The organism is Craterilacuibacter sinensis, from assembly GCF_009831765.1.
Taxonomy (GTDB): domain Bacteria; phylum Pseudomonadota; class Gammaproteobacteria; order Burkholderiales; family Chromobacteriaceae; genus Craterilacuibacter; species Craterilacuibacter sinensis.
Genome location: NZ_WSSB01000001.1, coordinates 223,870 through 280,028 on the forward strand (window position 1 = coordinate 223,870; position 56,159 = coordinate 280,028).

The following is a 56,159-nucleotide window of genomic DNA, read 5'->3' on the forward strand; positions in this document are numbered from 1 at the left end:
TTCCACGAGCTGGCACTGGGTGACCCGTATGCGCTGTCGGCCTCGCATGGCGATGGCGTGCGCGAACTGATCGAAACCGTGCTTGAGCGTTTCCCTGATGCGACGGAAGAAGAGGCGAGCAAGCATCCGAAATTTGCCGTCATCGGACGCCCTAATGTCGGAAAATCGACGCTGGTGAATGCCATTTTGGGTGAAGAGCGCGTGATTGCGTTCGACCAGGCCGGTACCACGCGCGACAGCATCTATATCGATTTCGAGCGCGAAGACCGCAACTACACCATTATCGACACCGCTGGCGTGCGCCGTCGTGGCAAGGTCAATGAAACCATTGAGAAATTCTCGGTGATCAAGACCATGCAGGCGATCGAGGATGCCAATGTGGCTGTGCTGGTGCTGGATGCGCAGCAGGATGTGTCCGAGCAGGATGCAACCATTGCCGGCTTCGCGCTGGAGGCTGGGCGCGCACTGGTGGTGGCGGTGAATAAATGGGATCACCTCGATAACGAGCAAAGAGAGAAGATCCACCGCGATGTCGCGCGCAAGCTGGCCTTCCTTGATTTTGCCAAGTTCCACTATATCTCTGCGCTGGAAGGCAAGGGAGTAGGGGAGTTGTTCAAGTCGATTGATGCCGCTTACAACGCCGCCATGAGCAAGCTGCCAACGCCTAAGCTGACCCGCTTGCTGCAACTGGCTATCGAACGCCAGCAGCCGCCACGGATAGGCTTGACCCGTCCCAAGTTGCGTTATGCGCACCAGGGCGGCATGAATCCGCCGATTATCGTGATTCACGGCAATTCGCTGGATAGTGTGCCGGATAGCTACACTCGTTACCTGGAAAACCTGTATCGTAAAGCTTTCCAGCTGCAAGGCACGCCGCTCAGGGTACAATACAAGTCCAGCGTCAACCCGTATGAGGTTGAAGCCAGCGGCGGCAAGCTCAGCATGCTGAAACAGCGTGCGGCGAACAAGGCGGAAGCCAAGGCGCGCGAGCAGGCCAAAGAGAAGGAAAAGCTGCCAGTCAAGGCGCGCGTACCGGCCAAAAGCAAGGCCGATGGCAAGGTGGCTGCCAAGCCGTTTGGCCGACCTGGCGCCAAGCCTGCAGCCAAAACCGGCGGCAAGGCGGTAGCTAAGAATCGAACCAAGAGATAGTACGTCGGTATTTTTTCTGCTAAAAAGAATTTTGGCACCGTTGTGTTTATCTTGAACGAAAACAATTTACGAAGTTTGGAGAATAAAAATGAGCGCTAAAGGGCAAATGCTACAAGACCCGTTTCTGAACATTCTGCGCAAGGAGCACGTGCCAGTTTCCATTTATCTGGTGAACGGCATCAAGCTGCAAGGTCAGATCGAGTCTTTCGATCAGTATGTGGTGCTGCTGAAGAATACTGTGACCCAGATGGTATACAAGCATGCCATCTCCACCGTTGTGCCCGCCCGTGCAGTCAGCATTCCGCATGATGGTCCGGGGGCCGCTGCCAAGGCAGAAGCCCAGTCCGAAGGCTGATTCAGTTTTTGGTGCCATTAAGGGCTGACGGATTCGCCGGCAGGCGTTTTCTTCAGCCCCTATCTTTTTTAAAGACGGGGAAGCCGTGTTCGATCGTCCCGATCAGGGCGACCAGGCCATTCTGGTTTGTCTGGATTTTGGTGAGGCCGACTATGAGGAGGGCGTGCAGGAATGCACCGACCTTGTCAGGAGTGCAGGCGTCAGTATCCACGGTGTGCTGCGCGGCAAGCGCAGCCGTCCGGATCCGGCCTTATTTGCCGGTAAAGGCAAGGTCGAGGAGTTGGCTGCTCTGGTGAGGGCCAGCGAGGCCGATGTGGTGATTTTCAATCACCAGTTGTCGCCAGGACAGGAGCGCAACCTGGAGCGTGCGCTGCAGTGCCGGGTGATAGACCGCAGTAGCCTGATTCTCGATATCTTTGCACAACGTGCACGCAGCCATGAGGGCAAGCTGCAGGTCGAACTGGCGCAGCTGTCGCATCTGGCGACGCGACTGGTACGCGGCTGGACCCACCTTGAGCGGCAAAAGGGCGGTATCGGCCTGCGCGGCCCAGGGGAAACCCAGCTGGAAACCGATCGCCGTTTGCTGGGTAACCGGGTCAAGATGCTGAAGGATAGGCTGGTTCAGGTACAAAAGCAGCGTCATACCCAGCGCCGTGGCCGTATCCGTGCCGGTTTTGCCTCGGTATCCATTGTCGGCTACACCAATGCCGGCAAGTCGACCTTGTTCAATAGCCTGACCAAGGCGCGCATTTATGCCGCCGACCAGTTGTTTGCCACCCTGGACACTACCAGCCGGCGTTTATATCTGAATCAGGATTGCTCTATTGTCTTGTCGGATACCGTCGGTTTTATTCGAGATTTGCCACATACGCTGGTGGCTGCTTTTCGCGCCACGCTGGAAGAAACCGTGCAGGCCGATCTCTTGCTGCATGTGGTGGATTCTGCCAGCAGCATGCGCGAGCAGCAGGTAGCGGCGGTGAATCAGGTGCTGGCTGAAATTGGTGCCGACACGATTCCACAGCTGATGGTGTGGAATAAGACGGATTTACGTGGTTTGCCGCCCGAAATCGAGTACGATGATAGCGGGCGACCGGTTTCTGTTCGTGTTTCTGCATTGACTGGTGAGGGGCTGGAACTCTTGCGCACAGCCATTGCCCTACTTGTTTCAAATGATTTACCCCAAGAACCTAACCAAAAAGACCCCGATTGCGATGTCACAATTTGACCCGAACCGAGGCCGTGGAGGTAACGACGGCCCGCCTGACCTGGACGAAATTTTTCGCCGCCTGAATCAGAAGCTTTCGCGCCTGCTGGGTGCCAAGCCGCCGGTCACGGGTGGTAGTCCTAGCCCTGAAGTTTCTCCAGGCGGCATATTCCGTGGTGGCGCACTGGCAGTCGTGGGTGTGGTGGCTGCCCTGTGGCTGGGTAGCGGATTTTATGTCGTGGATGCCAGCGAAGAAGGTGTGGTCTTGCGTCTGGGCAGCTACTCGCGTACTACCGGACCTGGTCTGGGTTGGCATTTGCCTTACCCGTTCGAGAAGGTCGAGATTGTCAACCTGACCGAGGTGCGCAGTCTGGAGATTGGCTACCGCGGCAGCGCCAAAAACCGTATTCCGGAAGAAGCGCTGATGCTGACCGACGACCAGAACATCATCGATGTCCAGTTCTCGGTGCAATACGATATCAAGGATGCCAAGGATTTCCTGTTCAATAATGCTGCACGGGAAAAAGACGCCAAGGACATCGTCAAGCAGGCAGCCGAGACGGCTATCCGCGAGGTGGTAGGGCGTAACAAGGTCGACTTTGTATTGAACGAGGGGCGAGCCCAGATTGCGGTCGAAGCCCAGACACTGATCCAGCAGATTGTGGATCGTTACAAGCTCGGCATTCGTATTGCCAAGGTCAACATCAACGACGTGCAGCCGCCACAGGCCGTTAGCGCGGCATTTGATGATGCGGTCAAAGCCGGTCAGGACAAGGAAAAGCTGCGCAACGAAGGGCAGGCTTACGCCAATGATGTGATTCCTAAAGCCCGGGGTCTGGCATCGCGTCTGATGGAAGAGGCCGAAGGCTATCGTCAGCGGGTGGTTGATAATGCCGAGGGTGATGCTTCGCGTTTCACCTCGGTACTGTCACAGTACGCCAAGGCACCCAAGGTCATGCGTGATCGCATGTACTACGACATGATGCAGCAGGTCATGAGCAATACCTCCAAGGTCGTGGTTGACCAGAAAGGCGGTGGTAATCTTCTGTATCTGCCATTGGACAAGTTGATGCAGCAAGCGGCACCGGGAGCTAATCCTGCCCAGGCGGCGTCTGCCGCTGCGCCTGCGCCTGCCGTGGCGGCCAAGCCGGCTGCCGCTGCCCCTGCCCGCAGCGGGCGTGACCTGACAGACCGCGCCGGGCGGACTGCTGAAACTACGGGCGAGGAGTAAACCATGGATAAACTGATACCGACCCTGGTCGCGCTGGTCGCGGGCCTGTTGCTGCTTTCCATGTCGATGTTTACCGTGGATCAGCGCCAGTATGCAATGGTGTTCCAGTTTGGTGAGGTGGTACGCATCATCTCCAAGCCTGGCATACAGTTCAAAGTGCCTTTCCTGCAGAATGTGCGTTACTTTGACAAGCGTACGCAGACTATCGACGCCGAAGCGCCCGAGCTCTTTAATACGCGCGAGAAAAAGAACGTATTGGTCGACAGCTATGTGAAGTGGCGCGTGGTCAATGTCGAGCAGTTCTATAAGAGCGTGGGTGGCAACGAGCTGGCGGCCGTGTCGCGCCTGAAGCAGATCATCAATGACGGCTTGCGCGCCGAGTTCGGTCAGAAGGATGTTTCTGATGTGATTTCCGGCAAGCGCGAACAGGTGATGGCGGTAGTAAAGCAGCGCGCTGATGCAGAAGCACGTAAAATGGGCGTCGAAATTCTCGATGTGCGCTTAAAGCGCGTCGATTTTCCGGATAAAATCAGCACGTCCGTGTACGAGCGCATGCGTTCCGAACGCTTGACCGTTGCCAGCCAGCTACGCAGTGAAGGTGCTGCCGAGGCCGAACGTATCCGTGCCGATGCCGATCGTCAGCGCGAGATCATTCTGTCGCAAGCCTACAAGGATGCGCAGCGGATCAAGGGTGAGGGCGATGCCAAGTCGGGTGCGATTTATGCGCAGGCTTATGGCAATAATCCCGAGTTCTATGCGTTCTGGCGTAGCATGCAGGCCTACAAGGAATCGTTCAAGAACAAGAGCGATGTAATGGTCTTGCAGCCTGACTCCGCGTTCTTCAAGTATTTCAAGAACCCAGCGGCAGCTGGAAAGTAGTAATATCATCCGTTATCAGCCGGATAACCGGCTGATTCGTTAAAGCCAAGGCGGGAGTGTCTCCCGCCTTTTATTGTGTAGCGATTTCAAACATGCGCAACTGGCTGTTACCCGAACATATTGCCGACATTTTGCCGGCAACCGCACGTCAGGTGGAGTCCGCCAAGGCGGCGATGCTGGAGCAGTTCCGCACCGCAGGCTACGAGCTGGTCTCTCCGCCTTTGATCGAATATATCGAGGCACTGGTGTCGGAAGACGATGGTGCGCTCGATATCAAGACTTTCAAGCTGGATGACCATCTGTCCGGCCGGCAACTGGGTCTGCGTGCCGACATCACACCGCAGGTGGCGCGTATCGATGCCCACCTGCTGTCGGAGCGTACCGGCGTCACGCGCCTGTGTTACGCCGGCAGTGTGGTGCATGCGCGCCCGAACGGGCTGATGAGTTCGCGCGAGCCTTTGCAGGTGGGCGCCGAGCTTTATGGTTACGCCGGCATCGAGGCGGATCTGGAAGTGATAGGTCTGATGCTGGACGCCTTGCGTCTGGGCGGGGTGGAGAATATCCGTCTGGACGTCGGCCATATCGCGATTTTCCGTGGTCTGGTTGCCGCCGCCGCACTGGATGCTACGAGTGCCCGCGAGCTGTTTGCCGCGCTGCAAAGCAAGGATGGCGCCACAATCCGCGAGCTGGTTGCCGGGGTAGCCGAGCCTTACCGTTCGGCTTTTATCGCTTTGCCCGAGCTGTATGGCCCGGCCAGCATGCTGGAAAGCGCGCGTTCACGCCTGCCGTCCCTGCCCGAGATAGAGCTGGGCTTGATGCAGTTGTCGGCTATTGCCCGCGCTTTGCAGGGCAAGGTCGAGCTAAGCTTTGATCTGGCCGAATTGCGCAGCGGTTTCTATCATACCGGTTTGCTATTCACCGCTTATGCGCCGGGCTGGTCCGATGCACTGGCGCGTGGCGGCCGTTACGATAATGTCGGCCGGCGCTTTGGCCGTGCGCGTCCGGCTACCGGTTTCAGTCTGGATCTGCGCGACTTGATTCGTATTTTGCCTGCGCGTCATCCTGCGCGCGGCATCCGGGTGGCTGCACGCCAGTTGCCTGATGCATCAAACGAAGTGGCGCGTTTACGCGCGACCGGCGAGATCGTGGTACTGGATTATCTGGGCGAATCTGCCGAAGCCTTGGGCTGCGACCGTGAACTGGTGGCAACGAGCGAAGGCTGGCAGATCGTTCCGTTTCATTGAACTCATTTTGACCGAGAAGAAGAGGTTGCTTCCGATGTCCAACAAGAACGTAGTGGTAATTGGTACCCAGTGGGGTGATGAAGGCAAGGGCAAGATCGTCGATTGGCTGACCGATCACGCTGAAGCCGTGGTGCGCTTTCAGGGCGGCCACAATGCCGGCCACACCCTGGTCGTTAACGGCAAGAAGACCATCCTGCGCCTGATCCCGTCCGGCATCCTGCGCGCCGGTGTTGAGTGCTTCATCGGTAACGGTGTGGTGCTGTCGCCTGAAGCCTTGCTCAAAGAAATCGACGAGCTGCTCGCTGCCGGTGTCGATGTTGACAAGCGCCTGAAGATCGCCGAAGGCTGCCCGCTGATCCTGCCTTACCACGTTGCACTGGATCAGGCGCGTGAATTGGCCAAGGGCGCCGGCAAGATCGGTACCACCGGTCGCGGCATCGGCCCGGCTTACGAAGACAAGGTCGCTCGCCGTGCTCTGCGCGTGATTGACTTGTTCGACCGCGAGGCTTTCGCGGCCAAGCTCAAGGAAAATGTCGATTACTACAATTTCCAGCTGACCCAATACCACAAGGCCGATCCGGTCAGCTTCGAGGCCATCCTCGAGCAGACCATGCTGCTGGCCGAGCGCATCAAGCCTATGGTTGCCGATGTGTCGCGTACGCTGTACGACAAGAACGCTGCTGGCGTGCCGCTGCTGTTTGAAGGTGCGCAAGGTACGTTGCTGGACATCGATCACGGTACCTACCCGTTTGTGACCTCGTCCAACTGCGTAGCCGGTGCTGCTGCACCGGGTGCCGGTGTTGCGCCGCAAATGCTCAGCTATGTGCTGGGTATCGTTAAGGGCTACACCACCCGCGTAGGTTCCGGTCCATTCCCGACCGAGCAGGAAAACGAAATCGGTGCTTTCCTGGCCGAGCGTGGCAATGAGTTCGGCTCGGTCACCGGCCGTCCGCGTCGTTGCGGCTGGTTCGATGCTGCCGCGCTCAAGCGCTCCATCCAGATCAATGGCGTAACCGGCCTGTGCGTGACCAAGCTGGACGTAATGGACGGTCTGGAAGAGATCAAGCTGTGCGTGGGCTATATGCTTGATGGCAAGAAGATCGATATCCTGCCGTTCGGTTCGGATGCGGTCAGCAAGTGCGAGCCTATCTATGAAGTGATGCCGGGTTGGAGCGAAACGACTTTCGGGACCAAAACCTGGGATAAGCTGCCGGCCAATGCTCAGGCTTACCTGACCCGCATCGCCGAAGTGTGCGGTGCACCGGTTGCCATCGTGTCTACCGGTCCGGATCGCGAAGAAACCATCGTGCTGCAACATCCTTACGGCCTGTAAGCGCTGTTCTGCCCCGATAAAAAGACCCGCCTGGCGGGTCTTTTTGCATTTCCAGCGACACCGTATGCTTGAGAGTGACGCGCTTCGTGCGTAAGCTTGCGTTTTTCGGCCTTATGGCCTTATCTACGCGACGTTTTCCATGCACATCCATATCCTAGGCATTTGTGGCACTTTTATGGGCGGTATTGCCGCCATCGCCAAGCAGGCGGGGCACCGCGTCACCGGTTGCGATACCCATGTTTACCCGCCGATGAGTACCCAACTCGAAGCGATGGGCATCGAGCTTATCGAAGGCTTTGGCGCCGAGCAGATTGTGCTGGAGCCGGATATGTATGTGGTGGGCAATGTGGTGACGCGCGGCAAACCCTTGATGGAAGAGATCCTCGATCGCGGCCTGCCGTATATTTCCGGCCCGCAGTGGCTGGCCGAGCATGTCTTGCAGGGGCGCTGGGTACTGGCGGTGGCCGGCACCCATGGCAAAACCACCACCAGTGCCATGCTGGCCTGGATACTGGAGGATGCCGGTCTGGCTCCGGGCTTTCTGATTGGCGGCATTCCTGAGAACTTCGGTATCTCGGCCCGCCTGCCAGGCTCGCCACAGCAGGATCCGGCCAGCGAAAGCCCGTTTTTCGTGATCGAGGCCGACGAATACGACACTGCTTTTTTCGACAAGCGTTCCAAGTTTGTACACTACCGCCCGCGCACCGCCGTGCTGAACAATCTCGAGTTCGATCACGCCGATATTTTTGCCGATCTGCCGGCGATCGAGACCCAGTTTCATCACTTGGTGCGTACCGTGCCGTCCAAAGGACTGATCGTGGCCAATGGCCGCGAGGCCGCGCTGGAGCGGGTGCTGGCGCGCGGTTGCTGGACGCCGGTCGAGCCTTTCGGTGTCGATGGCGGCTGGCAGGTGGGGGATGTCGCCGCTGACGGCAGCTTCGAGGTGTTGCTGGATGGCGTGCAGCAGGGCCGGGTAGGCTGGGGCCTGATGGGGGAGCACAACCGTCTGAATGCACTGGCCGCAATTGCCGCGGCACGCCATGCCGGCGTGACGGTCAAGCAGAGTATCGATGCCTTGTCCCGCTTTGTGAATGTGAAGCGGCGCATGGAGGTGAAAGGCGTAGCGAACGGGGTGACCGTGTATGACGACTTTGCCCATCACCCGACGGCGATTGCCACTACGGTCGCCGGTCTGCGCGCCAAGGTGGGCAATGCACGCATTCTGGCGGTGCTGGAGCCCCGCTCCAATACCATGAAACTCGGCGCGATGAAGGATGCGCTGGCAGGCTCGCTGGGTGATGCCGATTTGGTGTATTGCTATGGTGCCAATCTGGGCTGGGACCCGGTACAGGCACTCGCGCCGCTGGGGAATGCTGCGGCCAGCTTTGATGACCTGGATGCCTTGCTTTTTGCCGTAGTGGCCGAAGCGCGGCCGGGTGACCAGATTCTGGTGATGAGTAATGGCGGCTTTGGCGGGATACACGGCAAGCTTTTGGTGGCGCTCGCTTAAAGCGCGCTATGTGATGTAAAAAAGGAGGCCCGTTGAACGGGCCTCCTTTTTTCATGTCAGCGCTGTGCTGATCGTATGCAGCTTACTTGATGAAGTCGAACAAAATGGCGGTCATTGCCAGCAGACCCATTGCGACAACAAACACATTGCTGATCGCACCGCGATGCTCTTTCATCGCCGGGATCTTGCTGATGGCGTACATCGGCATCAGGTACAGGATGGCCGCGATAATCGGACCGCCCAGAGCTTCGATCATGCCCAGAATGCTAGGGTTGATCACGGCAACGGCCCAGATGGTCAGTACCATGAATACCTGGATGAAGCGGTTGATCTTCTTGGCGTCCGGAGTCTTGCCGCTGCTACGCATCTGCTTGACGATGATGCCGTTCATGCCTTCTGCCGCACCCAGATAGTGGCCGAAGAAGGAGGAGACGATGGCAACGAAAGCAACCAGCGGACCGAAGTAGGAAACAAAGCCACTGTTATGCACGTTGGCAAGGTAGGACAGGATAGGCAGGTTCTGTGCTTTGGCATCTGCCAGCTGGGCCGGGGTCAGCGACAGCACGCAAGAGAACACGAACAGCATCACGAAACCGACCAGCATGAAGGATGTGTTGCGCAGGATCTGGTCGGCCTTCTTGCGGGCATGTACGCCGTATTCGCGGCGCTGGGCGACGGCAAACTGGGAAATGGCTGGCGAGTGGTTAAAGGCAAATACCAGAACCGGGATAGTCAGCCACACGGTGCCCAGGGCATCGACAGCCGACGGCATCACCATCAGTGCATCCATTTTCCAGTCAGGAATCAGATACAGCGACATAAAGGCCAGAATGCCGACCAGCGGGTACACCAGGAACTGGGTCACCTTGAGCATCAGCTTTTCGCCGGCCAGCATCACCGACATCATGCCCATGATCAGCACGATGGACAGCAGCGCGCGCGGTGGCGACTCCATGCCCAGCTGGTTGACGATAAAGCTGTCCACGGTGTTGGTGATGCCGACGCCGTAGATCAAGACGATAGGGTAGATCGCGAAGAAATAGAGCAGCGTGATGGCTTTACCCGCACCTACGCCGAAGTGCTCTTCGACGACTTCGGTGATGTCGCTGCCTTCTTTGGCCGACGAGCAGACAAAGCGCGACAGACCGCGGTGGGCGAGGAAGGTCATCGGGCCGATCAACAGCGCCATCAGTACCAGCGGCCAGAAACCGCCCATACCTGCGTTGATAGGCAGAAACAGAATGCCGGCGCCGACAGCGGTGCCGAACAGGCTGAGCATCCAGGTAGTATCGCGGCTATTCCAGGCCGGGAAAGCAGGCAGAGTGGCTTTGACATGCGAGCTGGACGGTTTGTTGTCCGGTGTGGCGACGGCTTCGTGAGTCATGTTTATTATCCGTAATGCGTAAATGGTTGTTGCTATTGTCTGGCGATAAAGCCTGCGCTGGATGTCAGTGTTCACGTGGTACTGACATTAAACGCTGTTTGCCCGCCCGCTTATTTGGGTTTTTATGCCCGTAATCAGAATTGTTTCTATTTATTAAGATCATTTTATTATCATTTATTTATTAAGATCAATAAAAAATGAGCACTCGCAAACAGTGTGCGGGTGCTCATTTTATGTATTTTAATTTTTGTTTTGTTCGATTTGTGACTTTGTCGGTTCGTTTGCGGTTATTTGCATGGTTTACTGGTGTCTGCCTGGAAATTACAGGCGGGAGCAGGGTTATCTTGTTCGAAAATGAATACTTGTTAACGTCGGCAAATTTGTTCGCGGTGACGTCGAAAAATCCACTTTTCCCACAAAGGACGGGTGTTTTCGCTTAAGGCATCCTCGATTGAAGCCGTGATTGCATAGGCTTGCGGCCCTTGGCGCTGGCTGGCCAGTACCGTAGCCGGCAGAAACAGGGTCAGCGCCGAGTCTGCATGCGGGCTTAACTCAAGCAGGAGAGTCTCGCCGGGGCTTTGGTCTTGACTGCTATGCCAGGCCAGGCTGTTCAGGCCCAGACGGCAGGCGTGCAAGGGGGCGCTTTCCGGGTAGCGGGACAGTAGCGCGACTTCCAGTGCCAGATCGAGCTTGGCTTCCAGTCGCTGCAGCAGCGGGTCGGCGCCGTCCGGGGTGCCGGTTGGCGCGGCCAGCACCCGTAATGCCAGCCGCGTCTCGCGCGCAAGCTTGCTGCTGTAGTCCTGTGCCGGGCGCAGGCCCAGCGGCAGGTCGGCGTCGAAGGAGACTGTGTCGAGTTCGGGCAGCATACTGGTCTTTCTGCTCACAGAGCTTCAAACAGGCCGACGACCCCCTCCAGCCCGACATGGTTGATGGCGACGTCTGCCTGTGCCCGCACCACCGGTTTGGCGTCGAAGGCAATGCCCAGCCCGGCTTCGGCCAGCATCAACAGGTCGTTGGCCCCGTCGCCCATCGCGATCACCTGTTCCGGACGCAGGCCCAGTTCCTCGCGTTTGGCGATCAGCAATTGGCGTTTGGCGGCCGCATCCACAATCCCGCCCTTGATGCGCCCGGTCAGGCGGCCGTCGACAATTTCGAGTTCGTTGGCGTAAGCGTAGTCCAGCCCCAGCTCCGCCTTGAGGCGTTCGGTAAAAAAGGTAAAGCCGCCGGAGACCAGCATAAAGCGCACGCCGTGTGCCTTGCATGCAGCCAGCAGGGTTTCGGCGCCACGGGTGAGTTGCAGCCGTTCGCGATAGACGCGCTCCAGCGCGGCCTCTTCCAGTCCTTCAAGCAAGGCCACGCGCTGGGTCAGCGACTGGGCAAAGTCTAGCTCGCCCTGCATCGAGCGCTCGGTAATGGCGGCCACCTGCGGCTTGATGCCCAGCATGTCGGCGATTTCGTCTATGCACTCGATGGTGATCAGCGTCGAGTCCATGTCCGACACCAATAAGCCGAAATCGGAAAAGTGCAGTCCATCCTGCATGAGCGCGACATCGACCGCCAGTGTCTGTGCCGTAGCCATGAGCACTGCGCGTGCGGTGGGGGAGGCAGGAGACAGGCGGGCGCGGGAGGCGGACAGGCGCTGGATATGGCTGGCGCCGGCAAGGCCGGCTAGCTGTTGCAAGGCCTGATCGTTGAGTTGGGGGGCCTGGACTATAAGGTGATAGGACATGGTGCTCACACAAGTAAGTTTGTGTGCGGATTATGCCATGTGTAAATCGGGAGCAGGATAAGGGCGTGCCGGAAAACAGCAAGAAGCGGCATCGGGTGTTGCCGATGCCGCTTTATCCGGCTTAGGCGTTAAGCAGGCCCAGCAGTTTCATGGCGACAGCTTCAGAGGAAGCCGGATTTTGCCCCGTGATGAGCAGGCCGTCTTCTTGGGTAAAGACGCCCCAGTCCGCGCCCTTGGCGTAGAGGCCGCCTGCGTCGATCAGCGCATCTTCCAGCAGGAAGGGCACGATGTGGGTGAGACCGACCGCGGCTTCTTCGCCATTGGTAAAGCCGGTCACGTGACGTCCGGCGACCAAGGGTGTGCCATCGCTTTTCTTGGCATGTAGCAGGACGGCCGGCGCATGGCAGACGGCAGCAATCGGTTTGCCCTGACGGTCGAAAGATTGCAGCAGCAAGATGGAGGCTTCGTTATTGGTCAGGTCCCACAGCGGGCCGTGACCGCCGGGGTAGAGCACGGCATCGAAGTCTGCCGCTTCGATTTCCTTGAGGGTGAGGGTGTGCGCCAGTTTGTCCTGCAGCACAGTGTCGGCATTGAAGCGCACGGTGGCCGGGGTCTGGAACTCGGGCAGGGCACTTTTTGGATCGATCGGCGGCTGCAGCCCCAGGGGGGACGCCAGCGTCACCTCGACGCCCGCATCGTGCAGCAGGTAATAGGGTGCGGCAAACTCTTCAATCCAGAAGCCGGTACGGTGGCCGGTGTCCCCCAGCTTGTCGTGGCTGGTCAAAACAAACAGAACGCGTTTCATCGTGCTCTCCTTTAAAGGGGGTGGCAGTGCTCAGCTTGTGTGCGCAGTGTGACGCGTTGATGACGCGATCGCTTACAACGCAGGGTAATCGGTATAGCCTTCGGCGCCACCGCCGTAGAGCGTCGCCGGATTCAGTGCATTCAGTTCTGCCCCTGCTTGCAGGCGTGCCGGCAGGTCCGGGTTGGCGATAAAGCTGCGGCCAAAGGCGGCGGCATCGATATAGCCTTTCTCCAGCAAGGCTTCAGCCTTGTCTGCAGTGTAGCCGCCGGCACCGATGATGCAGCCCGGATAGTGGGCGCGCAGCGTCTGGCGGAACGCTTCGCTGTAGGCCGGACCACCGGCCCAGTCCGGCTCGGAGATATGCAGATAAGCCAGATTCCGTTTGGCCAGTTCGTCAGCCAGATACAGCGCCATGTCTTCCTGACCGACATCGGACAGGCCGTTGAACACGCCCAGCGGCGAAATACGGATGCCTACGCGATCGGCCGACCATTCAGCGACGACGGCATCGACGACTTCAAGCAAGAGGCGGGCGCGGTTTTCGATGCTGCCGCCGTAGGCATCGGTGCGGGTATTGGCTTCCGGTGACAGAAACTGGTTGAGCAGGTAGCCGTGGGCGCCATGGATCTCGACCAGGTCGAAGTCTGCGCGGCGCGCATTGTCGGTAGCGCGGCGGTAGTCTTCGATCAGGTCTTCGATTTCGGCGCTTTCCAGTGCGCGCGGCGTGGAGCAGGGCGCGCGCACCAGGTCTCCGTTTTCATCGCGGATATTGGTGTTGCTTTGGGCTGCAATCGCCGAAGGCGCCAGTGGTGCTTCACCATGCGGCTGCACGCTGGTGTGCGAAATGCGGCCGGTGTGCCACAGCTGGATGGCCATCAGGCCGCCGGCTTGGTGGACGGCCTGATTGATATCGCGCCAGGCGGAAACCTGCGCTTCGCTATAGATGCCGGGTGCGCCGGCATAGCCTTTGGCGGTAGGGGAAATATGGGTGCCTTCGTTGATGATCAGGCCGGCGCTGGCGCGCTGCACATAATAGTCGCGGGCCAGGTCGGTTGGCAGATCGCTCGGCTCGGTATTGCGCAGACGGGTCAGTGGTGCCATCAGTACGCGGTTTTTCAGGGTGACAGCACCCATGGTCAGCGGGGTGAACAGTTTGTCGAGTTGCATGTTTTCTTCCTTGATTAGACCGGTCGGCTAGTTGTTGTGTGTGCCAGTACATCAAAAGACGGCTGGCAGTTTGGTTTAAGGGGTGTGGATCTGTTAAGGCTCAGCTTGCAAGCGTTGTGCTGTTTCGACCAACAGGCGGCGTAGTGGCGTGCTGTCGCGTGCAACCTTGCTTAGCAAGGCCATGCCCAGCCAGTTGGCGTAGAGTGATTCGGCCAGTACTCCCGGCTGGGGGTGTGGTGCCAGCGATCCTTCCGCGATGCCGGCCTGGATGGCGCTAGCCAGACGGGCCATGACCTGATCCATGCCGCGCTTGAGCACTTCACGCATAGGCTCGGACAGATCGGAGACTTCGGCCGACAGCTTGACCGCCAGACAGGTATTGCTGTGATCGTGGCACTCGGCGCGCTCGACCCAGCGTGCAAAATAGGCCAGCAGGCGTTCGCGCTGGTTGCCGGGCGCGTTTTCACCCAGGCCAAGCTGCAAGGCGGTATCGTAATCGGCGAAGTAGCGGCTGAGCAGGGCAACACCGAAGTCTTCTTTCGACTTGAAATAGTGGTAGAACGAGCCCTTGGGGACGCCGGCCTCGCGCAGCAGTTCGGCCAAGCCCAGCGCGGTAAAGCCGCGGTGCTGGATCAGCATCTCGCCGGTATCAAGGATATGGGCCTGAGTGTCAGGGTAGAGCGGGTGTCTGGACATGGAACGCATCTTATTAGACCGGTCGTCTAATTGCAAGTGCCATAATCAGGCGTGACGTATATCGTATGGGCATTCTACAATAGCGGCCAATGACGAAACAGGCCGCGCCCTGCTGCTGAGGGGTAACGGCCTGAAGCCCAAACCATGGAGAAACCCGATGCGCCCTATCCGCCAGGATGATTTTATCCAGAGCATTGCCGACGCTTTCCAGTACATCTCGTATTACCACCCCAAGGACTTTATCGACGCGCTGTACGCAGCCTATCTGGCGGAAGAAAGCCCGGCTGCCAAGGATGCGATGGCACAGATTCTGGTCAATAGCCGCATGTGCGCCGAAGGCCATCGCCCTATCTGTCAGGATACCGGTATCGCCGTGGTCTTCCTCAAGGTCGGGATGAATGTGCGCTGGGATGCGACATTGTCGGTGCAGGAGATGGTGAACGAGGGTGTGCGCCGTGCCTACCTCAACCCTGACAACAAGCTGCGTGCTTCGGTGCTGCTAGACCCGGCTGGCAAACGAACTAACAGCAAGGACAATACCCCGGCGGTGGTGCACTACGAGATTGTCGAGGGCGATCACGTCGAGGTGATCTGCGCGGCCAAGGGTGGCGGCTCGGAGAACAAGTCCAAGTTTGTCGCACTCAACCCGTCGGACTCGCTGGTTGACTGGGTACTCAAGACCATTCCGACCATGGGCGCCGGCTGGTGTCCGCCGGGTATTCTGGGCATCGGCATCGGCGGCACGCCGGAAAAATCGATGTTGCTGGCCAAGGAAAGCCTGATGGGACCGGTGGATATCCATCTGGTCAAGGAAAAAGCCGCACGCGGCGAGACGCTGACCCGCGTCGAAGAGCTGCGTCTGGAGCTGCTGGAAAAAATCAATGCGCTGGGTATCGGCGCACAGGGTCTGGGCGGGCTGACTACGGTGCTGGACGTCAAGATCATGGATTACCCGACCCATGCAGCCTCGTTGCCAGTGGCGATGATCCCCAACTGCGCCGCCACGCGCCATGTGCATTTCCATCTGGACGGCACGGGCCCGGCACAACTGGAAGCCCCCAAGCTGGAAGACTGGCCGCAGATCGAGTACGGCACTGCCGGTGGCCGCCGAGTCAATCTGGACATCGTCACCCGCGAGGAGGTGGCGAGCTGGAAGCCGGGCGAGGTGCTGCTTCTGAACGGCAAGATGCTGACCGGCCGCGACGCCGCGCACAAGCGCATCGTCGATATGCTCAACAAGGGCGAGCAACTGCCGGTGGATCTGGCCGGGCGCTTTATTTACTACGTAGGCCCGGTCGATCCGGTCGGCGACGAAGTGGTCGGCCCGGCCGGCCCGACTACCGCTACGCGCATGGACAAGTTCACCGAACAGGTGCTGGCCGAGACCGGCCTGCTGGGCATGATAGGCAAGGCCGAGCGTGGTCCGGCAGCGATAGATGCGATCAAGAAGCACCAGTCGGTGTATCTGATGGCCGTTGGCGGTTCAGCTTATCTGGTATCCAAGGCGATCAAGGGCTCGCGTGTGGTCGGCTTTGCCGATCTGGGCATGGAGGCGATTTACGAGTTCGAGGTGAAAGACATGCCGGTGACGGTGGCGGTCGACAGCCAGGGCTCGTCGGTCCACCAGAGCGGCCCGGCCGAATGGCGGGTCAAGATCGGCAACAAGATTCCGGTCAAGACGGCCTGATCTTGGCGGAAAATACAAAAAAGCCGGAATTCGTTCCGGCTTTTTTTACGTGGTGTCGTACCCGGGGCTGACCCTTACTTCAACAGATTGCCTACCCGTGCGGTAATCAAATCGACTGCCGGGTCGTTGACGCCATGCGGCAGAATGACGTCGGCGAAGCGTTTGGTTGGCTCGACAAACTGGTTGTGCATTGGGCGAACCGTACCCAGATATTGTTCGATCACACTGGCCATGGTGCGGCCACGCTCGGCAATGTCGCGCTGCAGACGGCGGATAAAACGCACATCGCCATCGGTGTCGACAAAGATCTTCAGTGACATCAGATCGCGCAGTGCCGAGTCATACAGCGCGAAAATGCCTTCGATCACGATGACCGGTGCGCTGACCACGGTTTCGGTCTGCGGGGCGCGGGTGTGGTTGGCAAAGTCGTAAATCGGCATTTCGATCGGCACGCCGTTTTTCAGGGCATCAATGTGTTCGATCAGCAGCGGCCAGTCAAAGGCATGCGGATGATCGTAGTTGGTGTGCAGGCGCTGTTCCATCGTCAGATGGCTCTGGTCGCGGTAGTAGTTGTCCTGAATGATGACGGCTGCCTTGTCGCTGCCTATCGTTTCAACAACTTTGCGGGTGACGGTGGTCTTGCCGCTACCGCTGCCACCGGCCACGCCGATGATAAAGGGTGTACTCATAGTGCTGCTCCCGAATAAGCACGACAGTTTAGCAAACTCTAATAAAGAGCGCGCCATCACCTTGCGGAAAAATCAACTATCCTTGCCATCCTGTTCGGCTCTGGCTTCTGCTACCCATTGCTGCATGGCCGGTAGTGCCAGCATATGGTCGGCGTAAGCCTGAGCCAGTGGAGGCAGGCTTACGCCATAGCTGGCAAAGCGCAGTGCCACCGGTGCATACATGGCGTCGGCGATGGTAAAGCCGCCAAACAGGAAGGGGCCGCCGTCCTGATGGTCATGGCGCAGCGATTGCCAGATTTGGCTGATGCGCTGGATGTCGGCCTGTGTCGCCTCGTCAAAGCTAAGACCGCTATATTGCGCGACCACATTCAGCGGCAGGTTCTGGCGCAGCGCGCTAAAGCCCGAGTGCATTTCGGCGGTAATGGCGCGCGCAGTCGCGCGGTCGGTGGCTTCGCGCGGCCATAGGCCGGCAGCAGGAAAACATTCGGCCAGATATTCGCAAATAGCCAGCGAATCCCAGATGCACAACTGATGGTCGAGCAGGGCCGGCACCTTGCCGCTGGGACTGAACTTCAGGATACGTGCATGTGTATCCGGCTGGTACAGGCGTAGCGGAATTTCTTCGAACGGTTCTGCCAGCATTTTGAGCACCAGCCACGGACGCAGTGACCAGGAAGAAAAATTCTTGTCGGCGATAACCAGTCTGAACATGGTGGGGACTCCAGTGGACAAATAATGCATTCTAGATGAAAAAACACCCCGTGCAGGACGGGGTGTTAATCAAACTCGCTTGTGGCAGGCCTCACTCGGCCTCGTCTATCCAGGCTTGCTGAATCGCTTCCAGTACTTTTTCGCCGCCACGGCTGTGGTCGTCGTCAAAGCCGGGCAGGGCGATGACCCAGTTGTGCAAGTCGGTAAAGCGCAGGGTTTTCGGGTCGACATCGGGATGCGTGTCGTACAGTTCGGCGGCAATGTCGTGAATATCAGACCATTTCATGGCGCTCTCCAGTGTCGTGGGCTCAGTGGTGTTCGCGGGCGTGGTTGATGGTGTAACGCGGGATCTCGACCACCAGATCCTGTCCGTCGACCAGTGCCTGGCAGGACAGGCGCGACTGTGCTTCCAGTCCCCAGGCTTTGTCCAGCATATCTTCTTCCAGCTCGTCTGCTTCGTTCAGCGATTCGCCGCCTTCGCGCACGATGACATGGCAGGTGGTGCAGGCGCACGATTTTTCGCAGGCGTGCTCGATTTCGATATCGTGGGCCAATAGGGCATCGCAGATGCTGGTGCCGTTGGCAACATCGTCGAGTACGGCACCATCCGGGCACAGGTCGGCGTTGGGGAGCACGATAATACGGGGCATGACGGTCAGTCCTTAGAGTTCTGCAATATTGTGGCCTTTAAGCGCGCGACGGATATTGCGATCCATGCGGCGTGAGGCAAAGGTATCGGTGGCGTGGTTCAGCGCAGCGGTGGCTTCGTTGATGGCGCGGGTATGGCCAAGGGCAATCGCGCCCTCGACCGCATTCAGGCAAGTATCGACCTGTGCGCGTTCTGTGTTGTCCAGCAGATCGCCATCGCTCTCTAGTGCGGTGCGGGTGACATCCATCAGGCTTTGGGCATCGACGATGGCTTCGCGCAGTTTGCGCGCCTGGATATCATCCTGCACGTGATCCATTGATTCGGTCAGCATACGGCTGATGTCGTCATCCGACAGGCCGTAAGAGGGCTTGATGGTGATGCTGGCTTCAACGCCTGAGGTCAGTTCGCGGGCGAATACCGACAGCAGGCCATCGGCGTCGATCTGGAAGCTGATGCGGATGCGCGCCGCACCGGCCACCATGGGCGGAATGCCGGTCAGCACAAAGCGCCCCAGCGAGCGGCAATCTGCCACCAGTTCGCGCTCGCCCTGCAGCACATGAATGCTCATGGCTGTCTGGCCGTCCTTGAAGGTGGTGAACTCCTGCGCGCGCGCCACCGGCAAGGTGGTGTTGCGCGGGATGATCTTCTCGGTCAGCCCGCCCATGGTTTCGATGCCGAGCGACAGCGGGTTCACGTCCAGCAGCAGCCAGTCGTCGCCGGCTTTGTTGCCGGCGAGCACGTTGGCCTGAATGGCCGCACCAAGCGCGACTACCTTGTCCGGGTCGAGGTTGGTTAGCGGCGGCTGGCCGAAGAACTGGCCGACGGCTTGCTGGATGGCCGGCATGCGTGTGGCGCCGCCGACCATGACTACGCCGGCAATATCGGCCGCCGCGATGCGTGCGTCACGCAGCGCCTTGCGCATGGGCAGCAGTGTCTTGTCGATCAGGGTACGGGTGATGTTATGGAAGGTGTCCTGTGCCAGCACAAGATCCAGCGCCTGGCCATCGGACAGGATGGCGGTAATGCGGGCATCGTTGTGTTCGCTCAGATGTTCCTTGGCTTCGCGTGCGCGGGTCAGCAGCAAGCGGGTATCCTGGGGATTCAAGCCGGACAGGCCGGCTTCGGCCAGTATCCAGCAATAGATGCGGTGGTCGAAGTCGTCCCCGCCCAAGGCAGCGTCGCCGCTAGTGGACAGGACTTCGAATACGCCACGGGTCAGCTTGAGGATGGATACATCCAACGTGCCGCCGCCCAGATCATAGACGGCGTAAGTGCCTTCGGAGGCATTGTCCAGACCATAGGCGATAGCCGCAGCAGTGGGTTCGTTCAGCAGGCGCAAGACATGAAGTCCCGCCAGACGCGCAGCATCCTTGGTGGCCTGACGCTGCGCATCATCGAAATAAGCCGGCACGGTGATGACGGCTCCGGTCAGCTCGCCCCCCAGGCTGGCTTCTGCGCGCAGACGCAGGGTCTTGAGGATTTCGGCCGATACTTCGACCGGGCTTTTGGCGCCGCTATGGGTCTGGATCTGCAACATGCCCGGCGTATCGATAAAGCGGTAGGGCAGGGACGCCGCTTCGGCGATATCGGACAGGCTGCGCCCCATAAAGCGTTTGGTCGAGACAATGGTGTTATGCGGGTCGCGGCTTTGTTCGGCTTGTGCATCGATGCCGACCACGCTCTGGCCATCGCTCAGGTAGCGCACGACCGAGGGCAGCAGGCTGCGGCCGTGGGCATCGGGCAGGACGGTTGCCGTGCCGCTGCGCACGGTGGCGACCAGTGAGTTGGTGGTGCCAAGGTCGATGCCGACGGCGAGGCGATGCTGATGAGGTGCTGCTGACAGGCCGGGTTCGGCTATTTGCAATAGGGCCATGGCGTCTTCGGGTCTTTGTCGTGCGAGCGTAAACCCGCGTTTCTAGTACAGCAGCGCTTCGATGGCGTCGCCGGTGTCCTGCTCGATTTTTTCCAGGAAGCGCAATTTTCGCACTAAAACCGCTGCGCCTTCCAGATCGTGTTCGTGGTCTATGCCTTGTGTCAGTGCCGTTTCCAGTTCGCGCATATCGCTCTGGATCTCGCGCGACAGCTTTTCCAGTGCCTCGATATCGCTATCGGCCTTGGCGTCGGCCAGTGCCTCATGCCACTCCATCTGCAACATCAGAAAGTCGGCCGGCATGCTGGTGTTGGTTTCTTCCTGCGTGTCCACGCCGGCGAGTGACAACAGATAGCGTGCGCGCGAAATGGGTTTTTTCAGCGTCTGATAAGCTTCATTGACACGGGTCGCCACCATCAGTGCGCGGCGGCGTTCCGCGTCCGGTGCGCTGGCAAAGCGGTCCGGATGCACTTCTGCGGCGATGGCACGCCAGTTGCGCTCAAGCAAGGCCAGATCCAGCGCGAAGCGCTGCGGCAGAGCAAACAGCGCAAAGTAGTCCTGGGTAAAGTCGGAATTCATGGCAGTCCTGCAGGGGCGCAGGCCCCCTTTATGCGTGTCTCCGGCCGTAGCCGGAGACACTGTCAGACATTAAAGCTTTCGCCGCAGCCGCACTCGTTCTTGACGTTGGGGTTGTTGAACTTGAAGCCTTCGTTCAGCCCTTCCTTGGCAAAATCAAGCTCGGTGCCGTCCAGATAGGCCAGGCTTTTGGCGTCGGTAAACACGGTTACGCCATCGCTATCGAAGGTAATGTCGTCTTCACCTGGCACATCGACAAATTCGAGTTTGTAAGCCATGCCCGAGCAGCCGGAGGTCTTGACACCCAGACGGATGCCCAGACCCTTGCCGCGTTTGGCAATGAAGTTGCGGATATGATCGGCAGCAGCGTGAGTCAGGGTAATCGCCATGATGTCTCCTTATTGACCGTGTTTTTGCTTGTAGTCGCTGACGGCAGCCTTGATGGCGTCTTCGGCGAGTATCGAGCAGTGGATCTTGACCGGTGGCAGGGCCAGTTCTTCGGCGATTTCGGTATTCTTGATGGCCATTGCCTGATCCAGCGTTTTGCCCTTGACCCATTCGGTCACGAGGGAGGACGAGGCAATGGCCGAGCCGCAGCCATAGGTCTTGAATTTGGCGTCTTCGATCACGCCATCGGCGCCAACCTTGATCTGCAGCTTCATCACGTCGCCGCAGGCCGGAGCGCCGACCATGCCGGTGCCTACCGTGTCGTCGCCTTTTTCAAAGGCGCCGACATTGCGCGGGTTTTCATAGTGGTCGAGGACTTTTTCGCTATAAGCCATGGTGTTTCTCCTTGTTGCCGGTTCGGGCCGACGCTTGCCGGCCCGGGTCCGTCGATGTCAGTGTGCAGCCCACTGGACGGTATTCAGATCTACCCCGTCCTTGAACATTTCCCACAGCGGGGACAATTCGCGCAGTTTGCCGATTTTCTCTTTGAGCAGCTTGATTGCGTAGTCGATTTCTTCTTCGGTGGTAAAGCGGCCGATGGTGAAGCGGATGGAGCTGTGCGCCATCTCGTCATTGCGTCCCAGCGCGCGCAGCACATAGGATGGCTCGAGCGAAGCCGAGGTGCAGGCCGAACCGGAGGATACGGCCAGATCCTTGATCGCCATGATCAGGCTTTCGCCTTCGACAAAATTGAAGCTGACATTGAGGTTGTGCGGTACGCGCTGCTCGACGTCACCGTTGATATACACCTCTTCCATATCCTGAATGCCGTGCCACAGGCGGTCGCGCAGCATGCGGATGCGCTCGTTTTCGGCATGCATGTCCATGCGGGCAATGCGGAAAGCCTCGCCCATGCCGGCGATCTGGTGTGTGGCCAGCGTACCGGAGCGGAAACCGCGCTCATGACCGCCGCCGTGCATTTGCGCTTCCAGACGGACGCGCGGCTTGCGCCGGATATACAGTGCGCCTATGCCTTTCGGGCCGTAGGTTTTGTGGGCCGAGAAGCTCATCAGATCGACCTTGAGCTTGTCCAGATCGATATCGACCTTGCCGGTGGCTTGCGCTGCATCGACATGGAACAGGACGCCTTTTTCTCGGCACAACTCGCCAATGGCGGGGATGTCCTGAATCACGCCGATTTCGTTGTTGACGAACATGACCGACACCAAAATGGTGTCCGGACGGATCGCGGCCTTGAGTGCTTCCAGATCGATCAGACCGTTTTCCTGCACATTGAGGTAAGTGACCTCGAAGCCCTGACGCTCCAGTTCGCGCATGGTGTCGAGGATGGCCTTGTGTTCGGTCTTGACCGTAATCAGGTGTTTGCCCTTGGTCTTGTAAAACTGGGCCGCGCCCTTGAGGGCCAGGTTGTTGGACTCGGTTGCGCCCGAGGTCCAGACAATTTCCTTGGCGTCACAACCCACCAGCTTGGCCACTTCGACGCGCGCGTTCTCTACCGCGGCTTCGGCATCCCAGCCAAAAGGATGGCTGCGCGAAGCGGGGTTGCCGAATTTTTCGGTCAGGTAGGGAATCATCACTTCGGCCACACGCGGGTCAATAGGCGTGGTGGCGGAGTAGTCGAGGTAAATGGGAAGCTTGAGCTGGCTCATGTTTGAATTCTCCGAATGGGTGCCGGCGCTTAAAGGGCGCTGGGTGTGGCCTCGGCATGCGCCCTGTGCTTTGGCGACTCGCGTTGGTCCTGCATTACATTGACTTCCTTGGCGCGCTGCTTGTCGACCAGGCTGTTCAGGCTGATTTTGGACAGATAGTCGTACAAGGTGGCGTTCAGTTCGGTCCATAAGTCGTGCGTCATGCAGCGCTGGCTGCCACGACAATTTTCCTTGCCGCCACACTGGGTGGCATCGACCGGTTCATCTACTGCCGCGATGATTTGGGAGACCGAAATCGTCTCAGCCTCACGCGCCAGTGTGTAGCCTCCGCCCGGTCCGCGCGTGCTTTCAACTAGCTCAGAGCGTCTGAGCTTGCCGAACAATTGTTCCAGATACGACAGGGAAATGCCTTGGCGCTCGCTGATGCCGGCCAGCGTGACCGGCCCGCCGGCTTCGCGCATGGCGAGGTCGAGCATGGCGGTGACGGCGAAGCGTCCTTTGGTAGTCAGGCGCATGGTGTGGTGTTCTCCCTGTCTTTGCTGCTTTTATATGGTTTCGCAATCCGTAGCGGATTATGTCTATACCTGAGTGTTTTGGTCAAGTATTGACTGCGAAATTTTTTATGCGTGCTGTATAAGGCAGGAGAGGCCGGAAAGCCGATAATTTTACTAGGAATTATGCTGTTCCGGGAGGGTTTTATTGCGGTTTATTGCAAGGCGTGGTGTATTATCGGCCAGATAATACTTGTGTATAACATTGATAAAGGCGGGCGTTGTTGTGCCGGCCATGGAGCTTCTTGCATGAACAAGGTTGTGATCAGCGGGACCGGTCTGTTTACTCCGCCCAATGCCGTCAGTAATGAGCAGCTAGTGGCCGCATTCAATAGCTATGTACAGGCCTTTAATGTAGAAAATCAGGCTGCAATTGCCGAAGGTCGCGTGGCGGCACTGGCTGAGTCTAGCGCCGAGTTCATTATCAAGGCGTCCGGCATTCACCAGCGCTACCTGATGGATGCAAACGGGGTGCTTGATCCCCGGCGTATGACGCCCCATTTGCCCGAGCGCAGCAACGACGAGGTGTCCGTCCAGGCCGAGATGGCGGTGGCTGCCGCGCGCGAGGCGCTGGCAAATGCAGGCAAAACGGCCGCCGATATCGATATGGTGATTGTTGCCTGTTCCAATATGCAGCGTGCTTATCCGGCTATGGCTATCGAGGTGCAGCAGGCTTTGGGGATAGCTGGCTACGGCTACGACATGAATGTGGCCTGCTCGTCGGCGACTTTCGGCATTCAGGCGGCAGTCAATGCCATCGCGGCCGGTTCTGCGCGCGCCGTATTGATGGTGAACCCGGAAATCTGTTCGGCCCACCTGAATTTCCGCGACCGTGACAGCCATTTTATCTTTGGTGACGCCGCCACGGCCGTGGTGCTGGAGCGTGCGGATCTGGCCACTTCGGCCCAGCGCTTCGAGATTGTGGGCTGCAAGCTGGCGACCCAGTTTTCCAACAATATCCGCAATAATGCGGGTTTCCTCAATCGCTGCGACGAGGCCGGCATGGGTGCGCCGGACAAGTTGTTTGTGCAGCAGGGACGCAAGGTGTTCAAGGAAGTGTGCCCTATGGTGGGCGAGCATATCGTGTCCCATCTGGCCAGCCTTGCTATCGCGCCGGAATCGGTACGCCGTTTCTGGCTGCACCAGGCCAATCTGGCCATGAACCAGCTGATTTCACGCCGCGTGCTGGGACGCGAGGCGACGCTGGACGAAGCGCCTGTAATTCTGGACCGCTATGCCAACACCAGTTCGGCCGGTTCAGTGATTGCTTTTCATCTTTACAGTGCCGATATGGACGCAGGCGAGATTGGCGTGCTGTCTTCCTTTGGTGCCGGCTACTCGGTCGGTAGTGTGGTGCTGCGTAAAATCTGATGCAGCAAAAAGTATACAAAATACATTTAACGTGAAGTATTTTGTTGCAAATGGCATCATTGTTGCCTAGTGTTCTTCTTTATGTGCCTGGCGTGTGCGCCGGGCACTTTCCACACACGGGAATCATGAGGAGAAACCATGAAGACAATGACACGTGCTTTGCTCGCCGCCGGCCTGATCGCCGGTGCCCAGTTGGCCCACGCTGCTGGTGGCACGCTGATCTACTGCTCCGAAGCCAGTCCTGAAGGCTTCGACAATGCCCAATATACCGGCGGCAACAGCTTCGATGCTTCCGGTCATCCGCTTTACAACCGTCTGGTCGAATTCGAACAGGGCTCGACCAAGCTGCAGCCGGGCCTGGCCGAAAGCTGGACCGTCTCGCCTGACGGCAAGGTTTACACCTTCAAGCTCAGAAAAGGCGTCAAGTTCCACACCACCGAGAACTTCAAGCCAACGCGCGACTTTAACGCCGACGATGTGGTGCTGAGTTTCGACCGCATGGTCAACAAGAACAACGCCTTCCGCAAGGCCTATCCGGTCGAGTTCCCGTACGCTTCCGACACTGGCCTGGACGCCAATATTGTCTCGGTTGAAAAGGTTGACCCGACAACGGTGCGCTTCACGCTGAAAGAACCGGATGCCGACCTGCTGGCCAAGATCGCCATGCCGTTCGCGTCGGTACTGTCGGCCGAGTATGTGGGGCAGCTGATGGCGGCGGGCAAGGCTGGCGACATCAACCAGAAGCCGGTTGGTACCGGTCCTTTCGTGCTTAAGCGTTACCAGAAAGACGCTCAGATCCGCTACGCTGCCAATAAGGACTACTGGAAGAAGGGTGCGGTCAAAGTCGACAATCTGGTGTATGCCATCACGACCGACCCGTCGGTGCGCTACCAGAAGATGAAGGCCGGCGAGTGCCAGATCATGTCTTACCCCAAGCCGACCGATCTTGCCGGCATGAAGGCTGATCCCAAGCTCAAAATGATGACTTCGCAGGGCTTCAATATCGGCTATCTGTCGTACAACGTCGAAAAGCCGCAGCTGAAGAATCCGGCAGTGCGCAAAGCGCTGGATATGGCGATCAACCGCAAGGCGATTATCGATGCGGTATACCAAGGCCAGGGCATCGAAGCATCCAATCCGATTCCGCCTACCCTGTGGTCGTATAACAAGTCGCTGAAAAATCCTGCGTTTGACCCGGTCAAGGCCAAGGCTGCACTGGCCAAGGCCGGCTACCCCAACGGCTTCGAGATCACCTTGTGGGCGATGCCGGTACAGCGCCCGTACAACCCGAATGCCAAGCTGATGGCCGAGATGATCCAGGCTGACTGGGCCAAGATCGGCGTCAAAGCCAAGATCCAGAGCTACGAGTGGGGCGAGTACCTCAAGCGCATGAAGAACGGCGAGCACGACACCGGCCTGATCGGCTGGACCGGTGACTATGCCTCGCCGGACAACTTCCTCGGCGTGTTGTTGACTTGCGAAGCGGTAGGCGGCTCCAACTACGCACGCTATTGCAGCAAGGAGTTCGACCAGCTGGTACTGGCGGCACGCAAGTCGACCAATCTGGCCGAGCGCACCAAGCTGTATGCCAAGGCTCAGGAAGTGTTCAAGCGCGATATGCCATGGTCGACCATTGCCCATTCGACCGTCAACCAGCCGATGCGCAAGGAAGTGAACGGCTTCAAGATCAGCCCGTTCGGTGACTACACCTTCCAGAACGTCAGCGTGAAGTAAGTCTGGCTTCAGGGTGTGAGCGCCCTTGAGTTGCCCAGCCCCCGCATGATTTGCCGGGGGCTGTTTTTTTATGGATCAACAATCATTCGCAATGAATATGCTGATAATAATCAAGTGCTTATTTTTCATGGCATTAAATTGCTTGGTTTTGATTTTATTTGGCATATTTTTGGTATTATCCCTGTTAGCCACTTGTCAATTTCATTGTTATTAAATAATGTATTTTGAATGCAGCGTGAGTGCCCAGACTGCAGCCATCCCATCCAAAAGAGAAGTGGAATTGATAATGAAAAAAACCAGGAAATTACTGATCGCAGCCGGCTTGCTGGCCAGCGCAGCAGCCAGTCAGGCCGCCGGAACGCTGATCTATTGCTCGGAAAGCAGCCCGAGCGGTTTTGACCCTGCGCAGTATTTGTCGGGCGCCGATTTCGATGCCTCGGCCGAAACCGTTTTCAACCGTCTGGTCGAGTTCGAGCGTGGCAGCACCAAGGTGATTCCGGGTCTGGCCGAGTCGTGGACTATTTCCCCGGATAACAAGGTCTATACCTTCAAGCTGCGCCGTGGTGTGAAGTTCCACAGCAACGAGTCCTTCACGCCGGCGCGCGACTTTAACGCCGACGACGTGCTGTTTACTTTCCAGCGCATGCTCGACAAGAACCATCCGTTCCGCAAGGCTTATCCGACCGAATTCCCTTATTTCACCGATATGGGGCTGGACGGCAATATCAGCAAAGTCGAGAAGCTCGACCCGCAGACCGTGCGCTTCACGCTGAAGAATGTTGATGCGGCTTTCATCCAGAATCTGGCGATGAGCTTTGCCTCTATCCAGTCTGCCGAATACGCCGGCCAGTTGCTCAAGTCAGGCAAACCGTCCGATCTTAATCAGAAGCCTATCGGTACCGGCCCGTTTGTGTTCAAGCGCTACCAGAAGGATGCGCAGATCCGTTACGCCGGCAACAAGCAATACTGGAAGCCTGCCGACGTCAAACTGGACAATCTGGTATTCGCCATCGTGACCGACCCGTCGGTGCGGGCACAGAAGCTCAAAAAAGGCGAGTGTCAGGTGACGGTTTATCCGCGTCCGGCCGATTTGCCATCGATCAAGGCCGACCCGAAAATCAACGTCATTTCCAAGCCGGGCTTTAACCTCGGTTATGTGGCTTACAACGTGAAAAAGCCGCAACTGGCCAAGCTGGAAGTGCGTCAGGCGCTGGATATGGCCATCAACAAGGATGCCATCCTGAGCGCGGTTTATCAGGGTGCCGGGCAAAAGGCCGACAACGCATTGCCACCGACGCAGTGGTCTTACAACAAGGCAATCAAGTCCAGTGCTTACGATCCGGCCAAGGCCAAGGCTTTGCTCGCCAAGGCAGGCTACCCGAGTGGCTTCGAGATGACCTTGTGGGCGATGCCGGTACAGCGCCCGTATAACCCTAATGCCAAGCTGATGGCGGAGATGATGCAGGCGGATTACGCCAAAATCGGCGTCAAGGCCAAGATCGTCACTTATGAGTGGGGCGAGTATATGAAGCGCGCCATGAAGGGCGAGCATGACGCAATCCTGATCGGCTGGACCGGAGACAATGGGGATCCGGATAACTGGATGAACAACCTGTATGGTTGCGACTCGGTGTCCGGCAGCAATTACTCCAAGTGGTGCTACAAGCCGTTTGATGATCTGGTGCAAAAGGCCAAGGTCACCACCAATGTCGCCGAGCGCAGCAAGCTGTACGCCAAGGCACAGGAAATTCTCAAGTCGCAAGTACCGATCACGCCGATTGCACACTCGACGATCAATCAGCCGGTACGCAAGAATGTAGAAAGCTTCAAGGTTAGCCCGTTTGGCCTGAATGCCTTCTATGGCGTGGGTGTGAAGTAATCATCGCGTTTAAATCCCTGCCGGCAGTTTGCGGCAGGGCGCAGCCTGATGGATGGCGCCTGTTAAGAGCAACACCTTCAGGCTGCGGTTTTATGGCCAGTTAATCTGGCCATTTTAAAGTGCCTGGGCTTAGGTCCTGGCGTCGGGGGCTGACAACGATGCCGGTATGCCGGACATCGGGAGTGGAAAAACGATGTTTACCTTCATTTTGCGCCGTCTGGGTCTGTTGATTCCGACCTTTTTCGGCATTACCTTGCTGACTTTCGGCCTGATCCGCATGATTCCCGGCGATCCGGTTGAGGTCATGATGGGCGAGCGTTCACTCGACCCGCAGATGCACGCCGAGGCGCTGCACCGTCTGGGGCTGGACAAACCCTTGTATGCCCAGTATTTCGACTATCTGGGCAATCTGTTCCAGGGCAATCTGGGTGAGTCGCTGGTCACGCGCGAAAGCGTCTGGACCGAGTTCACTACCCTGTTCCCGGCCACACTGGAGCTGGCGTTGTGCGCCATGTTGTTTGCCTGTGTGCTGGGCCTGCTGGCCGGCGTGCTGGCGGCAATCAAGCGCGGTTCGCTGTTCGATCATGGCGTGATGGGGCTGGCGCTGACCGGCTTTTCCATGCCGATTTTCTGGTGGGGCCTGGTGCTGATCATGTTCTTCTCGGTGACGCTTGGCTGGACGCCGGTGTCGGGCCGTCTGGACCTGATGTTCGACATTCCGCCGGATACCGGCTTTATGTTGATCGATGCCTGGCGCGCCGAGGCGGCGGACCCAGAGTACAACGCCGGCGCCTTTAAAGATGCGCTGATGCACCTGATTCTGCCGTCCATCGTACTGGGCACCATTCCGCTGGCGGTGATTGCGCGCATGACCCGTTCGTCGATGCTGGAAGTGATGCAGGAAGACTATGTCCGCACCGCGCGCGCCAAGGGCTTGTCGCCGGCACGGGTGATTTTTGTGCATACCCTCAGAAACGCGCTGATTCCGGTACTGACCGTCATGGGCCTGCAAGTCGGCGTACTGATGGGCGGAGCCGTGCTGACCGAGACCATTTTCTCCTGGCCGGGCATCGGCAAATGGCTGATCGATGCCATCGGCCGCCGTGATTACCCCATCGTCCAGAACGGCATCCTGATCGTTGCCACGCTGGTGATTCTGACCAACTTTGTCGTCGACATCCTGTACGGCATCGCCAACCCGCGCATCCGTCATGCCAAGTAAGGAAGCTGCCATGAGTCAAAACAACAGCACCATCCTGCCGGCCGCCGACGAGCCGGTGCAGCACTACCCCAGTCCCTTGCGCGAGTTCTGGCAGGGTTTTGCCTTCAACAAGGGCGCCGTTGCCGGCCTTGCTTTTATGGTGGTGGTTTTTCTGGCTGCCATTTTTGCGCCATGGGTCGCGCCTTATAGCCCGATCGAGCAATTCCGCGACCATCTGCTGACGCCGCCTGCCTGGAGCGAGGGCGGCAGCATGGCTTACCTGTTCGGTACCGACGAGCTGGGGCGCGACATCCTGTCGCGGCTGGTGCACGGCGCGCGCATGTCGCTGTTTATCGGTGTGGTCTCTGTGCTGGCGTCGCTGGTTCCCGGTGTGATTCTGGGTCTGGTGGCCGCTTTTTCACCCAAGGTGCTGGGGCCGGCCATTATGCGTCTGATGGATGTGATGATGGCGCTGCCTGCCTTGCTGCTGGCGGTGGCCATTGTTGCCATTCTGGGGCCGGGCCTGATCAACACCATTATCGCCATCGCGGTGGTGGCATTGCCGGGCTATGTGCGCCTGACCCGCGCTTCGGCCTTGACCGAGCTTAACCGCGACTATGTGACCGCCAGCCGTGTGGCCGGAGCCGGCAAGCTGCGCCTGATGTTTGTCACGGTATTGCCCAACTGCATGGCGCCTTTGATTGTGCATGCGACCATGAGCTTTTCTTCGGCCATTCTCGAAGCCGCGGCACTGGGTTTCCTCGGCCTTGGCGTGCAGCCGCCGACACCTGAGTGGGGCACCATGCTTGCCTCGGCGCGCGACTATATCGAGCGCGCATGGTGGGTGGTGACGATGCCGGGCCTGACCATTCTGTTCTCGGTGCTGGCGATCAACCTGATGGGTGACGGGCTGCGTGATGCGCTTGACCCTAAACTCAAACGTGCAGCCTAAGGAGAGCGTGATGAGTCTGTTGGAAATCAAGAACCTCTCTGTGCAGTTTGGCAGCAAGGACAAGCCGTTTAATGCGGTTGAAGGACTGGACCTGTCAGTTGCTGCCGGTGAAATTGTCGGTATTGTCGGCGAGTCCGGCTCGGGCAAGTCGGTGACCATGATGGCGATGATGGGCCTGCTGGAAGGGCAGGGCCGCATCGTGGCCGACACGCTGCGCTTTGACGGCAAGGACTTGCTCACCATCAGCGCGCGTGAGCGCCGCAAGATTGTCGGCAAGGATATTGCCATGATCTTTCAGGACCCGATGACGTCGCTTAACCCCAGCTACACCGTCGGCTACCAGATCATGGAAGTGCTGAAAGTGCATCAGGGCCTGCGCGGCGCGGCGCTTAAGGCTCGCGCGCTGGAACTGATGGAAATGGTGGAAATTCCGGCGGCGGCCTCGCGGCTGGATGCCTACCCGCACCAGCTCTCCGGCGGGATGAGCCAGCGTGTGGTCATCGCGATGGCGATCGCGTGCAAGCCCAAGCTATTGATTGCCGACGAGCCGACCACGGCGCTGGATGTGACCATTCAGGCGCAGATCATGGAGTTGCTGGTGTCTTTGCAGCAAAGCCAGAATATGGCGCTGATCATGATTACCCATGATTTGGCGGTGATTGCCGAGGTTGCGCACCGCGTGGCGGTGATGTACGCCGGGCAAGTGGCCGAGCTTGGGCAGGTGCCCGGCATCTTCCGTACGCCGGTTCACCCCTATACCGAGGCTTTGCTTGCCTCCATCCCCGAACACAGCCAGGGTGCTGCGCGTCTGAATACCTTGCCCGGCATTGTGCCGGGCCAGTATGACCGCCCAAGCGGTTGCCTGTTGTCGCCGCGCTGCCCGTATGTTGCCGAGCGCTGCCGCAGCGAGCGCCCGGGTCTGACTGCGATCGAAAACAGCGTAGTGCGCTGTCACTTCCCCCTGCTAGCCAAGGAGGCTGCCTTATGAGCACGGTACTGAGTGCGCGCGAGTTGACCCGCCATTACACGGTGTCGCAAGGCTTTCTCAAGCCGCAGGCGGTGGTCAAGGCGCTAAATGGTATTTCGTTTGACCTGTCCGCCGGCAAGACGCTGGCGGTGGTAGGCGAGTCCGGTTGCGGCAAGTCGACGCTAGCGCGTGCCTTGACCCTGATCGAGGAGCCGACTGCCGGTGCGCTGGTGCTGGATGGCGTGGATGTCGCTTCGGGTAGCAAGAGCGATATCAAGGCTATGCGCAGCAAGGTGCAGATGGTGTTCCAGAATCCGTATGCCTCGCTCAATCCGCGGCAGAAAATTGGCGCCCAGTTGTCCGAGCCCTTGCTGATCAATACCAATATGACGGCTGCCGAGCGCGAGGCGCGGGTGAAGGAGATGATGAGCATCGTCGGCCTGCGTCCCGAGCATTACTACCGCTATCCGCATATGTTCTCCGGTGGCCAGCGTCAGCGTATCGCCATCGCGCGTGCGATGATGCTCAAGCCCAAGATCGTGGTGGCGGACGAGCCGACTTCGGCGCTGGATGTCTCCATTCAGGCGCAGGTGCTGAACCTGTTTATGGATTTGCAGCAGGAGCTGGGCACGGCCTATGTCTTCGTGTCGCACAACCTGTCGGTGGTGGAGCATGTGGCCGACGATGTGATGGTGATGTATCTGGGGCGGGCAGTGGAGGTGGGGAGCAAGCAGGCGCTGTACGCGACCCCCTTACATCCTTATACCAAGGCCTTGTTGTCGGCGACGCCATCCATCCACCCGGAGGACCGCAAGATCAAGATCAAGATCCATGGCGAGTTGCCCAGCCCGCTGAATCCGCCGTCGGGCTGTGCCTTTCATAAGCGCTGCCCGTTTGCCGAAACGCGTTGTTCGGCAGAAGAGCCGCTGCTGCGTGAAGTCGGCGGGCATCAGGTGGCGTGCCACCGTGCCGAGGAGATTAATTAAACCGCAGTGTGGTTTATTGTCGACGCAAGCCCCGCCTAAAGCGGGGTTTTTTTGCGTTGCAGCAGAAATCCTTGTCCCTCCGGCCGCTGCACGCTACAGTTAGCCATCTATTTATGCCCTCTATAAAAGGATTGAGCCGTTGAAACGAGCCGTCTACGCAGGAAGCTTCGACCCGGTGACCAATGGGCACTTATGGATGATACGCGAGGCTGTGGAGCTGTTTGACGAAGTTGTGGTGGCGATCGGGGTCAACCCGGAAAAGCATTGCACCTTCAGCGTGGAAGAGCGTGCCGAAATGTTGCGGGAAGTGACGCAGGGTCTGGGCAAGATGCGGGTGGAGGTATTCGAGAACCAGTTTCTGGTCAATTACGCCCAAAGCGTAGGGGCCAACTATATTGTGCGCGGCATCCGCACCGCCAGTGACTATGAGTATGAGCGCACCATGCGCTATATCAATTCCGACCTGCATCCTGATATCACCACTGTTTTTCTATTGCCGCCGCGCGAGTATGCCGAGGTGTCATCGACCATGGTCAAAGGCCTGGTGGGACCCAATGGCTGGGAGAAGGTGATACGTCAATATGTGGCGGAGTCGGTATATCGCAAACTGGTGGCCTTATACGGGACAGAAGGCTGATTTTGCCTTGTACCATCGTAATGACGGGCCTGCTGTTTAGACAGTAGGCCCTATTTTTTTTGCCTTGTCCGGCAGTCTTGCCAGCGCTGCCATTGGCCGGCTGGCGGGAGTTTGGCAGCAAGCTGCGCTATACTGGCGCGTTTTGTATACACCAAGGGAGACGAAAATGGTCGACATCACGCCTTTTGCCAACCGTCTTGCCAAGAATTTCAAGCATCTTGCCAAGTGGGCCAAACGCCAGCCAACCGAGGCCTGGCGCGTCTACGACAAGGATATTCCGCAGTTTCCCTTTGCCGTCGATATCTACGGCACGCGCGTGCATCTGCAGGAGTACGACACCGGCTGGCAGATGGAAGATACCGAATATCACGCATGGATTGCTGCGGTACTGGACACCATCGCCAGTGTGACCGGCTGTGCGCGCGACGGCATTTCGCTTAAGACCCGCCGCCGTCAGAAGGGGCTGGACCAATACGAAAAAGTCGGCCAGTTCGGTAATAACTTTGTGGTGACCGAGCAGGGTGAAAAATTCTGGGTCAATCTGGATGATTACCTCGATACCGGCCTGTTTCTCGATCATCGCAACACGCGGCGCCGGGTGCGTGATGAAGCCGCCGGCAAGCGCTTTTTGAACCTGTTCGCCTATACCGGTAGTTTCACCGTCTATGCGGCAGCGGGCGGTGCGGTGGCATCGGAAACGGTGGATCTGTCCAATACTTATCAGGACTGGTCGCGTCGCAACTTCATTCTTAACGGTCTGGATCTGGAGCAGCATCAACTGGTGCGCGACGATGTGTTTCAGTATCTGGAGGATGCGGCTTATCACGGCAAGGCTTTCGATCTGATCGTGATGGATCCGCCCAGCTTTTCCAACTCGAAAAAAATGATGGAAGTGCTGGATGTGCAGCGTGACCAGGCGCGCCTGGTGGATGGTGCCATGCGTTTGCTGAAGCCGGACGGGGTGCTGTACTTCTCCAATAATCTGCGCAGCTTTACGCTGGATGCGGCATTGGCCGCACGCTACCGGATACGTGATATCAGCGCGTCTTCGGTGCCGGAAGATTTCCGCAACAAAAAAATACACCAATGCTGGCAAGTCCGGCATCAGGAGGCCTGAACGACTCACACGCGCATGGCGCGTGTTTAAAAAAGGGAGATTTAATGATCCAACTCGATTTTTACGGCACGCTGGTGGCGGCATCGCTGGTGCTGCTGATCGGTCGCATGGTGGTCGCACGCACTTCGCTGCTGCGTACCTTCAACATCCCCGAGCCGGTGGTCGGCGGCCTGCTGGTCGCCATTATCCTGCTGGTCTTGCGTCAGAGCATGGGGGTGCAGGTCCAGTTTGACCTCGCCATACAGACGCCGTTGATGCTGGCCTTCTTTGCCTCCATCGGCCTGTCGGCCGATTTTGCGCGGCTAAAAACTGGCGGCAAGATGGTCGGACGCTTCTTGCTGATTGTGGCTGGCCTGCTGGTCGTACAGAACACGCTGGGCATTTCGCTGGCCATGCTGATGGGGCTGGACCCGCTGATGGGCTTGCTGGCCGGCTCGATCACATTGTCGGGCGGTCACGGTACCGGTGCCGCGTGGAGTGCGGTGTTCCAGAACAAGTACGGACTGGCATCGGCAACCGAGCTGGCCGTCGCCACGGCGACTTTCGGTCTGGTGCTGGGCGGCCTGATCGGCGGTCCGGTGGCCAATCTGCTGATGCGCAAGGTCAAGGCGCCGGGCGCCGAGCATAATGCCGACGACGAGCCGCAGGGCTTCGAGCAGCCCGATCATGTGCGCCTGATCACCCAGTTCAGCTTCATCGAGACGCTGGCGCTGATCGCGGTCAGCCTGTTGGGCGGTACCGCCCTCGGCGCGCTGATCAAGGGTACGCCGTTCGAGTTGCCGACCTTTGTCTGCGTGCTGTTTATCGGTGTCATCCTGCGTAACGGGCTGGAGATGATGGGGGTGCACAAGGTATTCGAGCGCGAGGTGTCGCTGGTGGGTAACGTCAGTCTGTCGCTGTTCCTGGCCATGGCACTGATGTCGCTGAAACTGTGGGACCTGGCCGCACTGGCGCTGCCTATCTTTGTGCTGCTGATTGCCCAGGCCACCGCCATGGGTTTGTATGCCTACTTTATTACCTTCCGCATGATGGGTAAAAACTACGATGCGGTCGTGCTGGCCGCCGGTCATTGCGGTTTTGGTCTGGGGGCGACACCCACGGCGATTGCCAATATGCAGGCGGTCACCCAGCGTTTCGGCCCGTCGCATCTGGCCTTCCTGGTGGTGCCGATGGTGGGGGCCTTCTTTATCGATATCATCAACGCCATCACCATCAAGCTATTTCTCGCCTTGCCTTTTGTTGGCGGCTGATAGCTGCGTTTTATCGTTTTGATCGGCAAATACAATCCGCAGTCGCCCTTGTGGCGCTGCGGATTGTGCCCATCTGTGATGCCATCGGGGCAGCTGCCTATGGCTGCCCTCCATGCTTAAGGGAGACCAGGATGGCTTATCTTAATATTACTGCCGACACCTTCAACGATACCGTGACGCCTGAGGGCATCGTCATCCTCGATTTTTGGGCGCCCTGGTGCGGCCCGTGCAAACAGTTTGGTCCGGTATTCGAAGCGGCTGCGGATAAGCACCCGGAGATCGTATTCGGCAAAATCGATACCGAAAGCGAGCAGGAACTGGCCGGGCACTTCAATATCCGTTCGATTCCGACGCTGATGGTGATGCGCGACGGCATTATGGTTTTCAATCAGGCCGGTGCCATGCGGGCTCCTCAGTTCGACGAGCTGATTCAGGCGGTCAAGGATCTGGACATGGACAAGGTGCGCGCCGAAGTCGCCGCCGAGCAGGCTGCCCAGGGTTAAACTGGCCGCTTGGTAATAAAAAGCGCTTGCCGTTTGAAACGGCAGGCGCTTTTTTGTGGCCATGTCTTCATTAGGGGCAGTGTCCTGTTTATTGGTGGAACAACGCAGCCTTGTCTTGTGGCATTGCATGCCGATAGGCACAATTCCGCCTTTCTCCTATTCATTCAGCCGGCGTGGTGGATGCCATGCCTGTTGCGGCTTAAATCATCATGAAATCAAGATTACTGCTCGGCCTTCCCCTGCTCTGGCTTGCGGCCTGCTCCAGTGTGACGCCGCCATCCACGTCTACCGGCTCCATTCCCGCGCAGGGCAATGTGCGTTACGAAGCGGCATCACTCGCCGCCGTGCCCGGCTGGAACGATGCCGCCTTGACGCGCTCGCTGGAAGCCTTGCGCACCAGTTGCCGTGTCTTGCAGAAAAAAGCAGGCTGGGGCGAGGCCTGCAGTCGGGCGCAGACGCTGGACGAGACCGACACCGCTGCCGTACGGCGTTATTTCGAACAGGATTTCTCCGCCTGGCGCATTCTGGATGGCAGCGCCGGCGAGGGGCTGATTACCGGTTATTACGAGCCCCTGTTAAATGGCTCGCGTAGCCAGAGCGCCCGCACGCCTTATCCTGTCTACGGCGTGCCGCCGGACTTGGTGGTGCTTGATGTGACGCCAGCGCAGCGCAGCCGCACGACCTTGAACTTGCGTAAAGCCGGCAGCAACCGCCTGCAGGTGGTGGAGGGCGGGGGTGAACTGGTGGCGAAACTGTCCGAGTTTGCCATTGATAGCCGTACCAGCCGCCTCAAAGGGCGTATCGAAGGCAATCAGTTCCGCCCTTATTACGCGCGTAGCGAGATCAGTGCCGGCAAGGGTGTGGCTGGCAGCCAGATTCTGGCTTGGGTAGAAAACCCGGTGGAGCTGTTTTTCCTGCAGATTCAAGGCTCCGGCCGTATCCAGCTGGAAGACGGCAGCATGCTGCGCGTGGGTTACGCCGAACAGAACGGTTACCCCTATGTCTCGATCGGCCGCCATCTGGTCGATCAGGGCGAGCTGACCATGGCCAATGCGTCCATGCAGGGCATACAGGACTGGATTAAAAAAAATCCGGATCGCATGAATGAGCTATTCAATGTGAACCCGAGTTATGTATTCTTCCGGGTGTTGGGTAGCGCCGATGGCGGCCCGCTGGGCGCTTTGGGCGTGCCTTTGACCGACGGTTACAGTATTGCGGTCGATCCGCGTTTTATTCCTTTGGGCTCGCCGGTCTTCCTGAGCACCACCTGGCCGCTGTCCGAGCAGCCGCTAAAGCGCGTGATGCTGGCGCAGGACACCGGCGGGGCGATTCGCGGGGCGATCCGCGCCGACTTTTTCTGGGGCTTCGGCACCGAAGCGGGTATGTACGCCGGGCGGATGAAACAAAAAGGCAGCTTGTGGCTATTGCTGCCCAAGGGCGTGGCGCCACCGGCGTCGGCCACTTAATTAAGAAGAGGGATGGAATGCGCATTGACCGACGAGTCTGTTTGCTGGCCTTGCTGTTATTGGGCGCTTGTGGCGAAAAAGGCGTGGAGACCCAAAGCAAGCAGGCCGCTTCGGCACCGGGTGTTATTCGTGCGCTAAGCCCGGGCGATGTGCTGCGGGCGGCGAACGGGACGGTGCGCGATACGCTGCCGGTAACGGCGACCCTGACGGCGCTTAATTTCAGCGAAATGGCAGCCGAGGTCGACGGGCGGGTGCGCGAAGTGCGGGTGCGCGAAGGCGAGCAGGTCAAGGCCGGTCAGGTGCTGGCGGTACTGGATAGCGAAAGTCTGGGCGAGTCGGTCAAGGAGCAGCAGGCACAACTGGATAATCAAAAGGCCAGGCTGGCGCTGGCGCGTATCAAGCTGAACAAGCAGCGCGAGCTGTTTGCCCAGGGTTTTATTTCCAAACTGGCGATAGACGAACTGGAAAGCGATTACCGCATACGCGAGGGGGAGCTTAAGGCGCAGGCGGCACAATTGGCGCGTGCGGAGCGTAGTCTGGCCGACACCCGCTTGCACGCCCCGATCTCCGGCGTGCTGTATCAGCGCAAGATCAACGTCGGCGATATGGTGGCGCGTAACCAGAAGGTGCTGGCGGTGGCCGATCTGTCGGTGCTGGAGGCGGTGGCCAGCGTGCCTTCGCGCCTGATTGCCAAGGTCAGGCCCGGTCAAAGCGTGCTTTTGCAGCTGGAAGGTGGGAGGGAGGCGGTGACGGGCGAGGTGGTGCGCATTAATCCGGTGGCCAATGCCGGTACCCGCAGTTTCAATGTGTATGTCCGTGTCGCCAATCCTCAGGGCGAACTCAAGGCCGGGCAGTTTGCCAAGGGCGGAATCGTGCTTGCGCAGGAAAGTACGCTGGTGAGCCTGCCGCTAGGGGCGCTACGCGAGCGGGAAACCCGGCCCTGGGTGATGCTGGTCAGCAAGGGGAAGCTTGTGCGACGCAATGTCGAAATCAAGCTGCTGTCCATGGCCGAGCGTCAGGTCGCTGTTGCCGGGGTTCAGCCGGGTGAAGTTGTATTGAGTTCGGCGCTGGCCGGTTTGAATGCAGGCGACGCCGTCAAACTCACTCCTACCCCTTAAGGCGCCCTGCCATGTGGCTCACCCGCGTTAGCGTCAACAATCCTTATTTTGCCGCCGTTCTGATGATTGCCTTGACGGTGCTGGGCCTGTTTGCCTGGCAGCGTCTGGCGGTGGAAGAGTTTCCCGATATCCGTTTTCCGGTGGCGGCCGTCACGACCAGTTATCCGGGCGCCTCGCCCGAGGTGGTGGAGAGTGAAGTCAGCCGCCCGCTGGAAGAGGCGATCAACACCATCGCCGGCATCAAGCATATCCGTTCCTATTCGATGCAGGGCATGTCTACGCTGGTGGTCGAGTTTGAGTTGTCGACCGACCCCAATCTGGCGACGCAGGAGGTGCGCGACCGCGTCTCCGGCGTGCAGGGCAGCTTCCGCCGTGAGATACACACGCCGGCGGTGTCGCAGTTCAATCCCAATGATGAACCGCTGCTGAGTATTTCGTTCAATAGCAAGGACGTCAGCGCGCGCGCGCTGACCGGCTGGGTCGACAATACGCTGAAAAAGCGTTTGCAGACGGTGTCCGGTGTCGGTGAAGTCAAGGTGGTGGGCGGGGTGCGGCGCGAGATTCGCATCGATGTCGACCCGTTGCAGCTGGAGGCGCTGGGTTTGTCCTTGCCCGAGGTGGCCGATGCCATTCGTGCCGCCAACCGCGACTACCCGGGCGGGCAGCTGACGCGCGGCAGCAGCGAGCTGAGCTTGCGCCTGGCCGGCAAGCTAAAAGGCGCCGACGACTTTGCCAGCCTGATTGTGGCGCGGCGTGACGGGGGCGATGTACGGCTGGCCGATGTGGCCGAGGTGCGTGACGGCGAAGCGGAAAAGACCAGCGTGGCACTGATCGATGGTGCGCCCGGGGTCGGGGTGGATGTGCGCGCTGCGCGTGGCGCCAATATCGTCGAAGTGGCCGATGGCGTGAAAAAAGTCTTGGCGGCGTTGAAAGGCGGTATGCCGGCAGGCACGCAGGTGACCATCAGCAGCGACAAGTCGCTGGATGTGAAAAATTCGCTCGCCGATGTGCAAAAAACCCTGTTCGAGGGCGCGGCGCTGACGGTGCTGATTGTGTTCCTGTTTCTGGGGAGTTGGCGCAGCACGGTGATTACCGGCCTGACGTTGCCCATTTCGCTGATAGGCACCATGTTTGCCATCTGGGCGCTGGGTTTCACCCTCAATCTGATGACGCTGATGGCACTGTCGCTGTCTATCGGCCTGTTGATAGATGACGCCATTGTGGTGCGCGAGAACATCGTGCGCCACGCTGCCATGGGCAAAAGCCATTTTCAGGCGGCGCTGGACGGCACCAACGAGATCGGTCTTGCCGTGCTGGCCACCACCCTGACCGTGGTGGCGGTCTTTTTGCCGGTGGGCTTTATGGAAGGGGTGATCGGCAAGTTTTTCCACCAGTTCGGCCTGACCGTGACGGTGGCGGTGCTGATTTCGATGCTGGTGAGTTTTACGCTGGACCCGATGCTGTCGTCCATCTGGCACGACCCGCATCATCATGGCGACCAGCATAAGGGGCCGTTGGGCCGGATGCTGGACTGGTTCGAGTCTTCGCTTGACCGTCTGGCGGGGGCGTATGTGCGCCTGATCCGGCTGGCACTGGCCTGGCGCAAGAGTGTACTGCTGCTGGCGCTATCCGCGCTGGTCGGCAGCTTTATGCTGGTGCCTCTCATCGGTGGCGAGTTTCTGCCGCGCGCCGACAAGGGCGAGTTTGTTGTGGTGTTGAAAACGGCGCCGGGGGCAACGCTGGCTTACACCGAGGGCAAGGCGCGCGAAGTCGAGACGCGTTTGCGCCATATTCCCGAGGTCAAGTCCATCGCTGTCAAGATTGCCGGCGGCCGCTTTGGCGCCGGCAAGACCGAGGCCAGGCTGACGGTGGATGTCGGCAACAAGGCCGGCCGCACGCGTTCGCTGGAGAGCCTCATGGATGCCGCACGTCTGGCGGCAGCCGGTGTGGCCGGCATCGAAGTGGATGCCGTTTCTGCCTCTGGCCAGCACGGCGGTGGCGGCAAACCGCTGAATGTGGGGGTGCGTGGCGGCAATATCGCCGAGCTGGAGGCCACGGCGGCGCAACTGGTGAAAAAAATCGCCGCCATTCCCGGTGTCAGTGATGTGCAGTCCAGTCTGGCCGAAGCCGACCCCGGTTTGCGCATCAGTCTGGAGCGTGATGCGGCGGCAGGCCTGGGGGTGGATCTTGCACGCGTAGGCGAAACGCTGTCGACCCTGCTGGCCGGCAGTACCGTCACCACCTGGGAGGCACCGGATGGTGAAAACTATGATGTGACCTTGCAGGTGCCGCAGCCGGAGCGCCAGCGCGAGCTTTTGGATGTGCTGAGTGTGGCCGGCAGTAATGATGCGGATGGTGCGCGCCAGATGGTGCCGCTGTCGGCGCTGACCCGTATCGAGCCGGAAAGCAGCCCGCGCCAGATAGAGCGGGTCGACATGCTGCGCGAGGTGGGCGTGAGCGCCAATATCAGCGGCCGTTCACCGGCGGCGGTGTTTGCCGATCTGGACAAGGTGCTGGCAGATGGCAGCCTGCCGCCGGGCATCACCCTGTCGCAGCAGGGCGAGAAACAGGATATGCAGGAGTCGCTGTCCTATGCGGTGCAGGCGCTGGCGCTGGGGGTGATTTTTATTTACATGATTCTGGCTGCACAGTTTCGCAGCTTTACCCTGCCGGTCACCATCATGGTGTCCTTGCCATTGGCCTTTGTCGGTGTCTTTGTCGCGTTATGGTTGTGGGGCTCGACGCTGAATATGTTCTCGGTGATCGGCATCGTGATGCTGATGGGGCTGGCGGCCAAAAACGGCATCTTGCTGGTCGATTTTATCGGCCAGTCGCGGCGCGAGGGTATGAGCCGGCTGGATGCCATCGTCGAAGCGGGCAGGGTGAGGCTGCGTCCGATTATGATGACCAGCCTGGCCATGATCTTCGGCATGCTGCCGCTGGCGCTGTCTAGCGGTGAAGGCTCGGAAACGCAGCGGCCGATGGCGCAGGCCATTATCGGCGGCATGGTGACCTCGACCTTGCTGACGCTGATTGTGGTACCGGTGGTGTATACCTATCTGGACGGTTTGCGCACGCGCCTGCATCGCTTGCTGGCTGGCAAGTCCAAGCCACAGGCGGATACTTAATACGCAACAATTGGCAACAGATAGGTTCTTGCTATTTTTGATAGTGCAAAGTATCTTTCTTGCATTATTCAGGCTTGGCAAGAAAGATCAACCATGAAAATGTTCTTGGGAAATAAAGTTGGCGTTGCGCTGGCGGGTGCATTGACGGCGCTGGTGCTGGCCGCGCCGGTACAGGCCGCCAGCCCGCAGCGTCTGGGTTCGTTTGCCGGCGCAATGAAGTATTGTGCCGACCGTTATGAAGAAAAAGAATGGAGTTACAAAAGGGCGCGTCAGCGCGTGGCACGCGAAGTCGATGATATGTCGCGGCGCGAGCGGCGCCGCGCTATCGAAGCGGGAGACCAGGCTTATCGCACCGGCCGCTTTATGGGTAAGCGCCTGAACCGCTATGAATGCCGCAGCCTGCTCAAACAAAGCGAATGGCGCCGTTTCTATCGCGATTGATATGTGTGTCTTGATGTAAAAAAAGCCGGCTCAGTGCCGGCTTTTGTGCGTCTGCTGGTTTTACATCTCGCGGCGCATAAACTCGCGCGGACGCAGGCCCATGGCGAACAGCAGGCCGAAGTAGGCGATGGCGCCGAGTAGTATATGCCCGCTCAGCCACAAGGCCCGTTGCCAGGCATGGCCATGCCAGTTGCCCGGCAGCCACTGCTCCAGTGCCAGCAGGACGGCCGCCATGGCAAGCGAGGCCAGTGTGACCTTGAGGGTAAAACCAGCCCAGCCGGTTTGCGGCTGATAGATGCCGCGCCGGATCAGCAAGATCAGCAAGGTGAGTGCATTGATGAGTGCCGCCAGGCCGATGGCCAGCGCGAGGCCTGCGTGTCGCAGCTCCCAGATAAAGGCCAGGTTCATCAGCTGGGTCATGCCCAAGGTAAAGATGCCGACCTTGACCGGGGTCTTGATGTCCTGGCGCGCGTAAAAGCCGGGTGCCAGTACCTTGATCAGGATCAGGCCGGTCAGGCCGATCGAGTAGGCGATCAGCGCCTGCTGCGTCATCAGCGCGTCGTGTGCCGAGAATTTACCGTACATGAACAAGGTGGCGATCAGCGGTTTGGACATCACCGCCAGGCCGATGGATGCCGGCAGCGCCAGCAAGAGCGACAGGCGTATGCCCCAGTCCAGCAGCTTTGAATACTCCTCGGGCGACTTTTCCGCTGCATGGCGCGATAGCGAAGGCAAAAGAATGGTGCCTAGCGCCACGCCGAGGATGCCGGTCGGGAACTCCATCAGGCGGTCGGCGTAGTACATCCACGACACGCTGCCCGAAATCAGGAAGGAGGCGAAAATGGTGTTGATCACCAGCGAAATCTGCGCGATGGACACGCCAAAGATGGCCGGCCCCATCAGCTTGATCACGCGCCATACCGCCGCATCTTTCAGGTTCAGCCTTGGCCAGACCAGCATGCCTATCTTTTTCAGATAGGGCAGCTGGTAGGCCAGCTGGGCGATACCGCCGATAAATACCGCCCACGCCAGCACCAGCACCGGCGGGTCGAAGTAGGGTGCCAGCAGCAGCGAGCAGGCAATAAACGAGACATTCAGCAGCGTAGGGGTAAAGGCCGGCACCGAAAACTGGCGCCAGGTGTTAAGTACGCTGCCGGCCAGTGACGACAGCGAAATAAACAGGATGTAAGGAAAAGTGATGCGCAACAGGTCAACTGTCAGTGCAAATTTTTCCGGACTGCCGGCAAAACCCGGGGCGGAGGCCCAGATAATCCACGGGGCAATCAGCATGCCCAGCGCCGTGACCGCGACCAGCACCAGACCCAGCAAGCCGGAAATATCGGCCAGAAAGGCGCGGGTTTCTTCTTCGGTCTTGTTGCGGCGATATTCGGCCAGTACCGGCACGAAAGCCTGCGAGAAGGCGCCTTCGGCAAAGATGCGCCTCAGCAGGTTGGGCAGTTTGAAGGCGACAAAGAAGGCGTCTGTCGCAAAGCCTGCGCCGAATACGCGGGCAATAATGGCGTCGCGCACGAAACCGAGAATGCGGGAAACCAGGGTAAAACTGCTGACCGTAGCCAGCGCCTTGAGCAGATTCATGGGGAGTGACGACTTGTTATTCTGTTGGCAATAGCCCGCCAGTTTACGCGCGCGGGATTGTTGTTGCAAAACCAGTGCTTAACACTTAGAATCGCGGGTTTCAGATTCCGCTCATCAGGAGATAGATCCATGGCTAACAGCGCACAAGCTCGCAAGCGTGCACGCCAAGCTCTCAAGCAGCGCGCGCATAACGCCAGCCTGCGTACTGCGTTCCGTACCGCAGTCAAGAAAGTGCTTAAGACAATCGCAGCCGGCAACAAAACCGAAGCTAAAGACGTATTCCAGGCTTCCGTAAAGGTTCTCGACCGTATCGCCGACAAGGGTGTGTTCCACAAGAACAAGGCCGCTCGCCATAAGAGCCGCCTGTCCGCCCAGATCAAGGCTATGGCCTGATCCCAAGCGATCGAACAGAATACGCAAAAGCCCCGCATTAGCGGGGCTTTTGCTTTTTGGGCGATTTTTCTAGCGGGTAAAAAAACCGGCCGCTTGCCTGGCCATCTCGCCTTCCTCATCGGTGGCCAAGACATAGGCGTGGCGCGGGCTGTCTGCCTTTGTCAGCCGCGTTTGCCCTGTGTTGTTGGCCTGGGTATCGAGTTCAAAGCCCAGCCAGCCAAGCCTGGCGAGTATGCGTGCGCGGATTTCCGCTGAATGTTCACCGACGCCTGCAGTAAACACTACCGCATCCAGCCCCTCCATTGCCGCCGCCAGCGAGGCAACTTCGCGTGCCGCGCGCCAGCAATAAAGCTCGATGGCTTGCGCCGCTTCCGCCTGAGCGCTGGCCAATAGTTCGCGCATATCGGCCGAAATGCCGGATACCCCCAGCAGGCCGGAGCGCTTGTAGAGCTCGTCTCTGACTTCGCCTACGCTCATGCCGTGCTTTTCCTGCCAGTAAAGCACCACCTCCGGATCCAGATTGCCGGGGCGGGTGCCCATCATCAGCCCGTCCAGCGCGGAAAAGCCCATGCTGGACGCGATGCTGCGTCCGGCATGGATGGCGCAGGCGCTGGCGCCGCTGCCCAGATGGCAGACAACGGTGCGCGCCGCCGCCAGACCCAGTGCCGGCAACTGGCGACTGATGGCGGCGTAGGACAGACCATGAAAGCCGTAGCGGCGCACCCCTTCATCGTGCCAGTGGCGCGCAATGGCGAAGCGTGTGGCCACGCTGTCTTGCCCGGCGTGAAACGCGGTATCGAAGCAGGCCAGTTGCGGCAAGGCACCATCCAGTGCGCTGAATGCATCGATAACGGCCAGGCTGGCGGGCTGGTGTAGCGGTGCCAGCGGAATCAGTTCTTCCAGCTCGCGGCGTACCGTCGCGGTGATGGCGGTTGCTTGCTGATAGCGTGCACCGCCATGCACCACGCGGTGCACCACGCCTTCGGGTGTCAGCGCATGCTGCGCCAGCGCGTCCAGCATGGCCGCGACGCCGGCTTCGCGCCCCGCCTTGCCAATTGCGCGGCTGTGGCTGTGGCCATGCTGGTCGCGGATGCTCAGCTGCGCCTGCTCGCTGCCGAAGCGGTCCAGCAGACCCTGCAGCAGCAGGGTCTGGTTGCCGCTTTGATAGGCGCGAAACTTGAGCGTGGACGAGCCGGCATTGACGGCGAGCAGCACGCGCGTCATACGTGATCCCGTATACGGCGGTGACGTGCCAGCACATTGGCGACCGCCGTCGAAGCCAGTCGTCCCTGTGCGTCATCCGCGCGGCTGGTCAGCACGATGGGCACGCGCGCGCCCATAACGATGCCGGCGGACGAAGCTGCTGCCAGATAGGTCAGCTGCTTGGCCAGCATATTGCCGGAAACGAGATCGGGCACCAGCAGGATGTCCGGTTCGCCCGCCACGCTGGAATGGATGCCCTTGGTGTCGGCGGCAGCATGGGAGATTGCATTGTCAAAAGCCAGCGGGCCATCCAGCAAGGCGCCGGTGATCTGGCCGCGTTCGGCCATTTTGCACAGGGCGGCAGCATCGATGGTGGAGCGGATTTCCGGGGTGACGGTTTCTACTGCCGACAAAATGGCCACCTTGGGCTGGCTGATACCCAGCGCATGCGCCAGATCAATGGCGTTCTGGCAGATGTGCAGCTTGGTGGTCAGATCCGGCTCGATATTGATGGCCGCATCGGTAATGAACAGATAGCGCGGGTAGCTCTCCACCTTCATGATAAAGGTGTGGCTGATACGGCGGTCGGTGCGTATGCCGGTGCGCCGATCCAGCACTTCATGCATAAATTCGTCGGTATGCAGGCTGCCCTTCATCAGGATATCAGCCTGGCTATTGCGTACCAGTTCGACTGCTTTTTCTGCTGCCGCATGGCTGTGCGGCACGTCGATAATCTGCAAATCGCCCAGCTCCAGTTCCATCTCGTCGGCCAGTTTGCGAATCTTGCCTGCCGGGCCGACCAGAATAGGGGTGGCGATATTGTTGTCAGCCGCTTCGACTGCGCCTTGCAGGGCTTCGCGGCTGCAAGGGTGGGCCACCGCCATCGGTATCGGGCCATTGCGGTGGGCCTGCGCCATGATGTTGGCGAATGCGTTGTCGTCATGTGTCATCATCTACTCCTTAGGCCATGATGTTGCAGCCGCCATCGACATAGATGGTCTGGCCGGTGAGGGAGCGTGCGCCATCGGATACCAGGAAGGTGCAGGTCGCGCCGACGTCTTCGATATCGACCAGGCGGTGTTGTGGTGCGCGCTGGGTTGCGTCGTCTATCAAGGCGTCAAAGTGGGCAATGCCGCTGGCCGCGCGGGTTTTTAGCGGGCCTGGCGAGACGGCATGTACGCGTATGCCCTTGGCGCCCAGTTCATGGGCCATATAGCGGGTGGTGCTTTCCAGTGCCGCCTTGACCGGCCCCATGATGTTGTAGTTTTCGACGACCTTGTCGGCGCCGTGGTAGCTCATGGTCAGCAAGGTGCCGCCGTTTTTCATCAGCGGTTCGGCGTGTCTGGCCAGTTCGATAAAGGAGTAGCAGGAAACGCGCATTGCCTGCTGGAAGCCTGGCAGCGAGCAGTCGGTGACGCGGCCGTGCAGATCATCCATCGGGCAGAAGGCGATAGAGTGAATAACGAAGTCCAGTTGCCCCCATTGCTCGGTGATCGCCGCGAACAGCGCCTGCATCTGGCCCGGTTCTTCCACATCCAGCGGCATGACCAGACGGGCATCGACCTGATCGGCCAGAGGACGTACATATTTTTCCGCTTTGGCATTGAGATAGGTAATCGCAAGTTCGGCACCGGCTTCGCGCAGGCTCTTGGCGCAGCCATAGGCGATGCTGTGCTCATTGGCGATGCCGACGATCAGGCCTTTCTTGCCGGCCAGAAACTGGTTATTGATGTTCATGGTTTTCCTTTGTGTGCTGGTGAGGGCGCTATGCTTGCATGCGATTGTTGCCGCTATATTGTCGCGGCGTTTTTGTGTTGCCTTGCAATCGGATATAATGTCCGGCTAAAACTTCGCTCTTGCTAGCGGGTCGCTTGTTCGGGATGATGTCCATCATCTACGGACGAATATCTTTGTTGCGATGCAATATAGTTATTTTGCATCAAGTAGTCGTCGACTCGGGGAAAAAAGATGCCTATTTATGAATACCGTTGCGAAAAATGTGGCAAACAGCACGAACACTTGCAAAAACTCAGCGATGAGCCCGTTGCTCAGTGCCCGTCGTGCGGTAGTGCCGATTACAGCAAGATGCTGACCTGTGCCGGCTTCCAGCTTAAAGGTTCGGGCTGGTACGAGTCCGATTTCAAGAACGGCAGCAAGCCCGCTTCCGCTCATGCCTGTGGTACCGGCGGTTGTGGCGGTTGTGGCTGAGATGAAACATATCAAGCTGACCCTCAGGGCTTATCTTGTCACCGGCATCCTGATCTGGCTGCCGCTGGCGGTGACCTTGTGGGTGTTGGACATGATAGTCGGCACGCTGGATCAGACTTTGTTGCTGTTGCCTGATGCCTGGCGTCCGTATAGCCTGTTCGGTTTCGATATCCCGGGCTTGGGCGTGGTGCTGTCGGTACTGGTGCTGCTGGGTACCGGCATGGTGGCTGCCAATGTGCTGGGACAGCGTCTGTTCGATTATTGGGATGCGCTGATGTCGCGCATTCCTGTGGTCAAGAGCATCTACAGTAGCGTCAAGCAGGTGAGTGACACCTTGTTTTCCGATACCGGCCAGTCGTTCAAGAAACCCTTGCTGGTTCAGTTTCCGCATCAGGGTTTGTGGACGGTTGCTTTTCAGACCGGCTCTTTGCCCGATAGCGTCAACCAGTCTCTGGCTGACCTCGGCGACGAATACATAGGCGTGTATGTGCCGACCATCCCTAACCCGACTTCGGGCTATTTTGTGATGGTGGCCAAGAAAGAGACGCGCGAGCTCGGCATGACTGTCGACGAGGCGCTCAAGTACGCAATTTCCATGGGTATGGTGGCGCCGGGCGCGCCCCAACCGGCCGGCAAGAAGCGACAAGCCCCCGGCGCGAACCCCACTTCAACCCTTTAAGAAACAGAATATGATGCGAACCGATTACTGCGGACTGATTGATACCAAATATCTGGGCCAGACTGTCACCGTCAAGGGCTGGGCTCACCGTCGTCGTGACCATGGCGGTGTGATCTTTATCGACTTGCGTGACCGTGAGGGTCTGGTGCAGGTGGTGATCGATCCGGATACCCCGGACGCTTTCGCCACCGCCGACAGCGCGCGTAACGAGTTTGTGCTGTCCATCACCGGTCTGGTTCGTGCCCGTCCGGAAGGCACTGCCAACAGCAAGATGATCTCTGGTGAAATCGAAATCCTGGCCAAGGAAATCGAAATCCTCAACACCGCCACTACGCCGCCGTTCCAGATCGACGACGAGAACATCTCCGAGAACGTGCGTCTGCTCAATCGTGTCATCGACCTGCGCCGTGCGCCGATGCAGAAAAACCTGCGCATGCGCTACCGCGTGGCGATGGGCGTGCGCCAGTATCTGGACGCGCAGGGCTTTATCGATATCGAAACCCCGATGCTGACCCGCAGCACGCCGGAAGGTGCCCGTGACTATCTGGTGCCTAGCCGCGTGCATCCGGGCGAATTCTTTGCCCTGCCGCAATCGCCACAGCTGTTCAAGCAGCTATTGATGGTGGCCGGTTTCGACCGTTACTACCAGATCGTCAAGTGCTTCCGCGACGAAGACCTGCGCGCCGACCGTCAGCCTGAATTTACCCAGATTGATATCGAAACGTCTTTCCTCGATGAAAACCAGATCATGGATATCACCGAGAGCATGGCACGCCAGATCTTCAACGACGTGCTGGGTGTGGAGCTGGGTGATTTCCCGCGCATGACTTACGCCGACGCGATGTTCTACTACGGTTCGGACAAGCCGGATATGCGCGTGGACCTCAAGTTCACCGAACTGACCGACCTGATGAAGACTGAAGAATTCAAGGTGTTCCGTGGCGCTGCCGACATGGCCAATGGCCGTGTGGTTGCCCTGCGTGTGCCGGGTGGTGCTTCGATCTCGCGCAAGGAAATCGACGAGTACACCAAGTTCGCCTCCATCTATGGTGCCAAGGGTCTGGCCTATATCAAGGTCAATGACAAGACCCAGATCACCAATGACGAAACCAGCGGCCTGCAGTCGCCTATCGTCAAGTTCCTGTCGGTGCCTGCGCTGGAAGAAATTATGGCACGCACTGGTGCCGACAACGGCGACATTATCTTCTTTGGCGCCGACAAGGCCAAGGTAGTGAACGAAGCCATCGGCGCGCTGCGTATCAAGATCGGTCACGAGCGTGGCGAGGCCGGAGGTTTCTTCGTGCGCGAATGGCGTCCGCTGTGGGTGGTGGATTTCCCGATGTTCGAGCACGACGAAGAGGCCGATCGCTGGGTGGCCGTGCATCACCCGTTCACCGCACCCAAGCCGGGGCATGAGGATCTGCTGGAAAGCAATCCTGCGGCCTGCATCGCCCGTGCCTACGACATGGTGGTCAATGGTTGGGAGCTCGGTGGCGGTTCCATCCGTATCCATCAGGCATCTGTGCAGGAGAAGGTATTTTCCGCGCTCAAGATCAGCCCGGAAGAGCAGCAGAACAAGTTCGGCTTCCTGCTGGACAACCTGAAGTTCGGCGCGCCGCCGCACGGTGGTCTGGCCTTCGGTCTGGACCGTCTGGTGACGCTGATGGCGGGTGCCGAGTCTATCCGTGACGTAATCGCCTTCCCGAAGACCCAGCGCGCCCAGTGCCTGCTGACCAATGCACCTAATCATGTCGACGAGAAGCAGCTCAAGGAGCTGAACCTGCGTCTGCGCCAGAAGGCCGAGCCAGCCGCTTAAATCGAGGCTGTGCAGATAGAGAAGGGTGCCTAACGGCACCCTTTTTTATGTCGTATCTTGTCAGCGTATGTCGATGCAAGCACGCATGTCCGGTGCCATGCGTTTAGGCGGTACTTTGTTTTTCCATACAAGGACGATGTGTCATGGCCGTGCTTGCCGGCAAGCAAGTTTTCGCTGGTGAAAAAACTTTTCAGCTGTTCTGGGGGAGGGGGGCTCTTTCCTGATTGGCCGTTCGGGCGTGGTGCAGCATCAGGTGGTCAATAACCTTGCAGCTGGGGTGCAATGCGGATGAAATGCTAGGCATGATAGATGCCCTGCAGCGAGGGTGTAGCCGGGTATTGGGCTCGGAATGCCAAGGGTTTGTAAGTCGTTGCCAAATCATGCTGCGTGGGGAAGCTCCCCACGCGATCTGACCATTTTAAGGGGATTCCAGCATGCTGACGTTTTCCAGGCCACAGCGGAAGATGGCCTGTTGCAGTGCGTCCAGTGCCTGTTTGCGGAAAAATTGCTTGCGTGCCACCAGTAGAACGCGGCGGGTCGGTGCCGGCAGCGCAAATGGAATGATGGACAATAAACCTTCGTCGGCAGCGGATACCGAGGTGGCTGGCAATACGGTGATGCCCATGCCGCTGGCGACCATATGGCGTATGGTATTGAGCGAGCTACCCTGTACGGCACTGGCCAGCCCGCCCGCCTGACTCTGGCGCACAGCCAGCTCGCTACAGCTTTGCAAAACCTGATCACGGAAGCAGTTGCCGGCAGACAAAAGCAATACACTTTCGTGTGACAGCTCGTCGGCATTGATATGCTTGCGCTTTTCCCACGGGTGACCCTTGGGCGTGGCAACGACAAAGGCCTCGTCATAGAGTGGCCATGCCTGGGTGCCGGGCTCGTCAAACGGGTCGGCAACGATAATGGCGTCAACTTCGCCGCGCTTGAGCATTTCGGCCAGTCGCGCGGTATAGTTTTCCTCCAGAATGAGCGGCATGTCGGGTGCCAGAATACGCAGCGCCGGAATCAGTTTGGGCAGCAAATACGGGCTGATGGTAAAGATGACGCCCAGTTTCAACGGGCCTGCCAGTTCGTTCTGGTGTTCGCCTGCCAGATGTTTCAGCGTTTCGGCTTCTTCCAGTACGCGCCTTGCCTGTTCAACGACCCGCTCGCCTATTTCGGTGACCGCGACTTCCTGTCCGCCGCGCTCGAAGAGCGTGACCGACAGCTCGTCTTCCAGTTTCTTGATGGCAATGGAGAGGGTGGGCTGGCTGACAAAGCAGGTTTGGGCGGCGCGCCCGAAATGGCGCTCGCGTGCAACCGCCACGATATAACGAAGTTCAGTTAGCGTCATACAAAAGAGTCAATTACGCCTGAGGCGTGCCTCGCAGGGCGGGCGAAAGGAAGGGCGTACCCATGCGCTTAGGCATGGGCAGCAAGCCTTGTCTGTTTTAGCGGTTTTTTTCCGGCAACACGATGTTGACTTCCAGTACTTCAAAGTTGTCCTGACGTTCCAGTTGAACCTTGATGTCATCCTGGTTGACGGCAACGTACTTCGAAATGACCTCCATCAATTCACGCTGCAAGGCCGGCAGATAATCCGGTGCGCTACGACCGCCGCGTTCGTGAGCAAGGATGATCTGCAGGCGCTCGCGTGCAATGGTAGCTGTTTTCTGGCGCTTGCCAAAAATCATATCAATCAGCGACATCCATTAACCTCCGAACAGGCGTTTGAGTAGACCGACCTTGGGGGGCTCGATAAAGCGCATCGGGCAACTCTCACCCAAAAAGCGCGACACTACATCGGTGTAGGCTTCGGCAGCATCGCTGCCTTTCATATGAATGGCGGGAGTGCCCGAGTTGGATGCCTGCAGTACGCTTTGTGACTCGGGAATCGCCCCAATCAGCGGTACACGCAGAATCTCTTTTACATCATCCACCGACAGCATTTCGCCTTTCTCCACTCGGGAAGGCGAGTAGCGGGTAATCAGCAAGTGCTCTTTGACCGGCTCGCGCCCTTCGACAGCGCGCTTGGATTTGGATGACAAAATGCCGAGGATACGGTCCGAGTCGCGTACCGACGAGACTTCAGGGTTGGTCACGATAATGGCTTCATCGGCAAAATAGAGTGCCATCAGTGCACCGCGTTCGATGCCGGCGGGAGAGTCGCATACGATGTACTCAAAACCCATGTCGGCCAGATCCTTCAGTACGCGTTCTACGCCTTCTTCCGATAGCGCATCCTTATCGCGTGTCTGTGACGCCGGCAATACGTACAGATTGTCGCAGTTCTTGTCCTTGATCAGTGCCTGATTGAGGCTGGCCTCGTTATTCACCACATTGATCAGGTCGTAGACCACGCGCCGTTCGCAGCCCATGATCAGATCCAGATTGCGCAGGCCGACATCGAAGTCGATGACAGCAGTTTTATGGCCGCGCAAGGCAAGGCCGGAGGCGAAGCTGGCGCTGGTGGTGGTCTTGCCTACGCCACCCTTACCTGAGGTCACAACAATAATCTTTGCCACGTCTATATCCCTTGATGAAGATGGTCGGCCAGTCATTCGCCAATGGCGGTGATGACGAGGCGTTCGTTTTCCAGATAAATCTGTGTCGGCTTGCCCTGGATCGAAGTAGGTAGTGCCTGTTCTATGGTGCGGTATACGCCGGCGATGGAGACCAGTTCAGCCTCCATGGCATGGACAAAAATGCGAGCCTGCGTATTGCCGTGAGCACCGGCCAATGCCCGGCCGCGCAAGGGGGCGTAGACATGGATATGGCCATCGGCAATCACTTCGGCACCCGCGCTGACCATGGCCAGCACAATCAGATCGCCATCCTTGGCATAGATTTGCTGACCGGCGCGCACCGGCTTGTCGATGATCATGGTTTGGCGCAGCGCCATTTGCGCAGGCTCGATATTTGCTTGAGCCTGGGGGCGGCTTGGTGTGCCTGATGCCGTATAGGCCAGGTGGTGCTGTCGGGCGAGTGCTTCCAGCGCCGGATCAGGATGGCGCAGGGCGACAATGCGGATGCCGCGCTTGATGCAGCTGGCCAGTACGGTGGCCAGATCAAGCCCGGCTGGCTCTGTCAGCAGCTCAAGATCAAGTACAAAAGCCTCATGTTGATCGGTGAAGCGCTGGCCAAAACGATGGTCCAGTTCGGCTTCTATCTGCACAGGATCGGAGCTGCGCAGTTGAAGTGCCAGCAAATCCAGGCTGGCGGACTTTATTTCGAGAGGAGTGGCCGTCTGGCTCATTGTGGTGTCTTGAGTCTGCATAGATTTAATCAATTGCAGAGTGTAAATCTTTGATAGCAGTCTTTCAACGCGTATGGACTGGCAATATGTTGTTTTGTTGATTTGTTGTTGTGAAATTGACAGGTGTTGTACAAATGCATCGAAAGTAAGGGTATGAAATGGCGCGGCGCAACATTCCCTTGACCGGGTGCAAGTGCCTGACTAATATCCACATTGTTGCAGCGCAACATCGGTTTGGCGCTGATGGGTTTGGTGCTGTTGTGATCTGAAATTTTTGTGAAAGAGGAGTCTCGCATGTTTACCAATGCACAAGATTTTGCAGCCTTCGGTCAGGCCAATCTCGATAAGGCAGTTCGCCTGTCTTCCATCGTTTTGTCCGGCACCGAGCGCATGGCCAGCCTGCAGCTTGAATTGTCGCGCAAGCTGCTGAACGATAACGCCCAGGCCGTCAAGGCGCTGACCGAGATCAAGGATCCAAAGGCATTTGCCGAGTATCAGTCCAGCCAGGCGCAGCCGGCTATTGATCAAAGCTTGAATGTGGCGCGCAATCTGTATGATGCCGCTGTGCAGACCCAGAATGAACTGGCTGCCTTCTTTGAAGACCATGTCTCCGAGTCGAACCAGGCGGTACTGACTTCGCTGGACAAACTGAGCAAGAATGCACCTGCCGGCTCCGATGTTGCTGTCAATGCACTCAAGACGCTGATTACCACATCGAGCGCTGCTTTTGATAATGTGTCGAAGACCGCGAAAAAAATGGGTAGCGATTTTGCCGAGGCTAGCGCAGAAGCTGCGGCGAACACTGCCAAGGCTACCGGTGCAGCTGTTTCGCGCAAAAAGCCGGGCGCTGCTGCCTGATCTGAATTGTTGTTCTGCTATATGAAAACGGCCCTTTGGGGCCGTTTTGCCGTTTTTACCGGCTGTTCAATTTGGTCCGGGTATGGACGTGTCGCTCAATAGTAATAACCACTGTGCCAGGGCTTGGGCAAAGTGAGGTTGTCTGGTGTCGGGCGGGAGATTTGATGTAGCGGGTGCCGGGGCCGGGTAGCTTGCCAGATAGCGCTGTGCCAGTTGTCTGATCCGCTCAAGCAGGTGCGCTTGTTCTTGCAGGTGCTGCAGTAAATCGGCGGGCGTGAACTGCATAGCGTGTGCAGCCTGTCCGTAGTGCAGGCTATAGCCTAAGGCGTCCATGTATTGGCGCATAAAGGTGGCGCTGCCAGCGGGGCCGGTCATCAGCCAGGCGTTGCCAAGCGGGGCCAGTGCATCCAGGAGGGGGCGGGCCAGGGCAATGGCAGTATCACTGCCGCCGGCATACAGGGCATAACCCATATGCTCTCCGGCTGGGTGCCAGTGTCCGGCAAGATCAATATAACGACCTGCCTGGGCTTGCAGCCTAGCCTGTTCTGGCGTGGGGCCGGACAGGTCAAGGGTGAAATCAGGGTGGCTTAGACGTGCGGCACCCGTTGCAGCGGCATATTGCCGGCTGACGGTATAACCTTTTTGCTGCAAGCGCCGGAGGATGTGCTCGGGCGTTGCGCCGTGCGCCACGATGTCCAAATTTTTGCCCTGTTACCAAACGACGCCGGATTCTTTCACGGATGGTGTGGTCTGCCTATCGGGGTTCTCCGCTTTTGTTGCTTGTCTCATGCGAAAAAAGCCGGCAAGGCCGGCTTTTTTCGCGGAGCGAACCGGCTATCAGCCTTCCTGCAGGTGACGCGCGATGCCATCCACCAGCTCGGCTTTGGCTTCTTCCATGGTGCCCCAGCCTTGTACCTTGACCCACTTGCCCTTTTCCAGATCTTTGTAGTGCTCGAAGAAATGCACCATCTGGTTGCGCAGCAGTTCAGGCAGGTCTTCCAGTTTCTGGATATTGCTGTACATCGGGCACAGTTTTTCAACGGGTACGGCCACCAGTTTTGCATCGATGCCGGATTCGTCTTCCATCTTGATCATGCCCAGCGTACGGCAGCGAACGACCACACCTGGCGGCAGCGGGAACGGGGTCACGACCAGAACGTCTACCGGATCACCATCCAGCGACAGGGTCTGCGGCACAAAGCCGTAGTTGGCCGGGTAGAACATGGCGGTACCCATAAAGCGGTCAACGAAGATCGCGCCGGAGTCTTTATCCAGTTCGTACTTGATAGGGGCGCCATTGGCGGAGATTTCGATTACGACGTTGATGTCGTTCGGCATGTCCTTGCCGGCGGAAATTGCGTTCAGGTTCATCGACTCGGGTCCTTGTTTGTATATGCCCTTATGGCTGGGCGTGATGCAGGAGTGCTGCTGTCGGGCGATTATATCGCAGGCATCCGTAGCGTGTGCTGTGAAGGTATAATGATGTTCATTGGATATGGCAAAAAGGCATCACATGATTGATAAATTTATTGTCGAGTTTGACAAGGGCTTGCGTACCTTGTTTGCGCCAGCGCTGAGTTCGCGCCCCCATCCCGGTAAAAACCTGGATGAGGTGACGCTGAGTGATGAGCAAAAACAGCATGCGCTGGGTTTGATGCGGGTGAATCATTGTGGCGAGGTGTGTGCACAGGCGCTGTATCAGGGACAGGCGCTGACGGCGCGCGATCCTGCTGCCCGTGAGGCCTTGAAAGAGGCCGCGCATGAGGAGGTCGAACATCTGGCCTGGACCGAGCAGCGTATCCGCGAGCTTGGCGGGCGCACCAGTGTACTTAATCCTTTGTGGTATGGCGGTTCGCTGGCGATTGGGGTGGCGGCGGGCTTGCTTGGGGATCGCTGGAATCTGGGATTTCTGGAGGAGACGGAGCATCAGGTT

56 protein-coding genes and 1 pseudogene (2 of these 57 only partly in view) are annotated in these 56,159 nt (G+C 58.6%); 31 read left to right on the forward strand and 26 right to left on the reverse strand.

The genetic code is table 11. The annotated features are described in order from the left end of the window. The 8 genes and pseudogenes from der to mpl form a co-directional block, all read left to right on the forward strand. Positions 1–981: pseudogene (gene der, locus GQF02_RS01145) on the forward strand (ribosome biogenesis GTPase Der); its annotated part reaches 396 nt to the left of the window's first position; the annotation flags it as partial. Between the two features lie 256 nt (positions 982–1,237). Then, positions 1,238–1,504, forward strand: coding sequence for an RNA chaperone Hfq (hfq, locus tag GQF02_RS01150; protein WP_124734088.1), 267 nt, complete (start codon positions 1,238–1,240; stop codon positions 1,502–1,504). An 85-nt stretch (positions 1,505–1,589) separates the two neighbouring features. Then, on the forward strand, positions 1,590–2,729 hold the full coding sequence (gene hflX / locus GQF02_RS01155) for a ribosome rescue GTPase HflX (RefSeq protein ID WP_160794286.1): 1,140 nt from the start codon (positions 1,590–1,592) through the stop codon (positions 2,727–2,729). Then, on the forward strand, positions 2,716–3,939 hold the full coding sequence (gene hflK, locus GQF02_RS01160) for an FtsH protease activity modulator HflK (RefSeq protein ID WP_160794287.1): 1,224 nt from the start codon (positions 2,716–2,718) through the stop codon (positions 3,937–3,939). The genes hflX and hflK overlap by 14 nt, the downstream gene beginning before the upstream one ends. Before the next feature lie 3 nt (positions 3,940–3,942). Further along, positions 3,943–4,818, forward strand: a complete 876-nt coding sequence (gene hflC / locus GQF02_RS01165; RefSeq protein ID WP_160794288.1) for a protease modulator HflC — start codon at positions 3,943–3,945, stop codon at positions 4,816–4,818. Between the two features lie 92 nt (positions 4,819–4,910). Next, entirely contained in the window at positions 4,911–6,062 is a 1,152-nt protein-coding gene (locus GQF02_RS01170; RefSeq protein ID WP_160794289.1) for an ATP phosphoribosyltransferase regulatory subunit, read from the forward strand. 34 nt (positions 6,063–6,096) lie between these two features. Next, positions 6,097–7,395, forward strand: a complete 1,299-nt coding sequence (locus tag GQF02_RS01175) for an adenylosuccinate synthase (RefSeq protein WP_124734093.1) — start codon at positions 6,097–6,099, stop codon at positions 7,393–7,395. 139 nt (positions 7,396–7,534) lie between these two features. Then, entirely contained in the window at positions 7,535–8,905 is a 1,371-nt protein-coding gene (gene mpl / locus GQF02_RS01180) for a UDP-N-acetylmuramate:L-alanyl-gamma-D-glutamyl-meso-diaminopimelate ligase (RefSeq protein ID WP_160794290.1), read from the forward strand. An 82-nt stretch (positions 8,906–8,987) separates the two neighbouring features. Here the strand turns inward: mpl and GQF02_RS01185 are convergent, their stop codons facing one another. The 6 genes from GQF02_RS01185 to GQF02_RS01210 all read right to left on the reverse strand — a co-directional run bounded on the left by GQF02_RS01185 (position 8,988) and on the right by GQF02_RS01210 (position 14,686). Continuing rightward, positions 8,988–10,289 carry a serine/threonine transporter gene (locus tag GQF02_RS01185; protein ID WP_124734095.1) on the reverse strand — a complete coding sequence of 434 codons (1,302 nt, stop codon included), beginning with the start codon at positions 10,287–10,289 and terminating at the stop codon, positions 8,988–8,990. 365 nt (positions 10,290–10,654) lie between these two features. Then, positions 10,655–11,155, reverse strand: a complete 501-nt coding sequence (locus GQF02_RS01190; protein WP_160794292.1) for a PilZ domain-containing protein — start codon at positions 11,153–11,155, stop codon at positions 10,655–10,657. Between the two features lie 14 nt (positions 11,156–11,169). After that, positions 11,170–12,018: a phosphoserine phosphatase SerB gene (gene serB / locus GQF02_RS01195; protein ID WP_220789265.1), complete on the reverse strand. Its 849-nt coding sequence runs from the start codon at positions 12,016–12,018 to the stop codon at positions 11,170–11,172. Positions 12,019–12,139: 121 nt separating this feature from the next. Then, positions 12,140–12,823, reverse strand: a complete 684-nt coding sequence (locus GQF02_RS01200; RefSeq protein WP_160794296.1) for a type 1 glutamine amidotransferase domain-containing protein — start codon at positions 12,821–12,823, stop codon at positions 12,140–12,142. A gap of 72 nt (positions 12,824–12,895) precedes the next feature. Next, the gene (nemA, locus tag GQF02_RS01205; RefSeq protein WP_160794298.1) at positions 12,896–13,990 is read right to left on the reverse strand and encodes an N-ethylmaleimide reductase; all 1,095 of its coding nucleotides are present in this window, start codon (positions 13,988–13,990) and stop codon (positions 12,896–12,898) included. A gap of 93 nt (positions 13,991–14,083) precedes the next feature. After that, positions 14,084–14,686 (reverse strand): TetR/AcrR family transcriptional regulator, encoded by a 603-nt coding sequence (locus tag GQF02_RS01210; protein ID WP_160794300.1) that lies wholly within the window; start codon positions 14,684–14,686, stop codon positions 14,084–14,086. 157 nt (positions 14,687–14,843) lie between these two features. Between GQF02_RS01210 and GQF02_RS01215 the strand changes: the two genes are divergently transcribed. Then, positions 14,844–16,373 (forward strand): fumarate hydratase, encoded by a 1,530-nt coding sequence (locus tag GQF02_RS01215; RefSeq protein WP_160794302.1) that lies wholly within the window; start codon positions 14,844–14,846, stop codon positions 16,371–16,373. Between the two features lie 74 nt (positions 16,374–16,447). Here the strand turns inward: GQF02_RS01215 and udk are convergent, their stop codons facing one another. From udk to iscR, 10 genes are all read right to left on the reverse strand, one after another. Beyond that, positions 16,448–17,062: a uridine kinase gene (udk, locus tag GQF02_RS01220; RefSeq protein ID WP_124734102.1), complete on the reverse strand. Its 615-nt coding sequence runs from the start codon at positions 17,060–17,062 to the stop codon at positions 16,448–16,450. Between the two features lie 72 nt (positions 17,063–17,134). Then, positions 17,135–17,773 (reverse strand): glutathione S-transferase family protein, encoded by a 639-nt coding sequence (locus GQF02_RS01225; RefSeq protein ID WP_160794304.1) that lies wholly within the window; start codon positions 17,771–17,773, stop codon positions 17,135–17,137. 91 nt (positions 17,774–17,864) lie between these two features. After that, the gene (iscX, locus tag GQF02_RS01230; protein ID WP_160794306.1) at positions 17,865–18,059 is read right to left on the reverse strand and encodes a Fe-S cluster assembly protein IscX; all 195 of its coding nucleotides are present in this window, start codon (positions 18,057–18,059) and stop codon (positions 17,865–17,867) included. A 22-nt stretch (positions 18,060–18,081) separates the two neighbouring features. Then, positions 18,082–18,423, reverse strand: a complete 342-nt coding sequence (gene fdx / locus GQF02_RS01235) for an ISC system 2Fe-2S type ferredoxin (RefSeq protein ID WP_124734105.1) — start codon at positions 18,421–18,423, stop codon at positions 18,082–18,084. Positions 18,424–18,435: 12 nt separating this feature from the next. Continuing rightward, positions 18,436–20,295, reverse strand: coding sequence for a Fe-S protein assembly chaperone HscA (hscA, locus tag GQF02_RS01240; RefSeq protein ID WP_160794308.1), 1,860 nt, complete (start codon positions 20,293–20,295; stop codon positions 18,436–18,438). Between the two features lie 42 nt (positions 20,296–20,337). Next, on the reverse strand, positions 20,338–20,871 hold the full coding sequence (gene hscB / locus GQF02_RS01245) for a Fe-S protein assembly co-chaperone HscB (protein ID WP_160794310.1): 534 nt from the start codon (positions 20,869–20,871) through the stop codon (positions 20,338–20,340). A gap of 62 nt (positions 20,872–20,933) precedes the next feature. Then, positions 20,934–21,257 carry an iron-sulfur cluster assembly protein IscA gene (gene iscA, locus GQF02_RS01250; RefSeq protein ID WP_124734108.1) on the reverse strand — a complete coding sequence of 108 codons (324 nt, stop codon included), beginning with the start codon at positions 21,255–21,257 and terminating at the stop codon, positions 20,934–20,936. A gap of 9 nt (positions 21,258–21,266) precedes the next feature. Beyond that, positions 21,267–21,650, reverse strand: a complete 384-nt coding sequence (gene iscU, locus GQF02_RS01255; RefSeq protein WP_124734109.1) for a Fe-S cluster assembly scaffold IscU — start codon at positions 21,648–21,650, stop codon at positions 21,267–21,269. 57 nt (positions 21,651–21,707) lie between these two features. Then, positions 21,708–22,925 (reverse strand): IscS subfamily cysteine desulfurase, encoded by a 1,218-nt coding sequence (locus GQF02_RS01260; RefSeq protein WP_160794312.1) that lies wholly within the window; start codon positions 22,923–22,925, stop codon positions 21,708–21,710. Between the two features lie 29 nt (positions 22,926–22,954). Further along, positions 22,955–23,440 carry a Fe-S cluster assembly transcriptional regulator IscR gene (iscR, locus tag GQF02_RS01265; protein WP_124734111.1) on the reverse strand — a complete coding sequence of 162 codons (486 nt, stop codon included), beginning with the start codon at positions 23,438–23,440 and terminating at the stop codon, positions 22,955–22,957. Between the two features lie 285 nt (positions 23,441–23,725). Here iscR and GQF02_RS01270 point away from each other — a divergent pair, with 285 nt between their 5' ends. From GQF02_RS01270 to GQF02_RS01345, 16 genes are all read left to right on the forward strand, one after another. Then, entirely contained in the window at positions 23,726–24,847 is a 1,122-nt protein-coding gene (locus GQF02_RS01270; protein ID WP_160794315.1) for a beta-ketoacyl-ACP synthase III, read from the forward strand. Positions 24,848–24,985: 138 nt separating this feature from the next. Further along, on the forward strand, positions 24,986–26,581 hold the full coding sequence (locus GQF02_RS01275; protein ID WP_160794317.1) for an ABC transporter substrate-binding protein: 1,596 nt from the start codon (positions 24,986–24,988) through the stop codon (positions 26,579–26,581). A gap of 15 nt (positions 26,582–26,596) precedes the next feature. Next, on the forward strand, positions 26,597–26,809 hold the full coding sequence (locus GQF02_RS01280; RefSeq protein WP_160794319.1) for a hypothetical protein: 213 nt from the start codon (positions 26,597–26,599) through the stop codon (positions 26,807–26,809). A 58-nt stretch (positions 26,810–26,867) separates the two neighbouring features. Next, entirely contained in the window at positions 26,868–28,460 is a 1,593-nt protein-coding gene (locus tag GQF02_RS01285) for an ABC transporter substrate-binding protein (protein ID WP_160794321.1), read from the forward strand. A gap of 193 nt (positions 28,461–28,653) precedes the next feature. Then, positions 28,654–29,682 carry an ABC transporter permease subunit gene (locus tag GQF02_RS01290; protein ID WP_124734115.1) on the forward strand — a complete coding sequence of 343 codons (1,029 nt, stop codon included), beginning with the start codon at positions 28,654–28,656 and terminating at the stop codon, positions 29,680–29,682. A 10-nt stretch (positions 29,683–29,692) separates the two neighbouring features. Beyond that, positions 29,693–30,613 (forward strand): ABC transporter permease subunit, encoded by a 921-nt coding sequence (locus GQF02_RS01295; protein ID WP_160794323.1) that lies wholly within the window; start codon positions 29,693–29,695, stop codon positions 30,611–30,613. Between the two features lie 10 nt (positions 30,614–30,623). Next, the gene (locus GQF02_RS01300; RefSeq protein ID WP_124734117.1) at positions 30,624–31,601 is read left to right on the forward strand and encodes an ABC transporter ATP-binding protein; all 978 of its coding nucleotides are present in this window, start codon (positions 30,624–30,626) and stop codon (positions 31,599–31,601) included. Next, entirely contained in the window at positions 31,598–32,566 is a 969-nt protein-coding gene (locus GQF02_RS01305) for a peptide ABC transporter ATP-binding protein (protein WP_124734118.1), read from the forward strand. Before GQF02_RS01300 ends, GQF02_RS01305 begins: the two co-directional genes overlap by 4 nt. Positions 32,567–32,705: 139 nt before the next feature. Continuing rightward, on the forward strand, positions 32,706–33,203 hold the full coding sequence (gene coaD / locus GQF02_RS01310) for a pantetheine-phosphate adenylyltransferase (protein ID WP_220789266.1): 498 nt from the start codon (positions 32,706–32,708) through the stop codon (positions 33,201–33,203). A 166-nt stretch (positions 33,204–33,369) separates the two neighbouring features. After that, entirely contained in the window at positions 33,370–34,320 is a 951-nt protein-coding gene (locus GQF02_RS01315) for a class I SAM-dependent methyltransferase (RefSeq protein ID WP_160794325.1), read from the forward strand. 44 nt (positions 34,321–34,364) lie between these two features. Beyond that, entirely contained in the window at positions 34,365–35,570 is a 1,206-nt protein-coding gene (gene gltS, locus GQF02_RS01320) for a sodium/glutamate symporter (RefSeq protein ID WP_124734121.1), read from the forward strand. A gap of 131 nt (positions 35,571–35,701) precedes the next feature. Further along, positions 35,702–36,073, forward strand: a complete 372-nt coding sequence (gene trxA / locus GQF02_RS01325) for a thioredoxin (protein ID WP_160794327.1) — start codon at positions 35,702–35,704, stop codon at positions 36,071–36,073. Between the two features lie 209 nt (positions 36,074–36,282). Further along, positions 36,283–37,539 (forward strand): murein transglycosylase A, encoded by a 1,257-nt coding sequence (gene mltA, locus GQF02_RS01330; protein WP_220789267.1) that lies wholly within the window; start codon positions 36,283–36,285, stop codon positions 37,537–37,539. Positions 37,540–37,556: 17 nt separating this feature from the next. Beyond that, positions 37,557–38,657: an efflux RND transporter periplasmic adaptor subunit gene (locus GQF02_RS01335; protein WP_160794329.1), complete on the forward strand. Its 1,101-nt coding sequence runs from the start codon at positions 37,557–37,559 to the stop codon at positions 38,655–38,657. A gap of 11 nt (positions 38,658–38,668) precedes the next feature. Further along, entirely contained in the window at positions 38,669–41,785 is a 3,117-nt protein-coding gene (locus GQF02_RS01340; RefSeq protein ID WP_160794331.1) for an efflux RND transporter permease subunit, read from the forward strand. Between the two features lie 93 nt (positions 41,786–41,878). Then, positions 41,879–42,226, forward strand: coding sequence for a hypothetical protein (locus GQF02_RS01345; RefSeq protein ID WP_124734126.1), 348 nt, complete (start codon positions 41,879–41,881; stop codon positions 42,224–42,226). 60 nt (positions 42,227–42,286) lie between these two features. Here the strand turns inward: GQF02_RS01345 and murJ are convergent, their stop codons facing one another. Then, complete coding sequence (murJ, locus tag GQF02_RS01350) at positions 42,287–43,822, reverse strand: murein biosynthesis integral membrane protein MurJ (protein ID WP_160794614.1); 1,536 nt, start codon at positions 43,820–43,822, stop codon at positions 42,287–42,289. 129 nt (positions 43,823–43,951) lie between these two features. Between murJ and rpsT the strand changes: the two genes are divergently transcribed. After that, positions 43,952–44,215, forward strand: a complete 264-nt coding sequence (gene rpsT / locus GQF02_RS01355; protein WP_124734128.1) for a 30S ribosomal protein S20 — start codon at positions 43,952–43,954, stop codon at positions 44,213–44,215. A gap of 69 nt (positions 44,216–44,284) precedes the next feature. Here the strand turns inward: rpsT and GQF02_RS01360 are convergent, their stop codons facing one another. From GQF02_RS01360 to fabI, 3 genes are read right to left on the reverse strand one after another with little or no spacing between them, the layout of a single operon-like run. After that, on the reverse strand, positions 44,285–45,439 hold the full coding sequence (locus tag GQF02_RS01360) for an acetate/propionate family kinase (protein ID WP_160794333.1): 1,155 nt from the start codon (positions 45,437–45,439) through the stop codon (positions 44,285–44,287). Further along, a complete protein-coding gene (locus GQF02_RS01365) occupies positions 45,436–46,371 on the reverse strand; it encodes a phosphate acetyltransferase (RefSeq protein WP_235930011.1) in 936 nt (311 codons plus the stop codon). Before GQF02_RS01365 ends, GQF02_RS01360 begins: the two co-directional genes overlap by 4 nt. Positions 46,372–46,378: 7 nt before the next feature. Then, the gene (gene fabI, locus GQF02_RS01370) at positions 46,379–47,155 is read right to left on the reverse strand and encodes an enoyl-ACP reductase FabI (RefSeq protein WP_160794335.1); all 777 of its coding nucleotides are present in this window, start codon (positions 47,153–47,155) and stop codon (positions 46,379–46,381) included. A gap of 231 nt (positions 47,156–47,386) precedes the next feature. On the opposite strand from fabI, the gene GQF02_RS01375 reads away from it, so the two are divergent. From GQF02_RS01375 to aspS, 3 genes are read left to right on the forward strand one after another with little or no spacing between them, the layout of a single operon-like run. Further along, on the forward strand, positions 47,387–47,626 hold the full coding sequence (locus tag GQF02_RS01375) for an FmdB family zinc ribbon protein (protein WP_124734131.1): 240 nt from the start codon (positions 47,387–47,389) through the stop codon (positions 47,624–47,626). Between the two features lies 1 nt (position 47,627). Continuing rightward, entirely contained in the window at positions 47,628–48,305 is a 678-nt protein-coding gene (locus tag GQF02_RS01380) for a DUF502 domain-containing protein (RefSeq protein WP_124734132.1), read from the forward strand. 13 nt (positions 48,306–48,318) lie between these two features. Further along, positions 48,319–50,121: an aspartate--tRNA ligase gene (aspS, locus tag GQF02_RS01385; protein ID WP_124734262.1), complete on the forward strand. Its 1,803-nt coding sequence runs from the start codon at positions 48,319–48,321 to the stop codon at positions 50,119–50,121. Positions 50,122–50,539: 418 nt separating this feature from the next. Here aspS and GQF02_RS01395 read toward each other — a convergent pair whose 3' ends face one another. The 4 genes from GQF02_RS01395 to minC all read right to left on the reverse strand — a co-directional run bounded on the left by GQF02_RS01395 (position 50,540) and on the right by minC (position 53,368). Further along, positions 50,540–51,466: a LysR substrate-binding domain-containing protein gene (locus GQF02_RS01395; RefSeq protein ID WP_124734133.1), complete on the reverse strand. Its 927-nt coding sequence runs from the start codon at positions 51,464–51,466 to the stop codon at positions 50,540–50,542. A 97-nt stretch (positions 51,467–51,563) separates the two neighbouring features. Beyond that, the gene (minE, locus tag GQF02_RS01400; protein WP_124734134.1) at positions 51,564–51,821 is read right to left on the reverse strand and encodes a cell division topological specificity factor MinE; all 258 of its coding nucleotides are present in this window, start codon (positions 51,819–51,821) and stop codon (positions 51,564–51,566) included. Positions 51,822–51,824: 3 nt separating this feature from the next. Next, positions 51,825–52,637: a septum site-determining protein MinD gene (minD, locus tag GQF02_RS01405; protein WP_124734135.1), complete on the reverse strand. Its 813-nt coding sequence runs from the start codon at positions 52,635–52,637 to the stop codon at positions 51,825–51,827. A gap of 32 nt (positions 52,638–52,669) precedes the next feature. Further along, positions 52,670–53,368, reverse strand: a complete 699-nt coding sequence (minC, locus tag GQF02_RS01410) for a septum site-determining protein MinC (protein WP_160794337.1) — start codon at positions 53,366–53,368, stop codon at positions 52,670–52,672. Between the two features lie 294 nt (positions 53,369–53,662). Between minC and GQF02_RS01415 the strand changes: the two genes are divergently transcribed. Beyond that, a complete protein-coding gene (locus GQF02_RS01415; RefSeq protein WP_124734136.1) occupies positions 53,663–54,226 on the forward strand; it encodes a phasin family protein in 564 nt (187 codons plus the stop codon). A gap of 66 nt (positions 54,227–54,292) precedes the next feature. Here GQF02_RS01415 and GQF02_RS15770 read toward each other — a convergent pair whose 3' ends face one another. Continuing rightward, positions 54,293–54,697: a hypothetical protein gene (locus GQF02_RS15770; RefSeq protein ID WP_220789269.1), complete on the reverse strand. Its 405-nt coding sequence runs from the start codon at positions 54,695–54,697 to the stop codon at positions 54,293–54,295. A gap of 366 nt (positions 54,698–55,063) precedes the next feature. Next, positions 55,064–55,597, reverse strand: coding sequence for an inorganic diphosphatase (ppa, locus tag GQF02_RS01425; RefSeq protein WP_124734138.1), 534 nt, complete (start codon positions 55,595–55,597; stop codon positions 55,064–55,066). Positions 55,598–55,739: 142 nt separating this feature from the next. On the opposite strand from ppa, the gene coq7 reads away from it, so the two are divergent. Further along, on the forward strand, positions 55,740–56,159 hold the 5' portion of the coding sequence (gene coq7, locus GQF02_RS01430; protein WP_124734139.1) for a 2-polyprenyl-3-methyl-6-methoxy-1,4-benzoquinone monooxygenase. The gene runs 201 nt beyond the window's last position; only the first 420 of its 621 coding nucleotides appear in the window; its start codon is at positions 55,740–55,742; its stop codon lies beyond the right edge, outside the window.

Coding starts and splice junctions, on each gene's coding strand:
- hfq (WP_124734088.1), top strand. CDS start 1,238: ATGAGCGCTAAAGGGCAAATGCTACAAGACCCGTTTCTGAACATTCTG.
- hflK (WP_160794287.1), top strand. CDS start 2,716: ATGTCACAATTTGACCCGAACCGAGGCCGTGGAGGTAACGACGGCCCG.
- hflC (WP_160794288.1), top strand. CDS start 3,943: ATGGATAAACTGATACCGACCCTGGTCGCGCTGGTCGCGGGCCTGTTG.
- GQF02_RS01170 (WP_160794289.1), top strand. CDS start 4,911: ATGCGCAACTGGCTGTTACCCGAACATATTGCCGACATTTTGCCGGCA.
- GQF02_RS01175 (WP_124734093.1), top strand. CDS start 6,097: ATGTCCAACAAGAACGTAGTGGTAATTGGTACCCAGTGGGGTGATGAA.
- mpl (WP_160794290.1), top strand. CDS start 7,535: ATGCACATCCATATCCTAGGCATTTGTGGCACTTTTATGGGCGGTATT.
- GQF02_RS01185 (WP_124734095.1), bottom strand. CDS start 10,289: ATGACTCACGAAGCCGTCGCCACACCGGACAACAAACCGTCCAGCTCG.
- GQF02_RS01190 (WP_160794292.1), bottom strand. CDS start 11,155: ATGCTGCCCGAACTCGACACAGTCTCCTTCGACGCCGACCTGCCGCTG.
- serB (WP_220789265.1), bottom strand. CDS start 12,018: ATGTCCTATCACCTTATAGTCCAGGCCCCCCAACTCAACGATCAGGCC.
- GQF02_RS01200 (WP_160794296.1), bottom strand. CDS start 12,823: ATGAAACGCGTTCTGTTTGTTTTGACCAGCCACGACAAGCTGGGGGAC.
- nemA (WP_160794298.1), bottom strand. CDS start 13,990: ATGCAACTCGACAAACTGTTCACCCCGCTGACCATGGGTGCTGTCACC.
- GQF02_RS01210 (WP_160794300.1), bottom strand. CDS start 14,686: ATGTCCAGACACCCGCTCTACCCTGACACTCAGGCCCATATCCTTGAT.
- GQF02_RS01215 (WP_160794302.1), top strand. CDS start 14,844: ATGCGCCCTATCCGCCAGGATGATTTTATCCAGAGCATTGCCGACGCT.
- udk (WP_124734102.1), bottom strand. CDS start 17,062: ATGAGTACACCCTTTATCATCGGCGTGGCCGGTGGCAGCGGTAGCGGC.
- GQF02_RS01225 (WP_160794304.1), bottom strand. CDS start 17,773: ATGTTCAGACTGGTTATCGCCGACAAGAATTTTTCTTCCTGGTCACTG.
- iscX (WP_160794306.1), bottom strand. CDS start 18,059: ATGAAATGGTCTGATATTCACGACATTGCCGCCGAACTGTACGACACG.
- fdx (WP_124734105.1), bottom strand. CDS start 18,423: ATGCCCCGTATTATCGTGCTCCCCAACGCCGACCTGTGCCCGGATGGT.
- hscA (WP_160794308.1), bottom strand. CDS start 20,295: ATGGCCCTATTGCAAATAGCCGAACCCGGCCTGTCAGCAGCACCTCAT.
- hscB (WP_160794310.1), bottom strand. CDS start 20,871: ATGAATTCCGACTTTACCCAGGACTACTTTGCGCTGTTTGCTCTGCCG.
- iscA (WP_124734108.1), bottom strand. CDS start 21,257: ATGGCGATTACCCTGACTCACGCTGCTGCCGATCATATCCGCAACTTC.
- iscU (WP_124734109.1), bottom strand. CDS start 21,650: ATGGCTTATAGCGAAAAAGTCCTCGACCACTATGAAAACCCGCGCAAT.
- GQF02_RS01260 (WP_160794312.1), bottom strand. CDS start 22,925: ATGAGCCAGCTCAAGCTTCCCATTTACCTCGACTACTCCGCCACCACG.
- iscR (WP_124734111.1), bottom strand. CDS start 23,440: ATGCGCCTGACTACCAAAGGACGCTTCGCCGTCACCGCCATGCTCGAC.
- GQF02_RS01270 (WP_160794315.1), top strand. CDS start 23,726: ATGAACAAGGTTGTGATCAGCGGGACCGGTCTGTTTACTCCGCCCAAT.
- GQF02_RS01275 (WP_160794317.1), top strand. CDS start 24,986: ATGAAGACAATGACACGTGCTTTGCTCGCCGCCGGCCTGATCGCCGGT.
- GQF02_RS01285 (WP_160794321.1), top strand. CDS start 26,868: ATGAAAAAAACCAGGAAATTACTGATCGCAGCCGGCTTGCTGGCCAGC.
- GQF02_RS01290 (WP_124734115.1), top strand. CDS start 28,654: ATGTTTACCTTCATTTTGCGCCGTCTGGGTCTGTTGATTCCGACCTTT.
- GQF02_RS01295 (WP_160794323.1), top strand. CDS start 29,693: ATGAGTCAAAACAACAGCACCATCCTGCCGGCCGCCGACGAGCCGGTG.
- GQF02_RS01300 (WP_124734117.1), top strand. CDS start 30,624: ATGAGTCTGTTGGAAATCAAGAACCTCTCTGTGCAGTTTGGCAGCAAG.
- GQF02_RS01305 (WP_124734118.1), top strand. CDS start 31,598: ATGAGCACGGTACTGAGTGCGCGCGAGTTGACCCGCCATTACACGGTG.
- GQF02_RS01315 (WP_160794325.1), top strand. CDS start 33,370: ATGGTCGACATCACGCCTTTTGCCAACCGTCTTGCCAAGAATTTCAAG.
- gltS (WP_124734121.1), top strand. CDS start 34,365: ATGATCCAACTCGATTTTTACGGCACGCTGGTGGCGGCATCGCTGGTG.
- trxA (WP_160794327.1), top strand. CDS start 35,702: ATGGCTTATCTTAATATTACTGCCGACACCTTCAACGATACCGTGACG.
- mltA (WP_220789267.1), top strand. CDS start 36,283: ATGAAATCAAGATTACTGCTCGGCCTTCCCCTGCTCTGGCTTGCGGCC.
- GQF02_RS01335 (WP_160794329.1), top strand. CDS start 37,557: ATGCGCATTGACCGACGAGTCTGTTTGCTGGCCTTGCTGTTATTGGGC.
- GQF02_RS01340 (WP_160794331.1), top strand. CDS start 38,669: ATGTGGCTCACCCGCGTTAGCGTCAACAATCCTTATTTTGCCGCCGTT.
- GQF02_RS01345 (WP_124734126.1), top strand. CDS start 41,879: ATGAAAATGTTCTTGGGAAATAAAGTTGGCGTTGCGCTGGCGGGTGCA.
- murJ (WP_160794614.1), bottom strand. CDS start 43,822: ATGAATCTGCTCAAGGCGCTGGCTACGGTCAGCAGTTTTACCCTGGTT.
- rpsT (WP_124734128.1), top strand. CDS start 43,952: ATGGCTAACAGCGCACAAGCTCGCAAGCGTGCACGCCAAGCTCTCAAG.
- GQF02_RS01360 (WP_160794333.1), bottom strand. CDS start 45,439: ATGACGCGCGTGCTGCTCGCCGTCAATGCCGGCTCGTCCACGCTCAAG.
- GQF02_RS01365 (WP_235930011.1), bottom strand. CDS start 46,371: ATGATGACACATGACGACAACGCATTCGCCAACATCATGGCGCAGGCC.
- fabI (WP_160794335.1), bottom strand. CDS start 47,155: ATGAACATCAATAACCAGTTTCTGGCCGGCAAGAAAGGCCTGATCGTC.
- GQF02_RS01375 (WP_124734131.1), top strand. CDS start 47,387: ATGCCTATTTATGAATACCGTTGCGAAAAATGTGGCAAACAGCACGAA.
- GQF02_RS01380 (WP_124734132.1), top strand. CDS start 47,628: ATGAAACATATCAAGCTGACCCTCAGGGCTTATCTTGTCACCGGCATC.
- aspS (WP_124734262.1), top strand. CDS start 48,319: ATGCGAACCGATTACTGCGGACTGATTGATACCAAATATCTGGGCCAG.
- GQF02_RS01395 (WP_124734133.1), bottom strand. CDS start 51,466: ATGACGCTAACTGAACTTCGTTATATCGTGGCGGTTGCACGCGAGCGC.
- minE (WP_124734134.1), bottom strand. CDS start 51,821: ATGTCGCTGATTGATATGATTTTTGGCAAGCGCCAGAAAACAGCTACC.
- minC (WP_160794337.1), bottom strand. CDS start 53,368: ATGAGCCAGACGGCCACTCCTCTCGAAATAAAGTCCGCCAGCCTGGAT.
- GQF02_RS01415 (WP_124734136.1), top strand. CDS start 53,663: ATGTTTACCAATGCACAAGATTTTGCAGCCTTCGGTCAGGCCAATCTC.
- GQF02_RS15770 (WP_220789269.1), bottom strand. CDS start 54,697: ATGGGTTATGCCCTGTATGCCGGCGGCAGTGATACTGCCATTGCCCTG.
- ppa (WP_124734138.1), bottom strand. CDS start 55,597: ATGAACCTGAACGCAATTTCCGCCGGCAAGGACATGCCGAACGACATC.